Consider the following 43,382-nt stretch of genomic DNA (forward strand, 5'->3'; position numbering starts at 1 on the left):
CAGCTGGCGGACGTTGGGCGTGCTGTAGAGCATCCGCCCGGCGGCGAGAACGTCCTCGCTGTGCCTTTCGTAGCGGGAGGACTCGGTGCGGACGTCGTGCGTCGACGCGGTCAGGCGTCCCCGCCGGTCGCTGCCCAGCCGCAGTTCGTACTCGTATGCGGGCCGGTATCCCACGCCGAAGTACGTCTGCCTGCGGGTGAGGACGAGCTTCACGGGGCGCTTCACCTCGCGGGCGGCCAGGGCTGCGATGGAGGTGTGCACCCAGGTCCGGCCACCGCTGCCGAAGGCGCCGCCGACGGCCGGTGAGATGACGCGGACGTCCTCGGGATCCATGCCGAACTCGGCGGCCATCGTCTCGGCGGTGCCCTGCACGTGCTGGGTCTTCTCCCAGAGCGTGAGCTTGTGACCTTCCCAGCGGGCGACGGTTCCGGCCGGCTCCATCGGGTTGTGGTGGTTGCGGGCCATCCGGTACGACAGGTCCAGCTTGACGTCGGAGGTCTTCAGGGCCTCGTCCGCTTCGCCGCGTGCGTAGGTCTCGGGATCGTCCGCGGGGTCGGCGACGCCGATGTCGGTCGAGGGCGGCTGGGTGTCGTAGGAGACCCGCACCAGGCTCGCGGCGTGCTGCGCGACCTCCAGCGTGGTCGCCACCACGACCGCGACGGGCTGTCCGAAGAACCGGACGCGGTCGTCCTGGAATGGGCGCAGCGCCTCACCCGGTGGGAATCCCGGCGCCCGGGGCGGCAGTTCGGGCGCGTTGAGATGGCTGATCACCTTCAGGACTCCGGTCAGGGCTTCGGCGGCACGCGCGTCGACACCGGTGACACGGCCGCGTCCGACACTGCTGTCGACGACGACCGCGTGCACGACCCCGTCGGGGTTGTTGTCCGCGGCGTACTTCGTCCTCCCGGTGACCCTAAGACGTGCGTCGACCCGGGGCGCCGGCGCCCCGACGGCCGCCTGTGGCTGGCTCATTCGGTGCCTCCTACGATGCGCAGCTGGCGTTCGACGGTGCGTTTGAGGAGCTCGGTCTTGAAGCCGTTGTGCTTGAGGGGGCGCGCCCCGTCCGGCGCGTGCTCGGCGGCCTGGGCCCACAGCCGGTCGGAGGGGCGTTCGCCGATGAGGTGGCGTTCTACGGCGGGCAGTTTCCAGGGCACCGTGCCCACGCCGCCGGCGGCCACCTTGGCCTCGCGGATCACTCCGCCGCTGATGTGCAGGGCGACGGCCGCCGAGGTGAGGGCGAACTCGTAGGACTGCCGGTCGCGCACTTTCAGGTAGCCGGACCTCAGCGGGCGCGGGAGGGCCGGGATCTGTACGGCTGTTATCAACTCGCCCGGCCGGACGTCCTGTTCGCGGTCCGGGGTGTTGCCCGGCCGGAGCAGGAAGTCGCTGAAGGGCAGGCTGCGTTCACCGTCCGGCCCCAGCAGGTGCACGGTTGCTTCCAGGGCCGCGAAGGCCACGGCCACGTCTGAGGGGTGGGTGGCCACGCAGGCGTCCGAGGTGCCCAGGATCGCGTGGCCGCGGTTGTAGCCGTGCCGTGCGGCGCAACCGGCGCCGAGCTCGCGCTTGTTGCAGGGGGCGGTCACGTCACGGAAGTAAGGGCACCGGGTGCGCTGCATGATGTTGCCGCCGATGGTGGCCATGTTCCGCAACTGGGCCGAGGCGCTCAGCTCCAACGCCTGCGAGACGACGGGGAACAGGGCCCGAAGGCCCCGGTGGGCCGCCGCATCGGACATTCTCACCAGCGCGCCGATGCGCAGCCCCCCGCTCTTGGTGACGGTGATCTCGCCCAGGGGCAGGGGACTGATGTCGATCAGCGAGCCGGGGTGTTCGACGGTCTCCCGCATCAGGTCGACGAGGGTGGTGCCGCCGGCGATGTAACGCCCGCCGCGCCGACCGGCACGAAGCGCTTCTCGCGTGGTGGTGGCCTTGGTGTAGGTGAAGGGATGCATGGGAACCGGTCCTCACTTCCTGCCCGCGGCCTGCTCGATCGCGCGCTCGATCTTCACGTAGCAACCGCAGCGGCACAGGTTGCCGCTCATCCACTCCCGGATCTCTTCCGCGGAACCGGTGTGTCCTTCCTGGATGCATCCGACACCGGACACGATCTGCCCCGGTGTGCAGAAGCCGCACTGGTAGGCGTCCTGGTCGATGAACGCCTGTTGCAGTGGATGCAGCCGGTCGCCGTTCTCCAGACCTTCGACCGTGGTGACCTCGGCGCCCTCCAGCCGCACCGCCAACGTCAGGCACGAGTTGACCCGGCGTCCGTCGACCAGCACCGTGCAGGCGCCGCACGCCCCGGCGTTGCAGCCCTTCTTGGCACCGGTCAGGCCCAGGTGCTCACGCAACAGGTCGAGGAGCGAGGTGCGGTTGTCGATCGCGACGGTGTGCCGGACGCCGTTGACCGTCAAGGAGACGCGGCTGCCGGGAGCCGCCTCGGCAGCCGCCGCTTCGGCGCCGGGTGCAGGCGGCCCGGCGACCAGGCCGCCGGCCACGACCGTTCCGCCGATGGCCGTGCTCGTGGCGATGAAGGTACGTCGCGAGGGTACGGAGGGGGACACAGGCGGGTCGGAGGTCAAGGCCGGGTCGGGACGTTCGGTGGACATGTCCACGCTCCCTCGGTGTGGGTACGGGCGGTCGTGACGGGTGGGGTGGCGGTCGCGTTGACGGCGTGGGTGCACCGGCGGCTGCGACGCGCTGTTCGCGATGACGAGAGGCAGCCGAGAGTGTGGGGCCTCGGCCGTCGGGGCGGAATCGGTGACCGGGTGCCTCGCGCTCGCGGGCAGGTGACTCCGGACTCGGCACGGGGCACGGGGCAGTCCTCCCTGGCCCGGGACCGGGGCGAGTCACTCGCGTCACGCATGGGGGACCGATTCAGGAACACCCACCCAGCCTCACCGCTTGACTCACCGTCATCCAGCGGTTGGTGTACCAACCATGTTCATGTCCGCGGCAGCGTCATAGCGCTGCGGCTGTGCGTCGTGACGAGAAAACGCCGTGCTGCCTGTTGGGCAGGGGGATCGCAGGACGCGATCGTCGCCCTCGCGGGGGACACGCCCTCAGAGACATCCGTCGGGCAGGCCAAGGCCTCCCGTAGCGAGGATCCCTACGTCTACGAGAGGCCGAAGAAGACCACGAAGAGGCAGCGGGCCAAGAAGGCAGCGGCGAAGAACACCGCCAAGAGGATGTCGGCACGCCGATCACGCGGCGCCCGAATGCTCCTGAGCCGGCAAGGACACCATGTCCTCAGCTTGCCCCCCGCTAGGACAGCGCGTGGAACTGGGGGCCGTACGTGCTCCGGCTTCCGGGGATCTGGGTCTCCATGAGCCGCACGGCGGGCTCCTCCAGGGCGCGCATGGCGTGGACGGCCGCGCCCAGGGCGCGGGGCCCGCCGTCGGACCAGGCCGCGTCGAGGGAGGTCAGCAGGGTGGTGTACGTGTTGTCGAACCGGTCCAGGAGCTGCCGCACAGGTGCCGCCGGCCGGGGCCAGCCGCCCGCCGGGACCCGAGCCATGGGGCGTGCGTCCGGGAAGGGAACGGGTGCCCCGGTGAACGCCCAGCCCTCGGCGGTCTGGCGCAGCTGGCGGCCGTGGTAGATCTCGGCGAAGGCGTAGTAGTGCGCCGGGTGGTCGTCGGTGAAGGAGTCGGCCGGGGAACTGCTCGTGCCCTCGCCCTGTTCCCTGATGATGTCGATGGAGCGCTCCACGTCGGCGAGGGTCTCGACGGGCCGCAGCTCGTCGGGGCCGATGCGCGCGTTCAGTTGCCCACGGCCCGACAACTCCGGGTTCTCGGACCGGAAGCCCTCCAGCACGGCGCCGTAGAACGCGCCGACGGTGTGCGTGACGCTGTCGCTGAGGGCGAGCGGCTCCTCGGGGGCCTCGATGGTCATCATCATCTGCACCAGGGACTTGGTGAGACCGGACAAGTACACGGTCACGCCGGACCGTACGCCGCCGGGCAGCGGGCCGGGATAGGTGGGCGCCGCCGCCCTGATCCGCGGCTGCCCGCCCACCGCCACGAGCAGGTTGCACACCACGCCCAGGTGGTACATCTCGTCGTCGATGACGCGCCGGATCAGTCGCGCGGCCTGCGAGCCGCGGTCCCCGATCGACCACCAGCCGCACAGGTAGGGCGGGATGGTGGACAGCTCCAGCTCCACGGCGACTTGGAGCGCCGAACGGAGCCAGTCGATGCCACGACCGGCCTCCGGGACGGCCAGCAGACGGGCCACGGCACCGGGTGGCGCCGGCTCGGACGGTCCGCCGCTCGGGCCCGCTGCGGCCGACGCGGGTGCGGCGGCCGCGATGGCCGGCGCACCGGCCGCCACGGCAGTGGTGGCCAGGAAACTCCTGCGCTTCAACGCAGCCCCGGCTTCTGGCCTCTCCACGTCTTCCCTCACATCATCACCCTCGCCTCGCGGTCGCGGCCCCGGCCATGCTGAAGGCATGCGGGGTCCTCGGATCAGCTCGCGAAGCTAGCAGGCATCGCCGCAGATGAGAGGCTTGACGGGCGGGTGCCGGAGCACCGCCACCCTGTCAGGCCAACCCTGCCCGGCGCCGATCCCCAGGGAGCAGCGCCGCGCTGATCACCACCGTCGGCCGACCTGCTCGACCGGCGAGCGCCCAGGCGGGGCGCTCACCGTCTGTCCGGAGCCTAGGTCCCGCTCACAGCTCTTCGGGACCGGGCAGCGAGGCGGGAAGGCCGAACGACGGGAACAGCGCACCGTCCAGGAAGACCACGATCCGGGCGATCAGGCCGTTTCGGATCTCCAGTACGTGGATGCCGTGCGGGACGAAGGAGCCGTCCCCCGCCGGGCTGTAGGTCGCCACCGCCGGGCAGCCGTTCGCCGAGGTGGCGAGGGAGCGGTGCGGCCGGGTGAAGGCCCGACGGTTCAGGTGGTCCACGACGGCCGCGCGGCCCAGGAACCAGGTCGGGATCGGCGGCATCTCGTACTCGATGTCCGAGCGCAGCAGCTCCGCCAGAGCGGCGGTGTCCGAAGTCTCGAAAGCACGCAGGTACTGCCGCATGATCTTCTCGTCGAGCGCCGCGTCGGCCGTGGAGCGCGACGCCGTCTCCTCCTCGTCCGGCATGTCCTGGGCCAGCGTCTCGCGGGCGCGCTGAAGCAGGCTGCGGGCGGCGGTGACGGAGATCCCGAGGAACTCGGCCGCCTCGGCGGGACGGAAGGCGACCACGTCGACGAGGATCAGGACGGCGCGCTGCCGGGCGGGCAGCCGCTGGAAGGCGGCGATGAGGGCGAGCCGGGTGCTGTCGCGGAGCGCCGCTATGCCGGCGGGATCGTCCTGCGGGGTGCCGATACGGTGCGTGGGGATCGGCCCGAGCCACGGCAGCGCGTCCGCCCGCGACAGGTCGGCGGTCTCAGGGCTCTCCGTCGCGGCGCCCAGACCTGAGGGCAGGACGCGCCGGTGGTTGCTCCGCAGGGCGCTCAGACAGGCGTTGGTCGCGATCCGGTACAGCCAGGTGCGCAGCGACGACCGTTCGTCGAAGTTGTCGTATCCGCGCCAGGCCCGGAGCAGCGTCTCCTGAAGGAGGTCCTCGGCGTCCTGGAAGGACCCGAGCATGCGGTAGCAGTGCGCGAGCAGTTCCTGCTGGTACGGGTCGGCGAGCCGGGTGAACTCGTCGCCCGTGCGGCGGTTCTCAACGGACACCGAGTTCCTCCTGGGCGGTGGGAGCGGCCGGGCGCTGCGGGGTTCGCCGCGCGCTGGGTGTGCGGCCCGGGGTGAGGATGCCCGCGGCGGCCCCGGCGAACGCGAGCACCGCGGACGTGATGACGGCCGCCGCGAAGCCGTCCGCGAACTGCTCCGGCGACCGGTCGCTGCCGTGGGCCGCGAACACCGCGGCGAGGACGGCGATGCCCAGGGCGCCGCCGAGTTGGCGCACGGTGCTGAAGGTGCCGCCAGCCTTGCCCATCGCCTGCGGTGGCACCGACGTCATCACCGCGCTCTGCTGGGCGGGGATGGCCATCGACGTCCCGAGGCCCGAGATGACCAGCGCGGCGACCGAGGAGGCGTAGGGGTCGTGCTGGTGCGCGTTGACGCCCAGCCACACCAGTCCCGCGCCCTGGAGGAACAGCCCCGACGAGATCAGCCACCGCGGGCCGATACGGTCCTGCAACCGCCCGGCGAGGGGGGCGACGAAGAACAGCGGCACCGTCCACGGCAGGAACCTGACCCCGGCGCCCAGAGGCGAGTGGCCGAGCGAGACCTGGAGGTACTGGGCGAGGAAGAAGACCGTGCTGAACAGGGACGCGGTCAGCAGGAGGGTGGAGAGGTTGCCGGCGGCGAAGGCGGGGACGCGGAACAGGCGCATCGGCAGCATCGGTTCCGCGGCCCGCCGCTCCCAGGCGATGAACGCGGCGAGCAGGACCAGGCCGCCGATCAGGGAGCCGATCACCTCTCCACTGGCCCAGCCCGCCGGGCCCGAGCGAACCAGCGCCCACACCAAGGCGAACATCGAGGCCGCGACAAGAAGGATGCCCAGGTGGTCGACGGCGACGGGCTTCCCCTTCGCCTCGGTGAGCTTGGCCATCGCGAACGGGATGACCGCGGCGATGACCGGCACGTTGATCCAGAAGATCCACTGCCAGGCCAGGCCCTGGGTGACGGCGCCGCCGACGAGCGGGCCGCCGACGACGGCGAGACCCATCACGGCAGCGTAGACGCCCATGACGGCGCCGCGCTTGTGCGGCGGCGCGGCTGCCGTCAGGAGTGCCAGCGCGGCGGGCGAGATCATGGCGCCGCCGGCGCCCTGGAGGACGCGGGCGACGATCAGCAACCCGATGTTCGGCGCCAGGGCGCAGGCGGCCGAGGCGAGCGCGAAGACGACCAGGCCGAGGATGTAGGTCCGCTTGCGGCCGATGCGATCGCCGAGTTCGGCACCGGGGATCATGAGCGCGGCGAAGCTGAGACTGAAGGCGTTGACGGTCCACTCCAGGCTCGTCATCGAGGCGCCCAGGTCGTGGTGGATCGTCTGGAGCGCGGTGGCGACCACGAGCTGGTCCAGTGCCACCACGAGGGCGGCGACCGCGGTCAGCACCAGTACCCACGGCAGTGCTGCCGGTGCCTTGTGGGGCGGGGCGAGGGTCATGTTCGGTCCTTCCGATCAGGTCTTGGTGATACAGACCTGCCGGCGGTCGCCGTTTCACCGGTCGGGGACGTCCGAGGGGTGCGGCGGCCTCCACAGGCTCCGGAACTCAGGAGCGGTGCGCACGGGCTGCGCAGTCGGGCAAGAGGGGACCGGAACGCCCGAGTACATGCTGCTGCACGCGTCCGGGGCCGGCCGAGGGCGCTCCGCGGGGCGATGGGCAGAGCGGACGATGCTGTGGAGGGCACCGCGCCGGGGACGCGTTCCAGGACGTCTTCGCCGTCGCCCTCACCACCTGGCGTCGCGACGGCGTACCGACACCCCGACAACCCACCACCGCTGCCGACTTCGCCTGACGCCCTCGGACGTCGCGTCCCGCCGGAGCAACCAGCTCAGCGGAGCAGCAACGCCGGATCGACCCGGGCCAATGCGGCAGTTACGTCAAGTCGCCGGCCCTCGCTGTAAGCCGTGCTGAAGTCCGGCTCGCCGAGAACGGCCTGTGTGCGCGTGCGCAATGCTCGGATGTCGGGGTCCGTGGAGTCGTGGGCGCCACGCAGGCGCGCGGCGGCGCCGAGCAGGGCGGCCACGTCATGAGGGCGCGCGTACAGCTCCGCCAAGCCGGCCACGGTCACGGCCACGGTTGCCACGAGTGGTAGGTCGCGGCTGCGTGTCGCGGCGGCATACGCCTGGTGCAGGGCGTGTGCGGCCGCCTGTCCGTCGGCGTTCCGAAGGCAGAACTCGCCTCGTACGGTCGCGATCAGGGCCTGGCCGTGTTCGCCGCCGTGCGGATCAGGCTCGCGCAGCCGGGCCTCAGCCGCGTCGATGAGCCGGCCGGCACAGTCCAGGTCGCCCGTCTGCATGTGCAGTCGGGACTCGCGGGCGTCGAGCAGGACGGCCATCTCGGGTGAGGTCGAGCGCAGCGCACGTCGGCGGGTCGCGGTGATGAGGTCGGTGGCCTCAGTTGTCCGTTCAAGACGGATGAGCAGGTCGGACTGGCGCAGGGCGAGGAAGATCTCGTCGCCAAGACTGAGGGCCCCGAACTGCTCGGCCAGCCGTTCTGCTTCCTTCAAGTCGGCGAGGGCCGCGCCCAGTTCGCCGTCGTACTGGCGCAGAAGGGAGCGCAGCGGCAGAGCCATGGCCACGGCCCAGTGATCGCCGGCCTGGGTGAAGCGGTGCAGGGCCGCCGCGACATCCTCACGTGCCTGTTCGAGGTCGCCCTGGTTCTCGTAGGCATGGGCGCGTGAGATGTGGGTGTAGCCGGCGAGCCAGGTGTCTGGCCCGTCGATGAAGCTTCGAAGGAGCTCCTCAGTTTCCGGGGTCTTCTTCAGGAGGGCGAGACCGACGGCGGTCAGGGCGCCGGCGAAGACGGAGTGTCTGCGGCGGCCGAGCAGGCGGCCGGTGAGGGCGCTCAGGTCCGCGTCACCTTCGACCATGAGGTCCTTGACCGAGGAGCCCTGGCCAGTGTGCCTGCTGAGTCGGAGCATCGCTCGCGCGATGTCGTATCGGTCCCCGGAGCGATCGGCGGACAGCGCGACGGCCTGTGCGAGCCAGTAGGCGGCGTCTTCCTGGCGGCTCTGCATCCGCCAGTACCAGGTCAGATCGAGTGCCAGCGCGAGCGCCGTGTCGGCTGCCCCGCTGTCGCAGAGGTGACGCAGGGCGGCGATGACGTTGTCGTGCTCGGCGCGCAGGGTGCGGAGGGCGTCGATCTGTCGGGGGCCGCGGGTCAGCGGGTCGTGGTGGGCGACCAGGTCCGCCAGGTACCGGGCGGCCAAGTCGCGTACCCCTGCCGGAGGTTGGTGCGCGGCCAGACGTTCCAGTCCGTACTGCCGGATCGTCTCCAGCATGCGGTATCGGCCGCTGTCGGGTGCGAGGTGGAGCAGGGAGCGGTCGACCAGGGCGGCGAGAAGGTCGGGGATGGCGCGGACCGGAACCGCGGTTCCGGTGCAGACGGCAGCGGCTGACGCGGGCGTGACCCCACCGGGCAGTACGGCGATGCGCTCCGCAACGGTGCGTGCGTCCTCTTCGAGGAGGTCCCAGCTCCAGGCGATGACGGCGCGCAGGGTGCGGTGGCGGGCCGAGGCGGTGCGGTTGCCGGTGGTGAGCAGTGTGAACCGGTCGCTGAGCCCTCTCGCCAGGTCGGTCAGGGAGAGTGTGCGCAGGCGGGCCGCCGCCAGTTCCAGCGCGAGCGGCAGGCCGTCCAGGTCGCGTACGACGCGCAGCACTTCGGCGTGATTGCTGTCGTCGACCTCGAAGCCGGGGCGCACCGCCGCCGCCCGCTCCGTGAACAGGCGTACCGAGGGCGCGTGGCGGACCTCTTCCACGTCCGTGTCGGGGCCTGGCACAGGCAGCGGGCCGAGGGGGACCAGCGCTTCCCCGTCGATGGCGAGCGGTTCCCGGCTGGTGGCCAGCACTCGCAGACCGACGCAGCGCCGGAGCAGCGCCGAGGTCAGGTGCGCCACGGCGTCGATCACGTGCTCGCAGTTGTCCAGCACGAGCAGGATCTCCAGGCCGTCGAGCTGATCGGCCAGGGCGGCGACTTGGGCCGAGAACTGATCGCGTGGCCGTACGACATCACGTGGCCCTCCCGCATCATGTGATCCTCCGGCATCGAAGAACGCGGGGCCGCGCAGGCCGATCGCGGCCAGGACCGCGGCGCCGACCTTGCCGGGTTCGGTGACCGATGCGAGATCGACCAGCCAGGCCCCGTCACGGTAGGCGCGTTGCCGGCGGCGGGCGCTCTCGACTGCCAGCCGTGTCTTGCCGGCTCCACCGGGACCGAGCACGGTGACCAGACGGCCGGAGCTGAACAGGGTGTCGATACGGGCGAGATCGTCGTCCCGACCGATGAAACTGGTCAGAGCAGCGGGCAGATTGCTCGGGTACGCAGGGGTCGTGGTGCGCGTGCCGAACGCGACTGGTTCCGGCTCCCGTTGGGTGCGCAGCAGACGCAGGTGCCGTTCACGCAAGGCTGCGCCGGGGTCGGTACCGAAGGACTCGGCCAGGTGCCGGCGAAAGTGTTCGTACCGGCTCAGCGCCTCGCCCTGACGTCCCTGGGCGGTCAGGGCATCCATGAGCAGCGCGACGCCCCGCTCGTTCAGCGGCTGTTCGGACAGCAGGCTGTTCAGGCGACCGGCGGCCTGACCGGCGTCGCCGAGGGCGAGTTCGGCCTCGGCGAGGTCGGCGACGGCCTCCAGGGAGGCGTGGGAGAGACGGGTCGCCGCTGCGGGCGCCACCGCAGCCACCACGACTGGTGGCGCGCCCAACGGCCCGCCCCACAAGGCCATCCCTTCCCGGAGCCGGACTGCCGCACCCTGCGGATCCCGGGCGCGCAGACGCTCATGTCCAGCCGCGGCGAGGTGCTCGAAGCGCAGCGTGTCCACGTCGTGGGCATCGGCAGTCAGTCGGTAGCCGCCCGCGACCTGTACGACCGCGGACGCGGAGCCCAATGTCCTGCGCAGCCGCGACACCAGCGCCTGCAACGCGTGCGCCGGATCGGCGGGAGAGTCCTCGGGCCAGATCGCGTCGATCAGGGCCTGCTGCCCGACCGGGCCACCTCCGGCCAACGCCAGCCGCACCAGAAGATCTTGGAGCCGGGCCCCGGGCACGGGCACAACGGTCTCGCCTCGCGACGCCTGGAACGTGCCGAGCATCGTGATGCGCAGCCGCGCCTCGCCCTCCATCTGCTCATCCTCGCGTGAGCGCACGGCATGACCAAATCCGCACGCCCCTCGACAGCACCGGGCGCGGACTAGGCGGGACGGCCGCCAGATCGCCCTTCGCAGGCGGCCACACGCGGGCAGCTCACAGAGTCCCTTTCCTGGTGAGGGCTCGTGTCAGCGCGGTGTGCGCCGCCTGTGAGCGCACGGCGCCAGTCTGCTCGTACCGCGGTGGCCAACGGCGACCGCCGCGGGTCACCACACGACGTGCGACGACGTGACACACGACGACAAGTCGACACAACGACACGCCGACACGCCGACACGACGTAAGGCCACACGACGTACGACCCGACTGCAGGAGGTTCCCGGTGATCGGGACCAACACCACGAGCAACACCACGACCAACAGCGCTGCCGGCCTGGCGGACGACGGCTGGGCTCGGACGTGGGGCGCCTCGCCCCACGCACCGGTCGAAGCGTTCGGCCCCCTGCCCTCGTTCGCCGACACGACCCTGCGCCAGGTGGTCCGCATCAGCGGAGGCGGACGGCAGGTACGGCTGCGCGTCACCAACGAGTACGGCACCGCGCCCCTGGTCATCGGAGCTGCCCGCATCGCCCTGGCGGCACCGGACGGCGGCATCAGGCCGGGAAGCGAACGGGTCCTCACCTTCGGCGGCAAGCCGGCCGTGACCGTCCCGACCGGAGCACCGATGCTCAGCGACCCGGTCGAGCTGTCCACGCCGGCCCTCTCGGAGCTTTCCGTCAGCCTGTACCTGCCGGAGGCGGTCAAGAGCCCGACCTGCCACGCCATGGGGGTGCAGACCGCGTGGACGATCCCGGGCAACAGCGTCGACGCGCTCGCTCTGCCTGCCACAGCCGAGTCGCTGCCCCTGCAAGCCCTCATCTCCGGGATCGACGTCCGCGCAGGCGCGCCCTTGAGCACGCTCGTGGTCATCGGCGACTCCAACACCGACTGCTCGGGTACCACTCCCGACACCAACCGGCGGTGGACCGACCGCCTGGCCGAGCGTCTCGCCGAACACGGTGGGACTGCCGTCTGCGTTTCCAACCAGGGCATCAGCGGCAATCGGCTGCTGAACGAAGGGCTGGGCGAGGCAGCTCTGGCCCGCTTCGACCGCGACGTACTGGCCACTCCCGGCCTCGCCCACGTCATCGTGGCGATCGGCCTGGGCGACATCGGCGTCTCGTATGCGCCGCGCGACGGCAGCGGCCCCTCGCCGGAGTTCCTCGCCATGTTCCCCGGCGCCCCGGTGACCGCCGACGACCTGATCGCCGGCTACCGCCAGCTCATCGCCCGGGCCCGCGCCCGCGCGGTCCGCGTGTACGCGGCCACCCTCACGCCGTACGAGGGCGACGACATCTTCACCCCGGAAGGCGAGCAGGTGCGTCAGGAAGCCAACGAGTGGATCCGCACGAGCGGCGCCTTCGACGCGGTCCTGGACTTCGACGCCGTCTGGAACGACCCCGCCCACCCGGGCCGGATCAGGGAGGAGTTCCACGCCGGCGACCACCTGCACGGCAACGACGCCGGCTGCCGGGCGCTGGGTGACTCCGTCGACCTGACGCTGTTCCGGTGAGCCCCGCCCGTCCACCCCTGATCACGATCACGAGCGGAACGACTGACTGATGCATGACGTACTGATAGCGGGCGCAGGCCCCGTCGGCCTTCTGCTGGCCTGCGAACTCGGCCTCGCCGGCTGCGATGTCCTGGTCCTGGAGCAGGAAGAGCGGACCACGCCCTGGAAGACGATGCCCCTCGGCATGCGCGGTCTGTCCGCGAGCTCGGTCGAGGTCTTCCACCGTCGCGGGATGCTCCGGCAGCTCCTCACCGCCTCGGGTGTCGAGAAGTACGGCACCGCGGACGAAGACCAGGACACGGCACCGGCGCCGCGCAGCGTGTCGCACTTCGCCGGCATGATGCTCGACGCGGCCGACATCGACACCGGTGCCCTGCCCTACCGGCTCCCCGGGCCCGTGCTCGAAGGCGTGATGACGAGCCTCGAAGCGGTCGAAACCGTGCTGGCGGAGCAGGCTGCGAAGCTCGGCGTCCACATCCGCCGCGGCGCCAAGGTGTCGGACCTGCGCCAGGACACCGAAAGCGTCACCGTGCGGGCCGGCGACCACGAACACGAGGGACGCTGGCTCGTCGGCTGCGACGGCGGACGCAGCACGGTCCGGGGCCTGGCGGGCTTCGAGTTCACCGGCACCGAACCGGAGTTCACCGGCTACACCATGCTCGCCACCGTCGCCGACCCCGAGAAACTCCAGCCCGGCTTCAGCCTCACCCCTGACGGCATGTACCTGCGGATGCCCACCCCCGGACACATCGGCATGATCGACTACGACGGCGGAGCCTACGACCGCGCCCAGCCGCCGACCGTCCAGCACCTGCAAAGCGTGCTGCGCCACGTCTCCGGCACCGACGTCACCCTCACCGACGTCCCGCTCGCCTCGACCTTCACCGACCGGGCGAAGCAGACCACCACCTACCAGCGGGGCCGCGTCCTGCTCGCCGGCGACGCCGCCCACATCCACTCACCCCTGGGCGCACAGGGACTCAACACCGGCATCGGCGACGCCATGAACCTGGGCTGGAAGCTCGCCGCGACCGTGCGCGGCCACGCCCCCGACGACCTCCTCGGCACGTACACGCGAGAACGTCATCCGGTCGGGGCACAGATCCTGGACTGGACCCGCGCCCAGAGCGCGGTCATGAAGCCGGGTCCGCACTCCCAGGCACTCCAGGCTCTGGTCGCCGACCTGCTGAACACCCGAGACGGAACCACGTACGTGTACCACCGGACGTCGGGCGCCGCCCAGCGCTACGACCTGGGCAGCACTCACCCTCTGGTCGGCCGCAACGCTCCCGACTTCCACTTCACGGACGGAACGCACCTCAGCGACCACATGCACGAGGGTCAGGGCGTCGCCCTCGACTTCACCACCGGTCGCAAGCTCGCCGATGCCCTCGCCGGCCACGAGGGCCTGATCCGGTACGTCGCAGGATCAGCCAGGAACGAAGTGGGCTGCGGGGCGCTGCTCGTCCGTCCGGACGGCGTGGTCGCCTGGGCCGACGGACTCGATCCGGACCGCGACCGGTTCGCACGCGCTGCTGCCCGCTGGTTCGGCGGCGCCGGCGCCTGACCACTCACACCGGCGCCCTCGGTCGACGGGCGGACGTGTGCGGAGACGGGGCCGAAGCGTCGCCTCGTGCGCCCTCCGGGGCAGATGTCTCTCACAGGGCTTTACGGGGCATGGCCGGACGCGGACATGGAACACGTCATGAACTGACGAGAGGACGACCGAGCATGATCAGCACGGAACAGGCCGCTCCCGCGGCCGTCGAGCAGTCGGTGCTCGACGACCTGCACCTGCGCCTGCGTGGCTACCGTCGAGTCGACGTTCCCACCGGGTTCGGATGGGCGCGCGGCGTCGACGGTGACTACCTCGCGGACCTCATCTCCTACTGGGCCAGCTCCTACGACTGGCGCGAGCACGAAGCCCGGCTCCGCGCCCTGCCCTGGACCCTCGCGGGCCGGGCCGACGCACCGGTGCGGGCGGTCCATCTGCGAGCGGCGCGCGGCGACGCGGTGCCGGTGGTGCTCCTGCACGGATGGCCCGACTCCGTCCTGCGGTTCGAGAGGCTCTGGCCCTTGCTGTCCGACCTCCACGTGGTCGTCCCGGCCCTGCCCGGCTACCCGTTCGCCGCGCCGGTCGCCCGCCGCGGCATGTCATCCGCGGACATGGCCGACGCGATCGCCGACGCGATGGCCGACCTCGGCTACGAACGCTATGCCGTGTCCGCCGGCGATGTGGGATGCGACGTCGCCGAGGCACTGGCCGCCGCTCATCCTGACCGCGTCGCCGCACTGCACCTGACGGACGTGTCGCAGTACCGCTTCCGGGTGGACCCGCCGAAGGACCTGTCCGACGTGGAGCGGGCGTACGTCCGGTACGGGCACCACTGGCAGGCCACAGAGGGCGGTTACATGCTCGAACAGGCCACCAAGCCGCACACCTTGGCGGTGGGGCTCGGTGACTCACCGGCGGGCTTGGCGGCCTGGATCCTGGAGAAGCTGCGGACGTGGACCGACTGCGACGGCGATGTGGAAAAGGTGTTCACCCGGGACGAGTTGCTCACCTGGATCACCGCGTACTGGGTCAGTGGCGCCATCGGCACCTCTTTCACTCCCTACGTCGAGAGCGGGTCGAAGCCGACCGGACGCATCGACGTCCCCACGGCATTCACGATCTTCCCGAAGGACCTCGTCAACGCGCCCCGCGAGTTCGCGGCACGCTTCTTCGACGTCCGCTCCTGGACGGAGGAGCCGGCCGGCGGCCACTTCGCGGCCTGGGAGTGCCCGTCGAAGTACGCTGCCGGCGTCCGCACTGCAGTGGACCTGGCGAAGCAGGGGCAGGCGCCCGCGTGATCCTCCGTGCCCGGACGAGGGTGCTGCTCGGGACGGTGGAGGCGCTTGGCAGGGCCGGCAGGGCAGGGGCCGGTGAGGAGGTGGCCGGCTCCGGCGGTACGTCGCCGCCGTCGGGGCAGGCCGTTTTCGTCCGGTTCCGCACTGGTGACAGCGAGCCCCCCGTGCCGCTTCGGCACCTGCGCCACACACCCCGGCCATGATGTATGCGCTCCGTCCCGCGGACCGCACAACAGGCCCGTCGCCGCTCCCGGCATACCTGGCCTCGGCCGTCCTCGCCCGGACGGCCGACGAGGGGGCTCGTGTCGCACTCGTGATGCTGGCCGCCCAGCGTGCTCACAGCACGGCGCTCGGCGGAGCCCTGGTGGCCGCGCTCATGATCCCCCACGTGGCAGCGGCACCGGTGGTAGGCGTACTGGCCGACTCGGTACGGCGTCGTCGCCTTTTCCACGGCGGCGCCGTGGCCCTCTACGGCGCCGCGCTCGTCACGCTCGCCCTGCTGGTGGGCGTGGCCCACGACGCCCTGGTGCTGGCTCTGGCCGCGGCTGCCGGGTGCGTGGCTCCCCTGCTGACGGGAGGACTCACCAGCCTCCTCGGAGACCTGCTCAGCAACGAACGTCTGACCAGGGCGTTCAGCGCGGACGCCGTGTCGTACAACCTGGCGGGCATCTGCGGGCCCGCCGTCGCCGCGGCCCTGGGTACCGCGATGAGCGCTGCAGCGGCGCTCGCGGTTCTGGGGTGCGGCGCCATGACGGGTGGCCTGCTGCTGTTCTCGTTGAGACTGCCCCCGCGGACCGGGCAGCAGACCGTACCGGGGAAGGCTCGGCCTGCCGACCTCACGCGGGGAGTGGTCGAGCTGATGCACAACGCCCCGCTCCGGTCGGTCACCTGGGGGAGCGGCGTGGGACAGCTTGGCGTGGGGGCACTGCCCGTGGTGAGCGTCCTGCTGGCTGCCGAGTACCACGCCCCATGGGTGACGGGCGGGCTGATGACCGTCTTCGCCGTCGGCGCCTTGGCGGGCTCCCTGAGCTATGCCTGGCGCCCCGTCGGCCGGCGCCGCCCGGAGCGGGTCGTGCTGTGGGGACTCGTGGCCACCGGAATTCCGCTGTCGATGGTGCCGTTGACCGGTCACGCCGGTGCGGCGGCGGCCCTGTTCGCCGCGGCCGGCTTCTGCACCGGGCCGCTGTTCAGTGCCCTGCTGGCCAGCCGGGAGCGATACGCCCCCGCAGCCGTCCGCACACAGATCTTCACCCTCGGCGCCGGGCTGAAGAGCACGTTCGCGGCTGCCGGAGCGGGTGCGGCGGGTGCGCTCAGCGGGCTGGGAGCCGCCCCGCTGATGCTGGGGACCGCCGCATGCCAGGCGATCGCCGCCGCTGTGGCGCTCGTCCTGTTGAGGGGGCGCCCCACTGGTCCCGCCGGCTCGGCGAGGGGTCCGGCAGGGGACTTCCCGCACTCCTCGCGAATCGCGCCAGATACAGAGGACAGAGGCATCACGTGACCGGGGTCCTACGCCTGCCCGGTCCTTACGCTCCGCCCTTGCGGCGGCGAGGTGCCGCAGACCGGGGCGGCGTGGAACGCATGTGCTCGCGCACCGGCGCCAGCAGTTCGCCGAGGGCCTTGACGTCGTCGGGCGAAAGCGGTGCGAACAGCAGGGAGCTGACCACCTCGACGTGACCGGGCAGCACCTTCGCGAGCAACTCCCGTCCGGCGTCGGTGAGGGTGACGGTGATGCTCCGCTCGTCGTCCGGCGAGGGAGCGCGGACGACCAGGCCCTCATTCGCGAGCAGGCCCACCTGGTACGTCAGGCCGCTGCGGCTGTAGACGACTCCGTCGGCCAGATCGGTCATGCGATGGCTGCCCGTAGGTGAGTCGCCGAGTCGGGCCAGTAGTTGGAACTGCACGTAGCTGAGATCACCCGCCTCGCGCAGCTGCTGCTCGACCGCGTGCCGCAGCAGGTTGGACACCTCGACGAGATCGAAGTAGGCGCCGAGCTGCACGGGGTCGAGTGACGGCGGCGAATCAGACATGACCGGAGTCTACTGCTTCGAATTCGAAGAGTGTGGCGTGTCGCCGTCCCCAGCGGGGGTGGAGTCGGCCGCACCGACAGTAACCGGCGACACCACTTGCTTCGAATTCGAAGCAGGAGTACTGTCCTCATCAGTTGCTTCGAATTCGAAGCAACTTGGATCGCAGCGAAGGTGAGAACTCCCATGAAGGTTGTGCGCTTCCACGAGTACGGCGACCCCGACGTCCTGCGTTACGAGGACGTGGAGCAGCCGGTCCCCGGAGCCGGTGAGGTCCGTATCCGCGTCGCGGCGACCTCTTTCAACTCCGTCGACGGCAACATCCGCGGCGGTTTCATGCGCGGCCCCATACCGGTGGAGCTGCCGCACACCCCCGGCATCGACGTCGCCGGTACAGTCGACGCCCTGGGCGAGGGCGTGGACGGCGTGGCGGTCGGTGACGACGTGATCGGCTTCCTGCCGATGAACGGCGACGGCGCCGCAGCGCAGTACGTGCTCGCGCCGACGGCGGTTCTGTCCCCGGCGCCCAAGAGCGTCCCGCTGGCCGACGCCGCCGCGCTGCCGGTCGTAGGCCTCACCGCATGGCAGGCGCTGTTCGACCACGCCAAGCTGACGGCCGGACAACGCGTACTGATCAACGGCGCCGGGGGAGCGGTCGGCGGCTACGCCGTGCAGCTCGCCAAGGGCGCCGAAGCCCATGTGATCGCCACGGCGAGCCCTCGCAGCCGGGAGGCGGTCGCGTCGGCCGGCGCCGACGAGGTCATCGACCACACCACCACCGGGCTGACCGCGGCAGTGACCGATCCGGTCGATGTCGTGCTCAACCTGGCACCGGTGGACCCGGCCGAGCTGGCCGCGCTCGTCACGCTGGTCCGTCCCGGCGGGGTCGTGGTGAACACGACGGTGTGGATGCCCGCCCCCGCCGACGAGGAACGCGGCGTGCGCGGCATCGACCTGTTCGTCCGTAGCGACGCCGACCAGTTGGCGCGGCTGGTGGCACTGATCGACAGCGGACGGTTGCGCGTCGACGTCGCCGAACGGGTACCGCTGGCCGAGCTGCCGGCGCTGCACGCCCGGGCCGCCGAGGGCGCGGTGCACGGCAAGGTGGTCGTCGTCCCGCCCGCCGCCTGACGCCGACCCGTTGTGCTGATGCAGTCGTTCCCGGCCGTTCCCGGAGACTTGCAGAAGGCTCGCAGCCATCCTCGCGTCGTTTCCAACGGACGGGCAGTCCTGGGGGACTCCGCCCGGGGGACCGGCTCGAGCCTTCTCCGGAAACCCGGACGGGTAGAGCTCGTCGTTGGAACGGTTCCAACGGTGTTCCGGGATCGCGGAGGACGGTAGCGCCGGGAACCGTCAACTCCGGTGCCACCAGACCGTGCTGGGCGTTGACGCGGGATTCATCCGTGTGTCGGCGGGCACGTGGGACTCCATGACGACTGGCGCACACCGCCTACGCCCTCACCGATGCACCGGCGACCTGCTCGGCCTGCTGGACGACGCCGACGGTCCTGCCTTGAGGAACCAGGCAGTTGCCCGTGGAAGCTTTGACAAGTGCTCCGGCACAGTCACATACGCCGTCCCACTCACCCCCGGAGGACAACGTGCCTGCGCTCATCAGCCTCGCCAATGACAGGCCCGACGGCCCCTCGTGGTCTCCTTACCTGGCTATCGGCATGTTCATCGCGGCCGCGATCTTCGTCGGCGTCATGTATGCCAAACGCCGTCGCTGAGTCGGGACAGCGGACATGCTCATGGTGAGGGCATGCGAGCATCGGCGGGTGATCGACGATGAGGAGCTGTTCGCCGCGGATCTGATCGGGAGGCGGCTGCTGCGGGTGACCACGGCGTGGCATCACTACGCAGACGACGAGCCGTCGCTGCTGCACTTGTGGCTTCACCTGGAGGGGCTGGGTCCGGTGTTGTTCCACACGCCCTCGACCGGTCTGTCGCTGCGGGTCGGTCAGCCGCACGGGCCGTACTCGATGGCGGAGCACGGAAGTGTCTCGGTGGTCGACGATTCACCGGACGTTCCGCTGAGCCGGTTCGTCGGACAGCCCATTCGTTCGGTCCGGGACATCCGCTACGAGGACGGCGGCGCCGACTTCACAGCCGGCCTGACACTCCAGTTCCCCGGCGGGAGCATTCGCCTGCTCGGTCTCGACGACGACCCGGTCATCGCCCATGATCGGCACCTGGGTGCTGTCGAGGCCCGTCTGCACGAGGACGTGACCCTCGCGCGGGTCGTGCAGACCTGCGGTGGCTGCCCGTCGCAGTGGGATGCCTGGACGACTAGGGGCCAGTACCTCTACCTGCGATACCGGCACGGCGAGGGAACCGTCGAGCAGCACCCGAGCGATGACCCGGACACCTGGGACGGCGAGGAATCGAGGCTCTGGACCAGATGGGACGACGGATCCGACGGAGGCGCGATCGAACTCACCGACTTCCTCGCAACGGCCGGACTCCGACTGGCACCGGACGCCAGGGTCTGCACCGCGTCGCCGATCGACGGGACGAGCTGAGACGGCGGAACCGGCATGCGAAAGGCCCTGTGCTGCTGTGGCGGCTCGTTCGCCAACGCTTGTCGGCGTCGAGGTTGCCTCCGAGATGCGGGACAGAGACGGCGCGACCAGTCCGGAGTGATGCTTCAAGTTGCTCAAGAAACACGCCTAAACAGCTTCCAGCAGCCCTCGGAGACCACTTCGACGGCACTGCCCTTCACCTTGATGGCAGTTTGCTCGTCGATCGCATACGCCGGGCCCGCGATCCGGGCGGCCCACCGTTGGGCTGCGGCCATGGTGTTCTCAGGGCAGGCCGGATGATCCAGATGCGGGAAGATCGAGAAATCGACCATACCCAGCGCGCTGTCCGTGCCGGTCGGCGGCTTCCAACCCACGAACTCCTCCCCGATGCGCGGGGTCATTACCATGCTGCCGGCGCTGAGTCCCACGTAGACCAGCTCGGGCAACGACGGCAGGAGTTCGGCCAGTCCGGATTCCCGCATCCAGTGGCACAGGTACAGCGCGTCGCCCCCATTTACCAGCAGTACGTCGGCTTCCTGCACCCACGAGACCCAGCGCGCCTTCTCGATGCTGGGCAGCGCGGTGAGCTCCAGCACGCCCACCGACTTCCAGCCCAGCTCGGTCATGGGACAGGGAGAGCGGCCGCTGATGAAGCGAAAAGGCCCGCCCGGGTCGGCGTCGGGCGCCCCATACCCCGCGGTGGGGATGCACAGGGCGCTGGACTCGGCGATCGGCTTGCCCAGGAGATCGGTCAGAGCGTCCAGGATGCTCGCGTTCTTGATGCCGGAGTCGGTGAGGAGAAGTTTCATCGTGTCCGTCCTAGGAGCGCCGCCTGCGTCGACAATCAGCCGTTCGCCACCCCGTCATGGTCACCGCCACCATGTCATGACTGCATCGGGCGTAGGCGTCTATCGCGCACCTGGTCGATGGGGTCAACTGTCTTTACCCAGTGCCGAGCTGGTGGGGACGTGATTTGGTGCCGCGAACGGCGCGGTGGAGCACTCCCCTTCCCGTGCGGGCGGCGGGCGCAGTCGGCGACGCCTTCGACGGCGGAGGGGTCGCCTTCCGCGCCGTCAAGGGCGGTTTGCCGCGTGGTTCGGTCGGACGGCCCAACGGCATCGGCGTGCAACGCAACCCCAGCCACTCGCCTCCGCCGGGATGCGGGCCGCCGAGGGCCGCGTGACCCTGAGGTCATGTCGGAGTGTGTGAGCGTCGCGCTGTACGAGGGCGGGGTGGGGTGGCGTTGAGTGCGCGCAAGGGCGGACGTGCCGGCGGTGACCGAGACGTGGAAGCCGACCTCGACGAGCTCTACACCACGCCGCCGTCCGCCTTCGTCCCCCGGCGGGAGACGCTGGCCGCCGCGGCGAGGACGGCCGGCCGTGCGGACGATGCACGCCGGATCCATGCCGCGCGCCGCCCCACCCTCGCGGCGTGGGCGGCCAACCTCCTGCTGCGCTCGCAGCCGGAGGAGAGCCGGCAGTTTCTGGAGCTGGGGAGCGCACTGCGCGAGGCCTACCGTGATCTGGACGCCGCGGGCCTCAAGGACCTGTCCGCCCAGCGCCGCCGTGTCGTTGCCGCCCTGTCCCAGCAGGCCGCCCAGCTCGCCCGCGACGCCGGGCAGCGGCTCTCGGAACCGGTCCAGCAGGACCTCGAAGCGACCCTGCGTGCCGTGCTCGCCGATCCGGACGCCGCCGACCAGTGGGCGGGCGGCCGTCTGGTCACCGCCCTGACCCCGCCGTCGGACTTCCAGCCCGGCACCGCACCGGCGGCCGGGAAGGCAGGCAGGCGCAGCAGCCCGCCCGCGCCCCGACCCGCAGCACGGGCGTCCAAGAAGGACGAACTCGCCGAGCGGCGCCGCGCCCGCCAGCAGCAGGTGGACCAGGCACGGGAGGCTGCCGAGGCGGCCGAGCAGCACCTCCGAGAAGAACGTGCACGGCAAGCCGACGTCGACGCCGAGCTACAGCAGGCGCGCGAGCGCACCGAGCAGGCCCACCAGCGGATGGCCGCCGTCGAGGAGCAGATGCGGCAGGCGCGCGAGGAGTGCGGGCAAGCCGAGAGCGCCCAGGAGGAAGCCGAGGAACGCAGCCGCTCCGCCGCCGACGCCCTCACCCGGGCCGAACGGCAGGCCCGTGAGAGCGCGCAGCACCTACGTCGTCTGACCGGCGGTACCACCTAGCCGGGATCGTCCGGGCTCACCGTCTCCCTTGCCGCCCACCTGCGCCTACGGGCATCCGCCTGCTGCGGGAATGAAGGGCTGGGGTGCCGTGTTGACACCACTGCATGACATGACCGAGTCAAAGCGCTCGGTGGTGGTGGAAGGAGTCCTCATGGCACGCAGCACCGCGCGGCCCGTCGTCAAGCTCAGGTCGACGGCCGGTACCGGCTTCACCTACGTGACGCGCAAGAACCGTCTGGCCAACCCCGACCGGCTGGTCGTGCGCAAGTACGACCCGGTGGCCGACAAGCACGTTCTGTTCCGCGAGGAACGCTGACACCCGCCTCGGTCGTCGACCGAGGCTTCGCAAGGAGGCACAGCTCATGAGGTCCGGCATTCACCCCGTCTCCCGCCCCGTCGTCTTTCGCGACCGCGCGGCGGGCTTCCAACTGCTCACCCGCTCCACCGTCGACACCCAGCGCACGGTGGAGTGGGAGGACGGCACCACGTACCCGGTCGTCGACGTGGACATCTCGTCCGCGAGTCACCCGTTCTACACCGGCACTTCGCGGGTCGTGGACACCGCGGGCCGAGTGGAGCGCTTCGAGCGACGCTACGGCCGTACCGCTCCCGTCCGTTCCTGACGGCCAGGACCGTCCGATCCCCGCAAGACCCGGCAAGGAGACCGCTATGAAGGTACGCAAGTCCCTGCGCTCGCTGAAGGCCAAACCCGGCGCCCAGGTGGTGCGCAGGCGTGGCGTGACCTTTGTGATCAACAAGAAGGACCCCCGCTTCAAGGCCCGCCAGGGCTGACACCGCCGCGCAGCACCCGAGTGGCCCGGCACCGCACCCGCGGTGCCGGGCCACCGCGGTACATGGAGCCCGCGGTCAACCCTCAGGACTCCTCCGCCACGGCGGCGGTGAAACGCGCCGCAAGCACTGCCACAGCCGAGCGCAGTTCCGGGCCGCCCTCGACGCGGAAGGGGAGCGGTAGCTGGGCCAGCCACTCCTGCGCGTACATCGTCGGATTCCTCGTGCTGCCGATGAGCACGCACCCGTCTCCCGCCGGTTCGAGTCGTCCCATGGGAGGGCGGATCGACGGCAGTACCTCGGCCATCGGGGCGTCGAACACGACCCGTGTGGGAAACGCCCACCCACGGCCCAGGTTCTCCTCCAGCACCGCCACCGGGTCCAGATCGCCGGGCATCTCGAAGCAGTGGGTGGTCTCCCGGACCGCGCGGACCCGGTCGATCCGGTAGGTGCGGATCGCGTCCGCGTGGTGGGAGTGGCACAGGAGGTACCAGCGGCCGTAGCGGACGACTACCGCCCAGGGATCGACCTCGGCCTCCCACTCGTTGCCGGACTCACTGCGGTAGGTGACCAGCACACGGCGTCGCACCGCGCCGGCCGCGACGAGAGCGCTCGTGAGCGCGGGATCCGGGCGGGACGCGCCAGGGTCCGGCGCCGCCGACGCGTACTCGCGCAGGGCGGCCGCCTGCCGGCCGACGCTCTCGGGCAGGGCCCGGATGACCTTGCCCAGGGCGGTGCCGACGAGGTCGTCGGCTGAGGGGTCGGCGGCCGCCGGCTGACCGTCGAGGACCGCCATGACCAGACCCAGCGCCTCGGGCTCCGTGAAGACGACCGGCGGCAGCCGCGCCCCGCGCCCCAGGCGGTACCCGCCGTAGGGGCCCCGGGCCGAGTGCACGGGGACGCCCGCCTCACGGAGGATCCCGACGTAGCGGCGCGCGGCCCGTTCGGTGACGCCCAGGGCGGCGGCAAGCTCGTCGGCCGTCACTCCCGCGGAACGGGACTGGAGGATCTCCAGGGTGCGCAGGGCTCGCGCGGTGGGGCTGAGCTCGGTCGGCACCCGTGCAGATTAGAGGGCGGCGAGACATTCCGGAAGTGGATTGTCCGGAACCGGCCGTAGCGTGAGGGCACCCACCGAACGGGCCTCACGGAAAAGAGAACTGCTCCATGGACATCCTGCTCATCGCCGGCCTGTGGCTCGACGGATCCGCCTGGGACGACGTCGTACCCGCGCTCGAGGAACTCGGCCACCGCCCCGTGGCGGTAACCCTGCCCGGGCAGGGTGACGGATCGGGGTCCGCCACGTTGGAGGACCAGGTGGCGGCGGTGCTCGCCGCCGTGGACGCCGCGCCCGACAGGCCCATGGTGGTCGGGCATTCCGCCGCCTGCACCCTGGCCTGGCTCGCCGCCGACGCACGGCCGGAGCGGGTCGCCAAGGTGGCGCTCGTCGGAGGTTTCCCGTCCGCCGACGGGCAGCCGTACGCCGACTTCTTCGAGACGCAGGACGGCGTGATGCCCTTTCCCGGCTGGGGCCCCTTCGAAGGACCGGACTCCGCCGACCTCGACGAGGAGACGCGCACCCGCATCGCCTCGGCGGCGATCCCCGTGCCCGAGCAGGTGGCCAAGGGAACGGTACGGCTGACGGACGAGCGGAGGTTCGACGTTCCGATGCTGCTCGTGTGCCCCGAATTCACGCCCGCCCAGGCCCGGGACTGGATCGACGCCGGTGACGTGCCGGAGGCCGCCCGCACCAAGCACGTGGAACTCGTCGACATCGACTCGGGCCACTGGCCGATGATCACCAAGCCGGCCGAGCTCGCCCGGCTGCTGGCCGCGGCGGCCGCCGACGCCTGAGCCCCGGTCGAACCAGGGCCGCCCCTGGGACCTCCATCTGGGACGCCTTCACCGGGCCCGTGTCGAGCGCTGTAAGGCGGTCACTCCGCCACGAAATGTTGCGCCGACGGTCGACGGGCGAGCCGTTGTTGGACATTCTTTCAACAACGACGTCCCGGCAACGCCAGGGACAGATGCATCCGGGGTGGTGATCGGTGTGAACGACGAGGCTCGCGGCGCCTTCGCGACCCGCGGCGTCGGCCTTGCCGGGCCCGGCGCGCCGGAGGCCCGCGCCCTGCCGTCGGCGGCCACGGGGGTCAGGGTGTCGTCCGCGTCCGACGCCGTCTCCCGCCGCGCCCTGGCCCACGGTCAGGAGCAGTTGCGCGACGGGCCCGTGGCGGATGCCTGCTCGGCGCTGCTCCGTGCCGCCGCCGGGCTCCGTGAGACAGACCCCGTCGCGGCCCGCCGCGCCCTGCTGGCAGCGGCGTCGGCGGCCTGGTCGGCCGGTGACCACGACAGCTACCGGCGTGTCTTCGCGGTGGGCCCCTGTCATGTGTGCGGAGCGAGGTGCGCGTCGACGCCGTGCGCCAGGGGGTGCCCCGAGGCCGCGTGGAGGGACCACCGGATCGGGATGAGCGCGGTGGCGCAGGGCGACTTCCAACGGGCCATCGCGGTCCTGGAGCCCCGGTTGCACCAGGTCACGCCCCGGGCCGAGACGGACGAGCTCTGCGACGCCGGCAGCGTGGCCCTCCTGCTGGGCCGCCTCCCCCTCGCGCGCCGGCTCCTGAGCCTCGCCCTGGCGTCCGCGCGCGCGGCGGGAGCGGAGACCGCGGTGCCGGGCATCATCGCGTACCTGGCCTGCGCCGAGCTGCGGGAAGGCCGCCACGCCCAGGCCCGCGCCCACGCGGAGGAAGGGCTGGTGCTCGCGCGGAGACTCGGGCAGCGCAACGTCGCCGCCGACCTGTCGGCCGTACGCGCGCTGGTGGTGTCCATCGCCGGTGACCTGCCCACGGTCCGTGCCCAGGTCGCGGAGGTGCTGGCCGTGGCTCAGCCGCACGGACTGGCCCAGGCCGCGTTCCTCGCCGAATGGGCCCAGGCGCGTGCGGAACTGGGGGCGGGCAAAGTCGAGCGGGCGGCCGCCCGGCTGGCTCCGCTGGTCCAACCCGGCGCCCGACAGGGCCACTTCGGGCTGTGGTTCCTGGCCGTGCCGTGCTTCGTCGAGGCCTGCGTCCTGTCCGACCGGGCCCTCGACGCACCGGAGATGGTCGACCTGTTCGCCGTCTGGGCGGATCTCGGCGCCGACCCGCAGGCCCCGGCGCAGTTGGCGCGGTGCCGCGCCCTCCTCGCACCCGCGGACCGCAGCGAGGAGCTCTACCGTGCCGCGCTCGCCCACCACGAGCGGGCGTCCGGGCCGTACGAGCACGCGCGCACCCATCTGGCCTTCGGCATGTGGCTACGGCGTAGGCGGCGGCCCACCGAGGCACGGGACCAGTTGCGTGCCGCGCTGGTGGGCTTCGAACACTGCGGTGCGGTGCTGTGGGCCAAGCGAGCCGGCGCGGAACTGCGAGCGGCCGGCGAGGTGGCCGGGAGCGGAGAGGCGGGCCCGTTGTCGTCGCTCACGCCGCAGCAGGTGCGCATAGCGCGGGACGTGGCGCGCGGCGCGACGAACAAGGAGATCGCCGCGGAGCTGTCCATCAGCATCCGGACCGTCGAGTACCACCTGCGCAACGTCTTCGCGCAGCTGGGTGTCCGGTCGCGCACCGGTCTCGCGCACCTGCTGGCGAACGTCGACGAGGACCACGGCCGGGGCTGGGAGCTGCCGGAGCGGGGCTGAGGGCCGGAGCGGGCCGCGCCCGGCCGAACGTCCCACGGCTGCGCGGCCGTTGACGGGCACACACCGCTGTGACCGGCGATCTTCCCTGTGCGCGCTGGTGCGTGTGGGCGCCCTGGGGGATGACTGGTGATTCCACTGATGACTGACTTTTGGTCAGCTCCTACGTTGTTCCACGCCGGATGACTCGTGTCACGTCGACGGGCCCGACGCCGCCCTTCCCCGGCGGTCCCGTCAGGTCCGAAGGCGCCGGAACCCTCACCTCGAAGGAGCCGCGATGAGCCACGCCCCAGAGATCTCCAGCCCCACGCACACCCCCCACCGCCACCGGCGCCGCCGTTTCGGGCGTCTCGGCTCCGGCGTCGCCACCGCCGCCGCACTCGTCGGCCTGCTGACCTCGCAGACCGGCGGAGCCCAGGCGGCCGACAACCCGTACGAGCGGGGCCCGGCGCCCACCACGGCGAGCATCGAGGCCAGCCGGGGCCCGTACGCGGTGTCGGAGACCAGCGTGTCGCGACTCGCGGTGAGCGGGTTCGGCGGCGGCACCATCTACTACCCGACGAGCACCGCCGACGGGACGTTCGGGGCGATCGCGGTGTCACCGGGATTCACCGCCTACCAGTCCTCGATCGCCTGGCTCGGTCCGCGGCTCGCGTCCCAGGGCTTCGTCGTCTTCACGATCGACACGCTGACCACCGCCGATCAACCCGACAGCCGCGGCACGCAGTTGCTGGCCGCACTGGACTACCTGACGCAGCGCAGCTCGGTCCGCGGCCGCATCGACGCCACACGTCTCGGAGTGATGGGCCACTCCATGGGCGGCGGCGGCACCCTCGAAGCGGCCAAGTCCCGCCCCTCGCTCCAGGCCGCCATCCCGCTGACCGGCTGGAACCTGGACAAGACCTGGCCGGAGGTCAGGACTCCCACCCTGGTCGTCGGCGCCGACGGCGACACCATCGCGCCGGTGGCCACGCACTCCCAGCCGTTCTACGCGAGCCTGCCCTCCTCCACCGACCGCGCCTACATCGAACTGCGGGGCGCGACCCACTTCACGCCGAACACGTCCAACACGACGATCGCGAAGTACAGCATTTCCTGGCTGAAGCGGTTCATCGACAACGACACCCGCTACGAGCAGTTCCTCTGCCCGCTCCCGGCCGTGAGCCTCACGATCGCCGAGTCCCGGGGCAACTGCCCGCACACCTCCTGACACCGGAGCACGTCTGTGGCCCCGACCGGAAACCCGGTCGGGGCCACAGACGGGCGTCTCGGAGCGTGTGGACCGGTGATCAGGCCGCGACGAGCTCCTGCTCACGTGCCGGTGTCTGGACCTCGGGCTTCTTCCTGTTCGGCAGCGAGAGCCGGAAGACCTTGCGCCATGCCGAGAACACCTGCTTGGGCAGCGGCCCGGTGACGTACTCCAGCTCGTACTTCTCGAACAGCGCGCGGACCTTCACCGCCACCTCGGCGTACCGGTTGCTCGGCAGGTCCGGGAACAGGTGGTGCTCGATCTGGTGCGACAGGTTGCCGGTCATGAAGTGCATGGCCTTGCTGCCGCTGATGTTCGCCGAGCCCATCATCTGGCGCAGGTACCACTGGCCGCGGGTCTCGCCCTTGATCGACCGGCGCTCGAAGACCTGGACGCCCTCCGGGAAGTGCCCGCACATGATCACCGAGTGGGACCAGAGGTTGCGGACCAGGTTCGCGGTGAACGTGGCGGCGAGCGTGGGGAGGAAGGACGGGCCCGACAGCAGCGGGTGGATCACGTAGTCCTTGAGCACCTGCTTGCGGATCTTGCGGCCCACGGCCTTCGCCTGCGCGCGGAACACCGGGTTCTTGCGGCGGCGCTTGTGGAGGTTCTTGCCGAGTTCCAGGTCGTAGGCCGCGATGCCGTACTCGAAGAAGCAGGCGTTGATGAAGTTCCACAGCGGCTGGCCGAGGTGGAACGGGTGCCACTTCTGGTCCTCGTCGACGCGCATGATGCCGTAGCCGAGGTCGTTGTCCTTGCCGATCACGTTGGTGTACGTGTGGTGCAGCTCGTTGTGCGAGTGCTTCCACTGGTCGGCCGGCGAGACGTGGTCCCACTCCCAGGTGGTGGAGTGGATCTTCGGGTCCCGCATCCAGTCCCACTGGCCGTGCAGGATGTTGTGGCCGATCTCCATGTTGTCCATGATCTTCGCCACGGACAGCCCGGCGGTGCCGATCAGCCACGCGGGCGGGAACATCGAGAACAGCAGCACGCCTCTGCTGACCAGCTCGAGCTTGCGCTGGGCGGCGATGACCTTACGGATGTAGGCGGCGTCCTTCTCACCACGGCTGGCGATCACCTCGTCGCGGATCGCGTCCAGCTCGCGGCCGAGCTCCTCGATCTGCTCCGCGGTCAAATGGGCGGTGGGGTCGATGGCGGTCAAACTGTTCCTACCGTTCGATGTCGCAGGGGCCCGCCGCGGCGGACACGCAGGTCTGGATGAGGACGCCCGGCTCGGCCTCGGTGATCTCGCCGGTGCGCAGGTCGCGGACGGCGCCCGCCTTGAGCGGCGAGACACAGCCGAAGCAGATGCCCATGCGGCACCCGGAGGGCATGAGCACGCCGGCCTCCTCGCCGACGTCCAACAACGGCGTGGCGCCGTTCGCGTCGACGGTCTTGCCGGTGGCGCTGAACGTGACCTCACCTCCGTCGCCGGCGACGACGATGCCGGGGCGGAAGCGCTCGGTGTGCAGGCGCTCGGGGACGCCGTGGTCGCTCCAGTGCTTCTCCGCGGCGTCGAGCAGGCCCGTGGGCCCGCAGGCCCAGGTCTCGCGCTCGGCCCAGTCGGGCACGAGTTCGTCGAGGCGGGCGATGTCGAGCGTGCCGTCGGTGTCGGTGTGCACCTCGGTGAGCCGCAGTTTCCCGTCCGCGACCATGCCGTGCAGTTCGTCGCGGAAGATCACGTCCTGCGGCCGCGGGGCGCAGTGGACCATGACCACGTCGTCGAAGTCGGTGTCGCGCAGCATGCCCATCACGGGCGTGATGCCGCTGCCGGCCGTCAGGTAGAGCACCTTGGCGGGCTTGGTCCGCGGCAGGACGAAGTCACCGGTCGCCTGGTCGAGCTGGATCAGCGTGCCCGGTTTCGCCCTGCGGACCAGGTGGTTGCTGACCTTGCCGTCCGGGAGGGCCTTCACGGTGATCGTGACGCGGCCGTCCTGGCGGTTCGTCGGTGAGGTGAGGGAGTAGGCGCGCCACAGTCGCACGCCGTCGACGTCGACCCCGATCCGTACGTACTGACCGGCCGTGTGGCCGCGCCAGCCCCGGCCCGGTCTGATCACGACGGTCGCCGCGTCGCCCGTCTCGGCGTGCACGGCCTCGATGCGCCCGCGCAGGTCAGCGCCCGCTCGCAGCGGGCTGACCAGGTCGAGGTAGTCCGACGGCAGCAGCGGCGTCGTGACCATCTCCAGCAGTTTCCAAGCCCTGCTGCGGAGGGCTGCACTCGTCATGACTCCAGCTTGCTGCGCCTGGCGCGTAAAGTCCTGACCGCAGGATGTGAATCTGGTCGACCGAATTGTTCGCAGGGAACAAATATGAGCCATGCAATCCAGAGGGCCAGCGAACTGGCCCTCGACGAGAGGACGGTCACCGCACTGAGGGCCGCGCTGAGAACCACCGCCGACGAGGTCGTCCAGGCCATCATCGACGAGGTCCCGCCCTACGCCAACGCCCTCTCGGGCAGCATGGGCGGCACCATCCGCCGAGCCGTCCGCACGGCCCTCGGGCACTATCTGGACCTGGCGAGCGGGAACGCCACGGGTGGCGACGCCGGTGACGCGGCCTACGAGCTGGGCCGCGGCGAGGTCCGTGACGGCCGTTCGATGGACGCCCTGCTCAGCGCCTACCGCGTCGGCGCCCGCGTGGCCTGGCGCTGCCTGGCAGCCGGTGCCGTACCCGCGGGGCTGCCCGCCGCCGAGGTCGCCAAGTTCGCCGAGCTGACCTTCGCCTACATCGACGAGCTCTCCGCCGCGAGCGCCGCCGGCCACGCCGACGAACTGGCCGCCCAGGGCCGTGCCCAGGAACGCCACCTGGAACAGCTGGCCCGCGACCTCCTCGCCGGCGCGAGTCCGGACGTACTGCTGGTCTCCGCTCAACGGGCCGGGTGGCAGCCTCCCGTCTCGCTGACCGCGGTCCTGCTGCCCGCCGCCCAGGCCCGGCCCGCCTACCGGGTGCTCGACCCGAGCACCCTCGTCCTGGACGATCTGCCGGACGCCGTCGGCGTGCTGCTCGTTCCCGACGCCGACCGAACCCATCTCCTGCGGCATCTGACCGACCGCACCGCCGTGGTCGGCCCGGCCCGGCCGTGGACCCGCGTGTCCGCCTCGTACGCACGGGCCGTACGCGCGCGCTCCCTCTCCTCCGAGATCCGCGACACCGAGGACCACCTGCCCGAGCTGGTGCTGAGCGCCGACATGGACGCGTTCGCAGACCTGCGCGCCCGGGCCCTGGCGCCGTTGCGGGCCTTGCCCGCCGCGACCGCCCGGCGGCTGGAGGAGACACTGCGGGCCTGGCTGCTGCACCAGGGCCGGCGGGACGAGGTGGCGGCGGCGTTGTACGTCCATCCCCAGACCGTCCGGTACCGGATGTCGCAGGTGCGGGAGCTGTTCCCGGATCTCTCCTCACCGGACCGGGTTCTCGAGCTGACACTGGCGGTCGGTCTCGGGGCGGGTGACTCGACGTCACGGTAGGTCCGGCGGGACCGTCAGCGGGCCGGGGAAGCCGCGTCGCCCAGGACGGCGACGGGAGGGTCCGCGGCCCTTCCAGCGGTTCGCCTTCGAAGCCGGTGCCGCTGACCGAGAAGGCGCCGCCCGTGATCAGGGTGCGCCGGCTCGGGACGCGGACGTCGCGGCGAGAGTCCTCAGCACGATCGCCGGGGGCCTGCCCGCGCCCCAGGCCGGTCCACCCGTGGATGAGCGGGTCGCGGCGGCCTCGCGAGTCCGGGCAGGTGAGGGTCTCGCGGTCGGCCGGTTCCGACAACCCCGCTGGTGGTCCGGCCTGTCAGCGTGATGCGGTCCACCGAGGGGCGATGCGAGCCCATTCCGCGTCCCACTGGGCGAGGTTGTGCCGCTCGAGCCTTCGTCGGGCGTAGGAGTATCCGGCCACGCCGAGGACGGGGACGGCCATGGCGGCGAGGACGGCGCAGCCGATGGCGCCGTCACGGACCTGCCGGGTGCTGAGCGAAGCCTCGGTGATCTTTCCTTCCGTGTCGACCCAGATGTGCACGGTGTTGCCCGCGGCCAGAGCGGGGGTGACGTCCGTCTCCGCGGTGCGGGTGTGTCCTCGGGGGTCGGTGAAGCGCACCGTGACCGGGTACCGCGCCTTCCGTGCCTCGTCGGATCCCGGTTCCGGGTGACGAGGAGCGTCGTGCAGCAGTACGGCGGGGGTGTGGTGCCGGGTGGCGTGCTGGTGCCGGGCGGTCTCCTCGTAGTGGCGGTGGGCGGTGTCGCCCACGGCGAACGCGACGGGTGGAGTGGCGGACAGGGCGGCCAGGAAGAGACCGACGGCGATCCATGCCTGCGCGAGGTCCGTGCGACGACGCAGGGGGTTGCGCCGCCATCGCCACAACAGGACGCGGGGGAGGTGTTCGGGAGGGTGTGACGGAGGTACTGCGCGGGCCACGGTGTCTCTCCTTACGCGTGAACGTGGCGACTTCGCCGGGCGGTTGCCGGGAGGCGGGCGATGGCCGGGCGGCGGCTAGCGGTGATGGGTGGGGTCGGTGATCGCGGTGGCTGAGGGGTGGGCGTGGGCGGCCCGCAGGAGTTGCGCGGCGCCGCGGACCGCCGCCGTGTGCGGGGCCTGGACGGGTTGCAGGGGGACCTGCAACCCGTCCGTGAGACGGCAGGTGATGTCCGGGCGCAGGGCACCCCCGCCGGCGAGCAGCGGGCCCCGCCGGAGAGCGTCGAGCATCTGGTAAGTGGGGTCCTGGTCCCGCATGCCGGCCACCATGGCGACGACCGCGTCGGCGATCCGTGCGGGTGGGGTGCGGCCGTCCAGGTCGCTGATGCCCAGGGCGGTGCAGCGGGCGTCGGTCACCGCGCCGTCGGTGAGCAGTGTCACCTCGGTGAGGTGGGCGCCGATGTCCACGACCAGTAGAGGACGGGCCAGGTCGGCGTCGGCGGCCACCGCCACGGCACGCGCCGTGGGGACGGTCAGAACGGTGCGTGGGCGCAGGACCTCGACCGCCGTACGGGCTTCGGCCCGGTAGGCGATGCCGCCCAGCACGGGTGTGGTCAGGATGACCAGAGGACGCCCGGCACGCGGCAGGCGGTGGCCGAGCAGCCGGTTGAGCATCCGGGCCGTCCCGGGGGTGTCGACGATGGTGCCGCGCTGGATGGGCCAGCCGTTGCCGTCGCCCGGGCCGGTGACCGTGGGCACGTCGAGGATGGTGCGCCGCCCGGACGTCCAGACACGGGTGCGGGCGCTGCCCAGGTCGAGGGCGATGCCGGAACACTGCCGGCACCAGGGCCACGCGCGGTGCCGGGCGCCCGCCGGGCGGCTCCTGGGTGGGGTGGTCATCCGCCGGCCTCCCTGACCTGCCGGCATCGCGCGCAGTAGCGGGCTTGCGGCACGATCATCAGCAGTTCGCGGGCGACGGGTCCGCGGCACAGGTGGCAGGTGCCGTAGCGGCCCTGGTCCATGCGGGTGAGGGCGGCTTCCACGTCGGCCAGGACCAGGCGGGCGGAGGCGACGAGCTTGTTGCGCACCTCCAGTTGGGAGGCCGCCTGAAGGATGCTCGGAGCCCCGGCACGGGATGTGGCGGCCGCTGAGAGCTGGTGGAGTTGTTCCTGGCGGAACAGGCGTTGCTCGTGCAGGTTCTCGCGCAGTGCGGCCAAGTCCTCGGTCGACAGAGCCGTGTTGTGGTCATCGATGATCCGGTGGTTCACCAAGTCACCCCCTGGGCAGGGCGGGAGAGGGGTCGAAGGGGTGCCTGTCAGGCGGCGTTGCGCTGGCAGGGGACGCAGTACGGCGTGTAGGGCAGGATCTCCAGACGCTCGACGGGGATGGGCCCGGAGCAGGTGCGGCAGATGCCGTAGGTGCCGTCCTGGACGCGGGCGAAAGCGGCCTCGACCTCGGCCAGGACTCGCCGGATGGTGTCCTTCTGCGTGGACATCACCTGTTCCTCCGTGTCGGAGCCGGCCTCGTCGATGGCGCGCAACTGGGTGAGACGGGAGGCGCGTTCCTGTTCGAGGCGCTGGAGGGCCTCGTGCGCCGTCAGCCGTTCACGACGGGTTTCGGTCTGGGACGTGTCGAGCGACATGGCGGGTCCTTCTTCCGGTGCAGTCCGGGTCGGCAGGGAGTCGTCGGGGCGAGGGGCGGTCACGTAGGGCTGTTCATGCCTCCACCGTGGCCGCGACACCGCGGAAAACCCATCGGGCGCGATACCCATCTGTGGCATGGCCCGGGCCGGTCGCGGTGTGGCCCGAACGCGTCGCGGTGTGCGCCGGGGCCCGTCGCACTGCGGGCCGGAACCCATGGCGGTGCCGGCCGGCCGGGCCCGGAAATGGGCATTGGAGCCCATCGACGGCGGAGCGGGCGGCGGGCAGCCTGGAGTGCAGGCCGGTCAGAACCAGTGAACGCAGCTCAAGCTCGGGGTGCGCGGTGACCGACAGTAGAGGCATGGCCGCGTCACACACGGAAAGGCGTCATCCCGGTGTCCCTGTTCTGGCGGATCTTCGCGCTCAACGCGGTGGTGCTGGGAGGCGCCACCGCGCTGCTGCTGTGGGCTCCGGTGACCGTCTCCGTGCCGGTGGTGCTGACCGAGGCGATCATCCTGGTGTCCGGGCTGGCCGTCATGCTGGTCGCCAACGCGGCCCTGCTCCGCATCGGCCTCGCCCCGCTCGACCGGCTCACCCGGCTGATGACCACCGTCGATCTGCTGCGCCCCGGGCAGCGGCTGCCGGAAGGGGGCCGGGGCGAGACCGCCGAACTGATCCGTACCTTCAACGCCATGCTCGAACGCCTCGAGCACGAGCGGGCCTCCAGCAGCGCCCGTGCACTGTTCGCCCAGGAGGCGGAACGACGCCGTATCGCGCAGGAACTGCACGACGAGGTGGGGCAGAGCATGACCGCGATCCTGCTGTCACTGGAGCGGGCCGCCGACGAGGCGGACCAGCCGTTGCGCGGTGAACTGCGGCAGGTGCAGGAGATCACCCGGGCGAGCCTGGACGAGGTGCGTCGCCTGGTACGCCGACTGCGGCCGGGCGTGCTGGAGGACCTCGGGCTGGTGAGCGCCCTGACCTCGCTGACCAGTGAGTTCGCGACCCATGTGGGACTGCGGGTGGTGCGCCGCTTCGACACCGGCCTGCCCGCGCTGGACCAGCAGACGGAACTGGTCCTGTACCGCGTCGCCCAGGAGGCCCTGACCAACGCGGCCCGTCATGCCGAGGCCGGCCAGGTCGAGGTGAGCCTGCACCGTACGGGCGAGGCGGTGGTCCTGGCCGTCGCCGACGACGGCGGCGGCACCGAAGCCGTCCGTGAGGGGGCCGGTATTCGCGGAATGCGCGAGCGAGCCCTGCTGATCGGGGCCACGCTGGACATCACCTCCCACCCGCGGGCCGGTACGACGGTCCGGCTTGTCGTGCCCCTCAGGAAGCAGCCATGACCACGCCCCACACATCCGTGATCCGTATCCTCCTCGCCGACGACCACGCGCTGGTACGCCGCGGCGTACGGCTCATCCTCGACCGGGAGCCGGACCTGGAGGTGGTCGCCGAGGCCGGGGACGGGGCGGAGGCCGTCGAACTGGTCCGCACCCACGAGGTCGACCTGGCCGTGATGGACATCGCCATGCCCCGGATGACCGGCCTGCAGGCCACCCGCGACCTCGTCGCGCTGAAGCCGGGTGTGCGCGTGCTGATGCTGACCATGCATGACAACGAGCAGTACTTCTTCCAGGCCTTGAAGGCCGGAGCCAGCGGATACGTGCTGAAGTCCGTGGCCGACCGCGACCTCGTGGCGGCCTGCCGGGCCGCGATGCGTGACGAGCCGTTCCTGTATCCGGGAGCGGTCAGCGCGCTGATCCGCAGCTATCTGGACCGGGTCCGCAACGGCGAGGAGCCGCCCGAACAGGTGCTGACCGCGCGCGAGGAGGAGGTCCTCAAGCTCGTGGCCGAGGGGCACTCCTCCAAGGAGATCGCCGAGATCCTCTTCATCAGCATCAAGACCGTCCACCGGCATCGGGAGAACCTGCTGCGCAAGCTGGGGCTGCGCGACCGGTTGGAGCTCACGCGTTACGCGATCCGCGCCGGCCTCGTCGAAGCGTGAGCGGGCGGGCCGCCGCTCGGACGTCGGGTGGCTGCTGCTGACGGCGTCATCGAAAAGCTGTTACCGACAGGTCGTCACTGATTGGAAGGGGGAGGGGATGGCCCGCTCCGAGCGACGTTTCGAGCATCGCTCCGCGCGCCATGCCGGGCACCCTTCCGCACGTGCCGTTTCGCTTAGGCGCTGCCTGGGGTCGGCCGTGCCGGTCGTCCTGCTCGCCGTCGTCATCACGCTGCTCGGTCTGTCCGTCCCGGGCGGGGAGCAACTTCGCGCCGGTGGTGGCCCGGTGCTCGCGGCCGAGGCCCGGGCGACGCACGGCGAGTCCTACGCGGAGAGTGCGGACCCGGCTGTTTCCGCCGCCGCGGTGCGGGGCCATGGGGAGACCGCCGGCGAGCGTCACGCACCACCGGTCTCCGCCCAGGGCGCCTCGTCCGGCTCCGGGGCCGGTACGTTGCGGCCCGCGCAACCTCCGGCTGAGCCACGCGACCCACCAGTGTCGGAGGATCCGGCACACCTTCACGGGGTGCGGGCACCACCCACGCCTTCCGGCAACTGAGCCCGTCCGTCTCCCCTTTTCTCGACTTCCTTTCCTGCTGCGGCCACTGTGCCGGCCGCGGTGTGCCCGCCGGAGGCCCCTTGTGAACCGATCCGCGCGCATCAGAGGCTTGATCGCCCTGGCCGCCGTCGCCCTGTCGCTGTACGTCGCCCTCACCGTGCCCGTCCACCTCGGACTCGATCTGCGGGGCGGTACCCAGATCGTGCTGGAAACCCGCCCCAACGACCCCGACCTCGACTCCGACTCAGACGCCAACTCCGACTCGGACGCCACGGACCAGACCGTGGAGGTGCTGCGCGGCCGTATCGACGCCCTCGGTGTCGCCGAACCCACCATCGCCCGATCCGGCAGCGACCGGATCATCGTCGAACTGCCCGGCCTGCAGGATCCCCGGAAGGCGGCCGACGTGCTCGGCCGTACCGCACAGCTCACCTTCCACCAGGTGCTCGGCACGGCGGCCCCCGCCGACGACCTGCCGGATCCGTTGCCCAAACGGGCCCGCGAGCTGGTGATGGCCGATGAGTCCGGGCACCAACTGCGGCTCCAGGCGGCTTCGCTGACCGGCAAGGACGTCGAGAAGGCAGCTGCCCGCTTCGACCAGCAGGGCGGTGCCGGCTGGCATGTCACCGTCGACTTCAGGGGATCGGGGGAGACCGGGTGGGCCCGACTGACGGGCGAGGCCGCCTGCCACCCGGTTGGAGACCCGGGCCGCCGGGTCGCCATCGTCCTGGACGACAAGATCATCTCATCGCCGCAGGTCGACCCGTCCGTCGCCTGCCGGTCCGGCATCAGCGGCGGCTCCACCCAGATCACCGGCACCTTCGACGACACCGAGGCGAAGGAGCTGGCCCTGCTCATCAACGGCGGAGCCCTGCCCGTGCCGGTGGAGACCATCGAGCAGCGCACCGTCGGCCCCAGCCTGGGAGCCGAAGCCATCACGGCCAGCGCCTGGGCCGCCGGTATCGGTACGGCGCTGACCTCACTGTTCATCATCGCCGTCTACCGGCTCATGGGCTTCCTGGCCACCGTGGCCCTGGCCTGCTACGGCCTCGTCTCCTACGCGGCCCTCGCGGCCCTCGGCGCCACCCTCACCCTGCCCGGCCTCGCCGGCTTCGTGCTGGCCATCGGCATGGCGGTCGACGCCAACGTGCTCGTCTTCGAACGCGCCCGCGAGGAGTACGCGGCTGGGCACCGCCCCACTCCACGGTCGTCCCTCAGCGCCGGCTTCCGCGGTGCCCTCAGCGCGATCGCCGACTCCAACATCACCACCCTCATCGCAGCGGGCCTGCTGTTCTTCCTGGCCTCCGGGCCGGTGCGCGGGTTCGGCGTCACGCTGGGCATCGGCGTCCTCGCCTCCATGCTGAGCGCTCTGGTCATCACCCGGGCCCTCGCCGACCTCGCCGTCGCCCGCCCCGGTCTGCGTCGCCGCCCCCGCCTCACCGGCATCGCCCACAAGGGTCTCGTGCGCGAACGCCTCATCCGCACGAGCCCGAACCTGATGCGCCATCCGCGCCGGTGGCTGGCGGCCTCGGCGGTGGCCCTGGTCCTGGCCGCCTCCGGGATTGCCGTGCGCGGTCTGGACCTCGGCGTGGAGTTCACCGGCGGCCGCCTCTTCTCCTACACCACGGCCGCGCCCGCCGACGCCGACCGAGCCCGTGATGCGCTCGCCGACGCCGGATTCTCCCAGGCCGTCGTCCAGACCTCGGGCGAACACCGGCTCACCGTCCGTACCCCCCACCTGAGCAACGCCCGAGCGGCGGCCGTCACCGCCACCGTCGCCGACGTGGCGCCCGGCGCCGAGAAGATCCGCGACGAGGCGATCGGCCCGAGCCTCGGCGAGGAGCTGCGCCACGGCGCCCTCATCGCCCTCGTCGTCGCCCTCGGCGCCCAGCTCGTCTATCTCGCGGCACGTTTCCGCTGGCTGCTGGGTACCTCCGCGGTCGCCACGCTCGCTCATGACGTGGTGATCCTCATCGGCGTGTTCGCCTGGCTGGGCAAGCCCGTCGACGGCGTGTTCCTGGCCGCGCTGCTGACCGTCATCGGGTACTCCGTCAACGACTCCGTCGTCGTCTTCGACCGGATCAGGGAACTGGGCCGCCGTGCGGACAGGGGATCATTCGCCCGCGTCGCCAACCAGGCCCTTCTGCAGACCCTGCCCCGCACCGTCAACACCGGTATGGGCGCCGTGTTCATCCTCACCGCACTGGCCGTCCTCGGCGGCGACACCCTGACCGACTTCGCCCTCGCCCTTCTGATCGGCTTCGCGGTGGGCACGTACTCCTCGATGTTCACGGCGATCCCGCTGGCCGTAACACTGCGCGAGCGCCGCACGTAGACGGCGTCCGCGGCACGGTCGGGAGCACAGGTGGTGCCGAGCACCCTGCGCCGCCACACCCACGGGTCGGTGACCCACGACTGCGCTGTCACGCTAGGGTCAGCAGTCGAAAACAGGCCAAGGCCAAACGCGAAGGTGATACACGACAATCGCCGATGTCCGTTGCACGAGCGGTGATGCGTGAACAACTCACGTGGGCGTGCAACTGGCGGCGGCTGAAAGTCGTCCTCTGCGACGAGCCGTCGAGGCACACCGGGAACTGGGACACAGGGGGGACGCAGCATGAACGTGACGTCGAAGAAGAGCCGACGCAGACCGAGCGTTGTCGGGACGGCCGTACTGGGAGCCTGCGTGGCCGGGGCGTTGCTCCTCACCGGCTGTAACGGCAAGGGAGACGCGACGGGTTCGGGCGTCGACACGAGCCCGACGAAGGCGGCGGGCGCCGGCGGCAAGGGGACAGGGTCCGGCGCGCCGAGCGAAACGCCGGGCGCCACGGCGTCTTCAGGCCCGAGCGGCGCCGCCAAGTCGCCTGTCGCAGTTCCCGCCGCGTCCAAGGCTCCCGTTTCCGCGTCGCCGACTGCGGCGGGGGGCGCCGCCGACGACGGCTGTGACCACAAGATGCCGATCTCCCCCGACGAGATCGCGGTCTACCGCTACACGCCCGAGGGAGGATTTCTCAGTCTGATCGTCAAGCACGGCAACTGGGGCTGCGGAACGCCCGACTCCGACGGCGCGCCGTTCGAGACGGTCGGGAAGGAGACGTTCATCCCGATGGACCAAGCCGCGTACGTCACCGTGACGACCCCCATCGTGGAGAGCACCGAGAACCAGCACATCGGGGTGCAGGAGTTCCTCGACTGGCTGGAGGCACATCCGAACTCGGGGCTCGTGTTCACCTACCACCTCGGTGCCGACGGCGCCATCGACCGCCTCGACGAGGTCTTCACCCCGTAGCGGCGCCTCGTGGGCGGCGGCTCAGAAGACGTGACTCCATGGAGAAGAGGATCTCCCCGGACAGCTGCCCCGCTGCCCCTACCGACGAGCGCGCCGAATGCGGACGGGACCGCGTGTCTCCGTCTCCGCGACGGGTCGGCCGCCCTGCGTCACCTCGACCTGGCCGTTGTTCACCAGACGCCATGCCGCTCGGCGGGCCGGTTCCATCAGGGCCCGCCAGCCGTCGTCGTCACCCTCGTAGACCTCGCGCGCGGCGTCGGACGGGCAGATCGACGCCGTGTCGGCGCGGCGCTCCAGCAGGCTCATGATGGCCTTCTCGAGCCGTTGACCGAGCTGCCGGTCCGTCTCTTCCATGCGATCCAGTATGCCGGAGAGCCCGTGCAGCGGCAGGCCGAGGCGTCGGCCTCGCCATGGCCGACCAGTTCGGCTGCAACATTCCGGGCGGCTCGGGGCGACGTCCAGGCTCTGCGCGCCGGTGAGCCGTAGCCCGTCGTCACGCCGTCCCGCGGGTCTCGAAGAGCCTGTCCGCCCCGTCGTAGCGGAGGTCCCGCCCACGCACCGCCCGCTCCCCGCCCGTTCAGCCGGGCCCTGTCGGACAGGGGCCCGCCGCCGAGGGGTGGAGGCCCGCAGCCAGCGTGGTGGCCAGCACCTGCCAGACATGGGCGGCGAGGTCGACGTGCCTGGACTGTGTGGCCTGTCGTGCGAGCTGCTGGAGTGCGGCGACGCCTTCCTCGACCCGGCCCGCGCGGATCGCCAGCCGGCCGTCGAGGACCGACAGCCGTACCCGGTCCCGGTAGGGGAGACGCAGGTCCTCCTCGGACAGCACGGCCCGACTCAGCCGGGCGGCGTCCTCGAACCGGCCCTGTGCGAAGGCGAGATGAGCCTGGAGGGCGTGCAGTTCCTGGAGTTGTGCGGGTGTGCCGATCAGGTCGAGGACGGAGGCGGCCTCGGTCAGCCACTTCTCCGCGGCGGCCACCCGGGGTGGTGACATCTGCAGGGCTGTGGCGGTGGCGGCGGTCCGCAGCCGGGCCCACACGGTCAGGTCGTCCTGGCCGCCCTTGAGCAGGTCGAGGGCGGTGTTCAGCCGGGCGACGGCGGCCGCGTCGTCGCCCTTGCGGCTGCTGACCACGGCGGCCGTCCACAGGGCCTCGGCCGCCTGCACGGCGGAGGCCCGGGGCAGCAGATCCCGGTCCAGCTCGTCGACGTGCTGCGAGGCCGCCTCCCACCGGCCGAGGTCCGTCTCGACGCTGATCAGCTCCAGCAGCGCGGCGAGCGTGTCGGGCACACACAGGTGCGCGGTGCGGGCGATGGAGAGCGCCTCCGCCGCCGCCGACTCCGCCGTACCCATGTCGCCGAGGGCACGTGCGCAGCGCGCGTGGCGGACGAGCGAGCGGGTGAGGAGGTCCGGGGCGTCCAACGATCGGCTCAGCGCCAGGAGTTGCAGCAGATGCGTGCGCTCCCGTGGGTGGTCGCCGTCGCGGTAGGCGGCCTGGCTGAGCAGCCACAGGGCATGCCAGCGGGCGGCGGGATCCTCGCAGGCGTCCTCCTCGACCGCGCGGCTGAGCGCCGCGGTGCTGTCCGTCCCGGGCGGCGCCGAGGCCGCGGCGGCCAGCGCTCCGCTCAGGGACGTGCCGTCCGGTGGGCCGGTCAGGGCCGAAGCGTCGACCCCGAGTCGGTGGGCGAGGTAGGCCACGGTGCGCTCGGTGGGGCGCCGGTCGCCGGACTCCAGGCGTGACAGGTGTCCCGTCGACATGTCGTCGCCGACGACGTCGGCCTGGCTCAGGCCGCGTGCGGTCCGGAGTCTTTTCAGCCGACGGCCGAACTGCGGCTGGTCGAGCATCTCCCTCCTCGGGTTCGGTGGCCCGGTCGGCACGGTATCCGTGGTTCCGCTTGCCCGGTCGGGCACGTGAGTTGTCAGCACTTTAGGGAGCGCCGCAAGAGGCGACAAGCTGTTTGCCGTGGTGGGTAAGCGCATTCCGTGTGGGTGACGTCCGGGCCGACCGCGCTGTGGGAGACGGGGGTTCTTCGGGCCCGAATTCCGCCCGCCCGCATAAGAGTTGACGAGTTGCCCAGGTCACCTGGCAAACTCTTGTCTCAGGGGTTGTCTCCCTTTAATCTCGATGGCGGCTCCATCGAACGAACCAAGCGATCCCCTCTTTGCCGCCTGGAGGTTTTCGTGCACCCCATTGCCCGAACGGGCTCCTCGTCACGGCGGGACTTACGGCTCGCTCGCCCGGGCTTTCCGGCTGCCCGTGAACGGGACCGCGGCTCGGGCTCGAACAGCCGTCATGACAACGTTGCCCGGCAGCCCCGGATGACGGTCGCCTCGGCACCGCTCCCTCCGCTCACCTGACCCGACCCCTGTTCCGGAGCCCACCCCGGCCCGGAACGACGCGGATCGCCGGCACCGGCCACCGACGAGGTGGCGCGTGCCGTCACCGGGCGCTCGTCGACACCCAGGCACAGCGCATCGGTCCGCTCCGCGTCCGCTCCACCCTTCCCAGCCCCCCACGTGCAGGAAGAAGGACGGTACGTCCGTGGCGACCACGAGTTTCCCCGACGCCTCGCCCAGGAAGAAGAAGACCGCAGCCACGGCTGCCCCGGTCCGCCGCGGCCTGACCGCCGCACCGGACCACGGCACCCCGGCGGCCGCCTGTACGGCCCACCTGTCCCCGCGGGACCTGGCGGTCACCGCCGCGGAACCCGAATTCGCCCGCCAATTCGGCCTGAGTGCCGACGACATCTGCGGACGAGGACTGCTCGAACTGCTCCGTTCCCCAACTCCGGGCCTTTTGCGGGAACAATTCACCGCACTTTCCTCTGGGCGCAGCCGGAGATTCAAGGAGAAGGTGACCGGCCGGGACGGCGATGGCCGGCATTTCATTGCCGATATCACCGCCATCGCCGTCAGGCAGCCCTCGGGTGAGTTGGTCGGTGTCGTCGTCCTCCTGCGCCGGTCGGCGGAGGCGGGCCCGGGCGGGCCGGTGCTCAGCGCCCTCGACGCGCAGGTCCTGGAGGGTGTGGCCAGTGGTGAGTCCACGGTGCAGATGGCCTCCCGTCTGTATCTGAGCCGCCAGGGCATCGAGTACCGCGTCGGGCAGATGCTGCGGCGTTTCGACGCGCCCAATCGGCCCGCTCTCGTGGCGCGGGCCCACGCCCTGGGGATGTTCGCCGCGGGGCAGTGGCCCCCGCGTGTCCTCCCCGAACGCGTGCGGTAGTGCGGAACGGGGCCTGACGGGCCCCGCGCGGCGGCCGTGGCGGAAGCATCGCCACGGCCGCCGTCGTGTCGGCCCGGTCCCCGCGGGGGACCGGGCCCGGCCTCACGCCGCCGAGGGCTGCCAGGCCTCCTGGAACCGGCGCCGGGCACGGAAGAGACGGGAACGGACGGTGCCGACGGGCAGGGCGAGCACCTCGGCCATCTCCTCCTCGTTCAGCCCGTAGGCACGCAGGGTGAGGATCTGCCGGTGCGCCCGCGACAGGCGCTCCAGCACGTCGCTGATGTACACCGCGTCCATGGGGTTGGTCTCCTGCTGCGCCTCCACCTCGGAGCAGCAGTTCTCCGCGCCGTACCGCTTGGCGGTGCGGACGGCCTCCCGGACGGTCACGGAGCGCACCCAGCCGTAGAACGCCGCCGGTTCGCGCAGGGATCCCAGGCCGCGGTAGACGGCGAGCAGCGCCTCCTGCGTGGCGTCGGCGCCGTCGTCGTGGGTGATGGACCGGCAGATGCGCGCGACATAGGGCGTGATGGCGGTCAGCAGGTGGTTCATCGCGTGCTCGTCGCCCGCCTGGGCTCGGGGGAGCAGCGTGAGGGGGGAGGGGAGTTCGCTGACGGTCGTCATGACGGACAGAGGTTCCTTACACGGCCGGGCGGGTGG

Annotated in this window: 39 protein-coding genes (1 of these 39 only partly in view); 20 read left to right on the forward strand and 19 right to left on the reverse strand. The window is 71.3% G+C overall.

Features of this window, described 5'->3' with window-relative positions; genetic code table 11:
* From AOJ26_RS02795 to AOJ26_RS02825, 7 genes are all read right to left on the reverse strand, one after another.
* Nucleotides 1-972, reverse strand: the beginning of a protein-coding gene (locus tag AOJ26_RS02795) for a xanthine dehydrogenase family protein molybdopterin-binding subunit (protein WP_053846536.1). It extends 1,215 nt beyond the left edge of the window; only the first 972 of its 2,187 coding nucleotides appear in the window; it begins with the start codon at nt 970-972; the stop codon falls past the left edge of the window.
* A complete protein-coding gene (locus tag AOJ26_RS02800; protein ID WP_053846537.1) occupies nt 969-1,949 on the reverse strand; it encodes an FAD binding domain-containing protein in 981 nt (326 codons plus the stop codon). The genes AOJ26_RS02795 and AOJ26_RS02800 overlap by 4 nt, the downstream gene beginning before the upstream one ends.
* A gap of 12 nt (nt 1,950-1,961) precedes the next feature.
* On the reverse strand, nt 1,962-2,603 hold the full coding sequence (locus AOJ26_RS02805) for a (2Fe-2S)-binding protein (RefSeq protein ID WP_053846538.1): 642 nt from the start codon (nt 2,601-2,603) through the stop codon (nt 1,962-1,964).
* 655 nt (nt 2,604-3,258) lie between these two features.
* A complete protein-coding gene (locus tag AOJ26_RS02810) occupies nt 3,259-4,356 on the reverse strand; it encodes a ferritin-like domain-containing protein (protein ID WP_267889441.1) in 1,098 nt (365 codons plus the stop codon).
* Between the two features lie 304 nt (nt 4,357-4,660).
* A complete protein-coding gene (locus AOJ26_RS02815) occupies nt 4,661-5,662 on the reverse strand; it encodes an RNA polymerase subunit sigma-70 (protein WP_053846540.1) in 1,002 nt (333 codons plus the stop codon).
* Nucleotides 5,652-7,100 (reverse strand): MFS transporter, encoded by a 1,449-nt coding sequence (locus AOJ26_RS02820; protein ID WP_053846541.1) that lies wholly within the window; start codon nt 7,098-7,100, stop codon nt 5,652-5,654. The genes AOJ26_RS02815 and AOJ26_RS02820 overlap by 11 nt, the downstream gene beginning before the upstream one ends.
* Before the next feature lie 389 nt (nt 7,101-7,489).
* On the reverse strand, nt 7,490-10,801 hold the full coding sequence (locus AOJ26_RS02825; protein WP_234358417.1) for a BTAD domain-containing putative transcriptional regulator: 3,312 nt from the start codon (nt 10,799-10,801) through the stop codon (nt 7,490-7,492).
* Nucleotides 10,802-11,124: 323 nt separating this feature from the next.
* On the opposite strand from AOJ26_RS02825, the gene AOJ26_RS02830 reads away from it, so the two are divergent.
* The 4 genes from AOJ26_RS02830 to AOJ26_RS02845 all read left to right on the forward strand — a co-directional run bounded on the left by AOJ26_RS02830 (nt 11,125) and on the right by AOJ26_RS02845 (nt 16,702).
* A complete protein-coding gene (locus tag AOJ26_RS02830; protein WP_234358418.1) occupies nt 11,125-12,354 on the forward strand; it encodes an SGNH/GDSL hydrolase family protein in 1,230 nt (409 codons plus the stop codon).
* 49 nt (nt 12,355-12,403) lie between these two features.
* Nucleotides 12,404-13,921 carry an FAD-dependent monooxygenase gene (locus AOJ26_RS02835; protein WP_053846543.1) on the forward strand — a complete coding sequence of 506 codons (1,518 nt, stop codon included), beginning with the start codon at nt 12,404-12,406 and terminating at the stop codon, nt 13,919-13,921.
* 164 nt (nt 13,922-14,085) lie between these two features.
* Nucleotides 14,086-15,207, forward strand: a complete 1,122-nt coding sequence (locus tag AOJ26_RS02840; RefSeq protein WP_078959722.1) for an epoxide hydrolase family protein — start codon at nt 14,086-14,088, stop codon at nt 15,205-15,207.
* A 196-nt stretch (nt 15,208-15,403) separates the two neighbouring features.
* The gene (locus AOJ26_RS02845; protein ID WP_234358419.1) at nt 15,404-16,702 is read left to right on the forward strand and encodes an MFS transporter; all 1,299 of its coding nucleotides are present in this window, start codon (nt 15,404-15,406) and stop codon (nt 16,700-16,702) included.
* Between the two features lie 25 nt (nt 16,703-16,727).
* On the opposite strand, the gene AOJ26_RS02850 is transcribed toward AOJ26_RS02845, so the two are convergent.
* Nucleotides 16,728-17,231 carry a MarR family winged helix-turn-helix transcriptional regulator gene (locus AOJ26_RS02850; protein WP_053846544.1) on the reverse strand — a complete coding sequence of 168 codons (504 nt, stop codon included), beginning with the start codon at nt 17,229-17,231 and terminating at the stop codon, nt 16,728-16,730.
* Between the two features lie 183 nt (nt 17,232-17,414).
* Here AOJ26_RS02850 and AOJ26_RS02855 point away from each other — a divergent pair, with 183 nt between their 5' ends.
* From AOJ26_RS02855 to AOJ26_RS44080, 3 genes are all read left to right on the forward strand, one after another.
* On the forward strand, nt 17,415-18,359 hold the full coding sequence (locus AOJ26_RS02855) for an NADP-dependent oxidoreductase (RefSeq protein WP_053846545.1): 945 nt from the start codon (nt 17,415-17,417) through the stop codon (nt 18,357-18,359).
* Between the two features lie 470 nt (nt 18,360-18,829).
* Nucleotides 18,830-18,958, forward strand: a complete 129-nt coding sequence (locus tag AOJ26_RS44825) for a hypothetical protein (RefSeq protein WP_256979537.1) — start codon at nt 18,830-18,832, stop codon at nt 18,956-18,958.
* 48 nt (nt 18,959-19,006) lie between these two features.
* Nucleotides 19,007-19,750 (forward strand): hypothetical protein, encoded by a 744-nt coding sequence (locus AOJ26_RS44080; protein WP_234358420.1) that lies wholly within the window; start codon nt 19,007-19,009, stop codon nt 19,748-19,750.
* A 134-nt stretch (nt 19,751-19,884) separates the two neighbouring features.
* Here AOJ26_RS44080 and AOJ26_RS02870 read toward each other — a convergent pair whose 3' ends face one another.
* Nucleotides 19,885-20,559, reverse strand: a complete 675-nt coding sequence (locus AOJ26_RS02870; RefSeq protein ID WP_053846546.1) for a Type 1 glutamine amidotransferase-like domain-containing protein — start codon at nt 20,557-20,559, stop codon at nt 19,885-19,887.
* Between the two features lie 476 nt (nt 20,560-21,035).
* On the opposite strand from AOJ26_RS02870, the gene AOJ26_RS02875 reads away from it, so the two are divergent.
* The 4 genes from AOJ26_RS02875 to ykgO all read left to right on the forward strand — a co-directional run bounded on the left by AOJ26_RS02875 (nt 21,036) and on the right by ykgO (nt 22,718).
* Nucleotides 21,036-21,926 (forward strand): hypothetical protein, encoded by an 891-nt coding sequence (locus tag AOJ26_RS02875; RefSeq protein ID WP_234358421.1) that lies wholly within the window; start codon nt 21,036-21,038, stop codon nt 21,924-21,926.
* A 151-nt stretch (nt 21,927-22,077) separates the two neighbouring features.
* A complete protein-coding gene (rpmG, locus tag AOJ26_RS02880) occupies nt 22,078-22,242 on the forward strand; it encodes a 50S ribosomal protein L33 (protein WP_053846548.1) in 165 nt (54 codons plus the stop codon).
* Between the two features lie 46 nt (nt 22,243-22,288).
* Nucleotides 22,289-22,549 carry a type B 50S ribosomal protein L31 gene (locus AOJ26_RS02885; RefSeq protein WP_053846549.1) on the forward strand — a complete coding sequence of 87 codons (261 nt, stop codon included), beginning with the start codon at nt 22,289-22,291 and terminating at the stop codon, nt 22,547-22,549.
* 46 nt (nt 22,550-22,595) lie between these two features.
* Nucleotides 22,596-22,718: a type B 50S ribosomal protein L36 gene (gene ykgO, locus AOJ26_RS02890; RefSeq protein WP_006130958.1), complete on the forward strand. Its 123-nt coding sequence runs from the start codon at nt 22,596-22,598 to the stop codon at nt 22,716-22,718.
* An 82-nt stretch (nt 22,719-22,800) separates the two neighbouring features.
* Here ykgO and AOJ26_RS02895 read toward each other — a convergent pair whose 3' ends face one another.
* Nucleotides 22,801-23,772, reverse strand: coding sequence for a helix-turn-helix transcriptional regulator (locus AOJ26_RS02895; RefSeq protein ID WP_053846550.1), 972 nt, complete (start codon nt 23,770-23,772; stop codon nt 22,801-22,803).
* A 107-nt stretch (nt 23,773-23,879) separates the two neighbouring features.
* Here AOJ26_RS02895 and AOJ26_RS02900 point away from each other — a divergent pair, with 107 nt between their 5' ends.
* The 3 genes from AOJ26_RS02900 to AOJ26_RS02910 all read left to right on the forward strand — a co-directional run bounded on the left by AOJ26_RS02900 (nt 23,880) and on the right by AOJ26_RS02910 (nt 27,586).
* Nucleotides 23,880-24,566, forward strand: a complete 687-nt coding sequence (locus tag AOJ26_RS02900) for an alpha/beta fold hydrolase (RefSeq protein WP_053846551.1) — start codon at nt 23,880-23,882, stop codon at nt 24,564-24,566.
* Between the two features lie 196 nt (nt 24,567-24,762).
* Nucleotides 24,763-26,379 carry a LuxR family transcriptional regulator gene (locus AOJ26_RS02905; protein WP_143663597.1) on the forward strand — a complete coding sequence of 539 codons (1,617 nt, stop codon included), beginning with the start codon at nt 24,763-24,765 and terminating at the stop codon, nt 26,377-26,379.
* Nucleotides 26,380-26,653: 274 nt separating this feature from the next.
* Entirely contained in the window at nt 26,654-27,586 is a 933-nt protein-coding gene (locus AOJ26_RS02910; RefSeq protein WP_053846553.1) for an alpha/beta hydrolase family protein, read from the forward strand.
* A gap of 79 nt (nt 27,587-27,665) precedes the next feature.
* Here AOJ26_RS02910 and AOJ26_RS02915 read toward each other — a convergent pair whose 3' ends face one another.
* Nucleotides 27,666-28,787, reverse strand: a complete 1,122-nt coding sequence (locus AOJ26_RS02915) for a fatty acid desaturase family protein (RefSeq protein ID WP_053846554.1) — start codon at nt 28,785-28,787, stop codon at nt 27,666-27,668.
* A gap of 7 nt (nt 28,788-28,794) precedes the next feature.
* Entirely contained in the window at nt 28,795-29,850 is a 1,056-nt protein-coding gene (locus AOJ26_RS02920) for a ferredoxin reductase (protein ID WP_078959723.1), read from the reverse strand.
* Between the two features lie 84 nt (nt 29,851-29,934).
* On the opposite strand from AOJ26_RS02920, the gene AOJ26_RS02925 reads away from it, so the two are divergent.
* On the forward strand, nt 29,935-31,089 hold the full coding sequence (locus AOJ26_RS02925; RefSeq protein ID WP_053846556.1) for a PucR family transcriptional regulator: 1,155 nt from the start codon (nt 29,935-29,937) through the stop codon (nt 31,087-31,089).
* Between the two features lie 310 nt (nt 31,090-31,399).
* Here the strand turns inward: AOJ26_RS02925 and AOJ26_RS02930 are convergent, their stop codons facing one another.
* The 4 genes from AOJ26_RS02930 to AOJ26_RS02945 form a co-directional block, all read right to left on the reverse strand.
* Nucleotides 31,400-32,020 (reverse strand): hypothetical protein, encoded by a 621-nt coding sequence (locus AOJ26_RS02930; protein WP_053846557.1) that lies wholly within the window; start codon nt 32,018-32,020, stop codon nt 31,400-31,402.
* Nucleotides 32,021-32,095: 75 nt separating this feature from the next.
* Nucleotides 32,096-32,917: a rod shape-determining protein gene (locus AOJ26_RS02935; RefSeq protein ID WP_053846558.1), complete on the reverse strand. Its 822-nt coding sequence runs from the start codon at nt 32,915-32,917 to the stop codon at nt 32,096-32,098.
* The gene (locus tag AOJ26_RS02940) at nt 32,914-33,288 is read right to left on the reverse strand and encodes a TraR/DksA family transcriptional regulator (protein WP_053846559.1); all 375 of its coding nucleotides are present in this window, start codon (nt 33,286-33,288) and stop codon (nt 32,914-32,916) included. The genes AOJ26_RS02935 and AOJ26_RS02940 overlap by 4 nt, the downstream gene beginning before the upstream one ends.
* A 44-nt stretch (nt 33,289-33,332) precedes the next feature.
* Nucleotides 33,333-33,659: a TraR/DksA family transcriptional regulator gene (locus AOJ26_RS02945; RefSeq protein ID WP_053846560.1), complete on the reverse strand. Its 327-nt coding sequence runs from the start codon at nt 33,657-33,659 to the stop codon at nt 33,333-33,335.
* Between the two features lie 393 nt (nt 33,660-34,052).
* On the opposite strand from AOJ26_RS02945, the gene AOJ26_RS02950 reads away from it, so the two are divergent.
* The 4 genes from AOJ26_RS02950 (at nt 34,053) to AOJ26_RS44085 (ending at nt 39,507) form a co-directional block, all read left to right on the forward strand.
* A complete protein-coding gene (locus AOJ26_RS02950) occupies nt 34,053-35,003 on the forward strand; it encodes a HAMP domain-containing sensor histidine kinase (RefSeq protein WP_053846561.1) in 951 nt (316 codons plus the stop codon).
* Nucleotides 35,000-35,665 (forward strand): response regulator, encoded by a 666-nt coding sequence (locus tag AOJ26_RS02955; RefSeq protein ID WP_053846562.1) that lies wholly within the window; start codon nt 35,000-35,002, stop codon nt 35,663-35,665. Before AOJ26_RS02950 ends, AOJ26_RS02955 begins: the two co-directional genes overlap by 4 nt.
* Before the next feature lie 635 nt (nt 35,666-36,300).
* Nucleotides 36,301-38,553, forward strand: a complete 2,253-nt coding sequence (gene secD / locus AOJ26_RS02960) for a protein translocase subunit SecD (RefSeq protein WP_053846563.1) — start codon at nt 36,301-36,303, stop codon at nt 38,551-38,553.
* A 618-nt stretch (nt 38,554-39,171) separates the two neighbouring features.
* The gene (locus AOJ26_RS44085) at nt 39,172-39,507 is read left to right on the forward strand and encodes a hypothetical protein (protein WP_234358422.1); all 336 of its coding nucleotides are present in this window, start codon (nt 39,172-39,174) and stop codon (nt 39,505-39,507) included.
* A gap of 78 nt (nt 39,508-39,585) precedes the next feature.
* On the opposite strand, the gene AOJ26_RS02970 is transcribed toward AOJ26_RS44085, so the two are convergent.
* Together AOJ26_RS02970 and AOJ26_RS02975 are read right to left on the reverse strand one after the other, a co-directional pair.
* Nucleotides 39,586-39,861, reverse strand: a complete 276-nt coding sequence (locus AOJ26_RS02970) for a DUF3253 domain-containing protein (RefSeq protein ID WP_053846565.1) — start codon at nt 39,859-39,861, stop codon at nt 39,586-39,588.
* 223 nt (nt 39,862-40,084) lie between these two features.
* Nucleotides 40,085-41,347 (reverse strand): helix-turn-helix domain-containing protein, encoded by a 1,263-nt coding sequence (locus AOJ26_RS02975; protein ID WP_053846566.1) that lies wholly within the window; start codon nt 41,345-41,347, stop codon nt 40,085-40,087.
* Nucleotides 41,348-42,044: 697 nt separating this feature from the next.
* Here AOJ26_RS02975 and AOJ26_RS02980 point away from each other — a divergent pair.
* Nucleotides 42,045-42,725 carry a PAS domain-containing protein gene (locus AOJ26_RS02980; RefSeq protein WP_053846567.1) on the forward strand — a complete coding sequence of 227 codons (681 nt, stop codon included), beginning with the start codon at nt 42,045-42,047 and terminating at the stop codon, nt 42,723-42,725.
* A gap of 102 nt (nt 42,726-42,827) precedes the next feature.
* Here the strand turns inward: AOJ26_RS02980 and AOJ26_RS02985 are convergent, their stop codons facing one another.
* Nucleotides 42,828-43,346: an RNA polymerase sigma factor gene (locus tag AOJ26_RS02985; protein ID WP_053846568.1), complete on the reverse strand. Its 519-nt coding sequence runs from the start codon at nt 43,344-43,346 to the stop codon at nt 42,828-42,830.
* Between the last annotated feature and the right edge of the window lie 36 nt (nt 43,347-43,382).

The sequence above is a fragment of the Streptomyces sp. NRRL B-24085 genome (genome assembly GCF_001282115.1).
GTDB lineage: Bacteria > Actinomycetota > Actinomycetes > Streptomycetales > Streptomycetaceae > Streptomyces.

Excerpts from the sequence above, each read along its gene's own strand:
- AOJ26_RS02800 (WP_053846537.1), bottom strand. The coding sequence starts at position 1,949 with ATGCATCCCTTCACCTACACCAAGGCCACCACCACGCGAGAAGCGCTT.
- AOJ26_RS02805 (WP_053846538.1), bottom strand. The coding sequence starts at position 2,603 with ATGTCCACCGAACGTCCCGACCCGGCCTTGACCTCCGACCCGCCTGTG.
- AOJ26_RS02820 (WP_053846541.1), bottom strand. The coding sequence starts at position 7,100 with ATGACCCTCGCCCCGCCCCACAAGGCACCGGCAGCACTGCCGTGGGTA.
- AOJ26_RS02835 (WP_053846543.1), top strand. The coding sequence starts at position 12,404 with ATGCATGACGTACTGATAGCGGGCGCAGGCCCCGTCGGCCTTCTGCTG.
- AOJ26_RS02840 (WP_078959722.1), top strand. The coding sequence starts at position 14,086 with ATGATCAGCACGGAACAGGCCGCTCCCGCGGCCGTCGAGCAGTCGGTG.
- AOJ26_RS02845 (WP_234358419.1), top strand. The coding sequence starts at position 15,404 with ATGATGTATGCGCTCCGTCCCGCGGACCGCACAACAGGCCCGTCGCCG.
- AOJ26_RS02850 (WP_053846544.1), bottom strand. The coding sequence starts at position 17,231 with ATGTCTGATTCGCCGCCGTCACTCGACCCCGTGCAGCTCGGCGCCTAC.
- AOJ26_RS02855 (WP_053846545.1), top strand. The coding sequence starts at position 17,415 with ATGAAGGTTGTGCGCTTCCACGAGTACGGCGACCCCGACGTCCTGCGT.
- AOJ26_RS02870 (WP_053846546.1), bottom strand. The coding sequence starts at position 20,559 with ATGAAACTTCTCCTCACCGACTCCGGCATCAAGAACGCGAGCATCCTG.
- rpmG (WP_053846548.1), top strand. The coding sequence starts at position 22,078 with ATGGCACGCAGCACCGCGCGGCCCGTCGTCAAGCTCAGGTCGACGGCC.
- AOJ26_RS02885 (WP_053846549.1), top strand. The coding sequence starts at position 22,289 with ATGAGGTCCGGCATTCACCCCGTCTCCCGCCCCGTCGTCTTTCGCGAC.
- ykgO (WP_006130958.1), top strand. The coding sequence starts at position 22,596 with ATGAAGGTACGCAAGTCCCTGCGCTCGCTGAAGGCCAAACCCGGCGCC.
- AOJ26_RS02900 (WP_053846551.1), top strand. The coding sequence starts at position 23,880 with ATGGACATCCTGCTCATCGCCGGCCTGTGGCTCGACGGATCCGCCTGG.
- AOJ26_RS02910 (WP_053846553.1), top strand. The coding sequence starts at position 26,654 with ATGAGCCACGCCCCAGAGATCTCCAGCCCCACGCACACCCCCCACCGC.
- AOJ26_RS02920 (WP_078959723.1), bottom strand. The coding sequence starts at position 29,850 with ATGACGAGTGCAGCCCTCCGCAGCAGGGCTTGGAAACTGCTGGAGATG.
- AOJ26_RS02925 (WP_053846556.1), top strand. The coding sequence starts at position 29,935 with ATGAGCCATGCAATCCAGAGGGCCAGCGAACTGGCCCTCGACGAGAGG.
- AOJ26_RS02935 (WP_053846558.1), bottom strand. The coding sequence starts at position 32,917 with ATGACCACCCCACCCAGGAGCCGCCCGGCGGGCGCCCGGCACCGCGCG.
- AOJ26_RS02945 (WP_053846560.1), bottom strand. The coding sequence starts at position 33,659 with ATGTCGCTCGACACGTCCCAGACCGAAACCCGTCGTGAACGGCTGACG.
- AOJ26_RS02955 (WP_053846562.1), top strand. The coding sequence starts at position 35,000 with ATGACCACGCCCCACACATCCGTGATCCGTATCCTCCTCGCCGACGAC.
- AOJ26_RS44085 (WP_234358422.1), top strand. The coding sequence starts at position 39,172 with ATGCCGATCTCCCCCGACGAGATCGCGGTCTACCGCTACACGCCCGAG.
- AOJ26_RS02970 (WP_053846565.1), bottom strand. The coding sequence starts at position 39,861 with ATGGAAGAGACGGACCGGCAGCTCGGTCAACGGCTCGAGAAGGCCATC.
- AOJ26_RS02975 (WP_053846566.1), bottom strand. The coding sequence starts at position 41,347 with ATGCTCGACCAGCCGCAGTTCGGCCGTCGGCTGAAAAGACTCCGGACC.
- AOJ26_RS02985 (WP_053846568.1), bottom strand. The coding sequence starts at position 43,346 with ATGACGACCGTCAGCGAACTCCCCTCCCCCCTCACGCTGCTCCCCCGA.